The organism is Agrobacterium larrymoorei (genome assembly GCF_013322225.1).
GTDB classification, from domain to species: Bacteria; Pseudomonadota; Alphaproteobacteria; order Rhizobiales; family Rhizobiaceae; genus Agrobacterium; species Agrobacterium larrymoorei_A.
In genome coordinates this window covers 57,672-113,962 of record NZ_JAAMFB010000006.1, presented here as the reverse complement: position 1 = coordinate 113,962, position 56,291 = coordinate 57,672, and the positions used below count along the sequence as shown (strand labels likewise).

55 protein-coding genes and 2 tRNA genes (2 of these 57 cut by a window edge) are annotated in these 56,291 nt (G+C 57.9%); 27 read left to right on the top strand and 30 right to left on the bottom strand.

Features of this window, described 5'->3' with window-relative positions; genetic code table 11:
• A protein-coding gene (locus tag G6L28_RS03070; RefSeq protein ID WP_174062308.1) for an asparaginase crosses the window boundary here: on the bottom strand, positions 1-842 show its 5' portion. 163 nt of this gene lie to the left of the window's left edge; 842 of the gene's 1,005 nt are visible here — the first part of the coding sequence; the start codon lies at positions 840-842; its stop codon lies off the left edge, out of view.
• 75 nt (positions 843-917) lie between these two features.
• Between G6L28_RS03070 and G6L28_RS03065 the strand changes: the two genes are divergently transcribed.
• A complete protein-coding gene (locus G6L28_RS03065; protein WP_174062307.1) occupies positions 918-1,697 on the top strand; it encodes a DUF3750 domain-containing protein in 780 nt (259 codons plus the stop codon).
• Between the two features lie 9 nt (positions 1,698-1,706).
• Here the strand turns inward: G6L28_RS03065 and G6L28_RS03060 are convergent, their stop codons facing one another.
• Complete coding sequence (locus G6L28_RS03060; RefSeq protein WP_174062306.1) at positions 1,707-3,050, bottom strand: chloride channel protein; 1,344 nt, start codon at positions 3,048-3,050, stop codon at positions 1,707-1,709.
• Between the two features lie 159 nt (positions 3,051-3,209).
• On the opposite strand from G6L28_RS03060, the gene G6L28_RS03055 reads away from it, so the two are divergent.
• Together G6L28_RS03055 and G6L28_RS03050 are read left to right on the top strand one after the other, a co-directional pair.
• Positions 3,210-3,482, top strand: coding sequence for a YlcI/YnfO family protein (locus tag G6L28_RS03055; RefSeq protein WP_174062337.1), 273 nt, complete (start codon positions 3,210-3,212; stop codon positions 3,480-3,482).
• Complete coding sequence (locus tag G6L28_RS03050) at positions 3,479-3,778, top strand: type II toxin-antitoxin system RelE/ParE family toxin (protein WP_174062305.1); 300 nt, start codon at positions 3,479-3,481, stop codon at positions 3,776-3,778. The genes G6L28_RS03055 and G6L28_RS03050 overlap by 4 nt, the downstream gene beginning before the upstream one ends.
• Positions 3,779-3,781: 3 nt before the next feature.
• Here the strand turns inward: G6L28_RS03050 and betA are convergent, their stop codons facing one another.
• The gene (gene betA / locus G6L28_RS03045) at positions 3,782-5,431 is read right to left on the bottom strand and encodes a choline dehydrogenase (RefSeq protein ID WP_174062336.1); all 1,650 of its coding nucleotides are present in this window, start codon (positions 5,429-5,431) and stop codon (positions 3,782-3,784) included.
• A gap of 93 nt (positions 5,432-5,524) precedes the next feature.
• Here betA and G6L28_RS03040 point away from each other — a divergent pair, with 93 nt between their 5' ends.
• Positions 5,525-5,770, top strand: coding sequence for a type II toxin-antitoxin system RelE family toxin (locus G6L28_RS03040; RefSeq protein ID WP_174062304.1), 246 nt, complete (start codon positions 5,525-5,527; stop codon positions 5,768-5,770).
• Positions 5,771-5,776: 6 nt separating this feature from the next.
• Positions 5,777-6,127 (top strand): helix-turn-helix domain-containing protein, encoded by a 351-nt coding sequence (locus G6L28_RS03035; protein ID WP_174062303.1) that lies wholly within the window; start codon positions 5,777-5,779, stop codon positions 6,125-6,127.
• A gap of 10 nt (positions 6,128-6,137) precedes the next feature.
• Here the strand turns inward: G6L28_RS03035 and betB are convergent, their stop codons facing one another.
• On the bottom strand, positions 6,138-7,601 hold the full coding sequence (betB, locus tag G6L28_RS03030) for a betaine-aldehyde dehydrogenase (RefSeq protein WP_174062335.1): 1,464 nt from the start codon (positions 7,599-7,601) through the stop codon (positions 6,138-6,140).
• A gap of 17 nt (positions 7,602-7,618) precedes the next feature.
• On the bottom strand, positions 7,619-8,230 hold the full coding sequence (gene betI / locus G6L28_RS03025) for a transcriptional regulator BetI (RefSeq protein ID WP_174062302.1): 612 nt from the start codon (positions 8,228-8,230) through the stop codon (positions 7,619-7,621).
• 433 nt (positions 8,231-8,663) lie between these two features.
• Between betI and G6L28_RS03020 the strand changes: the two genes are divergently transcribed.
• Together G6L28_RS03020 and G6L28_RS03015 are read left to right on the top strand one after the other, a co-directional pair.
• Positions 8,664-8,897, top strand: a complete 234-nt coding sequence (locus G6L28_RS03020; protein ID WP_174062301.1) for a ribbon-helix-helix domain-containing protein — start codon at positions 8,664-8,666, stop codon at positions 8,895-8,897.
• Positions 8,898-9,054: 157 nt separating this feature from the next.
• Positions 9,055-10,857 (top strand): GGDEF domain-containing protein, encoded by a 1,803-nt coding sequence (locus G6L28_RS03015; RefSeq protein WP_174062300.1) that lies wholly within the window; start codon positions 9,055-9,057, stop codon positions 10,855-10,857.
• Positions 10,858-10,964: 107 nt separating this feature from the next.
• Here G6L28_RS03015 and G6L28_RS03010 read toward each other — a convergent pair whose 3' ends face one another.
• Entirely contained in the window at positions 10,965-11,414 is a 450-nt protein-coding gene (locus G6L28_RS03010; RefSeq protein ID WP_174062299.1) for a GNAT family N-acetyltransferase, read from the bottom strand.
• Positions 11,415-11,570: 156 nt separating this feature from the next.
• On the opposite strand from G6L28_RS03010, the gene G6L28_RS03005 reads away from it, so the two are divergent.
• The 3 genes from G6L28_RS03005 to G6L28_RS02995 all read left to right on the top strand — a co-directional run bounded on the left by G6L28_RS03005 (position 11,571) and on the right by G6L28_RS02995 (position 13,261).
• Positions 11,571-12,554 (top strand): NAD(P)H-quinone oxidoreductase, encoded by a 984-nt coding sequence (locus G6L28_RS03005; RefSeq protein WP_174062334.1) that lies wholly within the window; start codon positions 11,571-11,573, stop codon positions 12,552-12,554.
• Between the two features lie 63 nt (positions 12,555-12,617).
• Positions 12,618-12,899 (top strand): toxin-antitoxin system TumE family protein, encoded by a 282-nt coding sequence (locus G6L28_RS03000; RefSeq protein WP_174062298.1) that lies wholly within the window; start codon positions 12,618-12,620, stop codon positions 12,897-12,899.
• Positions 12,896-13,261 (top strand): transcriptional regulator, encoded by a 366-nt coding sequence (locus tag G6L28_RS02995; protein WP_174062297.1) that lies wholly within the window; start codon positions 12,896-12,898, stop codon positions 13,259-13,261. The genes G6L28_RS03000 and G6L28_RS02995 overlap by 4 nt, the downstream gene beginning before the upstream one ends.
• A 581-nt stretch (positions 13,262-13,842) precedes the next feature.
• On the opposite strand, the gene G6L28_RS02990 is transcribed toward G6L28_RS02995, so the two are convergent.
• The 4 genes from G6L28_RS02990 to G6L28_RS02975 form a co-directional block, all read right to left on the bottom strand.
• Positions 13,843-14,880, bottom strand: coding sequence for a sulfate/molybdate ABC transporter ATP-binding protein (locus G6L28_RS02990; RefSeq protein WP_174062296.1), 1,038 nt, complete (start codon positions 14,878-14,880; stop codon positions 13,843-13,845).
• Positions 14,881-14,891: 11 nt separating this feature from the next.
• The gene (cysW, locus tag G6L28_RS02985) at positions 14,892-15,764 is read right to left on the bottom strand and encodes a sulfate ABC transporter permease subunit CysW (protein WP_174062295.1); all 873 of its coding nucleotides are present in this window, start codon (positions 15,762-15,764) and stop codon (positions 14,892-14,894) included.
• Positions 15,757-16,614, bottom strand: coding sequence for a sulfate ABC transporter permease subunit CysT (cysT, locus tag G6L28_RS02980; protein ID WP_174062294.1), 858 nt, complete (start codon positions 16,612-16,614; stop codon positions 15,757-15,759). The genes cysW and cysT overlap by 8 nt, the downstream gene beginning before the upstream one ends.
• A 162-nt stretch (positions 16,615-16,776) precedes the next feature.
• The gene (locus G6L28_RS02975) at positions 16,777-17,802 is read right to left on the bottom strand and encodes a sulfate ABC transporter substrate-binding protein (protein ID WP_174062293.1); all 1,026 of its coding nucleotides are present in this window, start codon (positions 17,800-17,802) and stop codon (positions 16,777-16,779) included.
• A 513-nt stretch (positions 17,803-18,315) separates the two neighbouring features.
• Between G6L28_RS02975 and G6L28_RS02970 the strand changes: the two genes are divergently transcribed.
• The 3 genes from G6L28_RS02970 to cysN are packed head-to-tail and all read left to right on the top strand — an operon-like array spanning position 18,316 to position 21,547.
• A complete protein-coding gene (locus G6L28_RS02970; protein WP_174062292.1) occupies positions 18,316-19,086 on the top strand; it encodes a phosphoadenylyl-sulfate reductase in 771 nt (256 codons plus the stop codon).
• A 32-nt stretch (positions 19,087-19,118) separates the two neighbouring features.
• Positions 19,119-20,072, top strand: a complete 954-nt coding sequence (gene cysD / locus G6L28_RS02965; protein WP_027675661.1) for a sulfate adenylyltransferase subunit CysD — start codon at positions 19,119-19,121, stop codon at positions 20,070-20,072.
• Positions 20,072-21,547, top strand: coding sequence for a sulfate adenylyltransferase subunit CysN (gene cysN, locus G6L28_RS02960; protein WP_174062291.1), 1,476 nt, complete (start codon positions 20,072-20,074; stop codon positions 21,545-21,547). The genes cysD and cysN overlap by 1 nt, the downstream gene beginning before the upstream one ends.
• 412 nt (positions 21,548-21,959) lie before the next feature.
• Here cysN and G6L28_RS02955 read toward each other — a convergent pair.
• A tRNA-Pro gene (locus tag G6L28_RS02955) sits at positions 21,960-22,036 on the bottom strand.
• Positions 22,037-22,267: 231 nt separating this feature from the next.
• Here G6L28_RS02955 and G6L28_RS02950 point away from each other — a divergent pair.
• Together G6L28_RS02950 and G6L28_RS02945 are read left to right on the top strand one after the other, a co-directional pair.
• Entirely contained in the window at positions 22,268-22,672 is a 405-nt protein-coding gene (locus G6L28_RS02950) for a hypothetical protein (RefSeq protein WP_174062290.1), read from the top strand.
• Positions 22,673-23,080: 408 nt separating this feature from the next.
• Positions 23,081-23,692 carry a YcxB family protein gene (locus G6L28_RS02945; protein WP_174062289.1) on the top strand — a complete coding sequence of 204 codons (612 nt, stop codon included), beginning with the start codon at positions 23,081-23,083 and terminating at the stop codon, positions 23,690-23,692.
• A gap of 32 nt (positions 23,693-23,724) precedes the next feature.
• Here the strand turns inward: G6L28_RS02945 and G6L28_RS02940 are convergent.
• Positions 23,725-23,799: transfer RNA gene (locus G6L28_RS02940), tRNA-Gln, on the bottom strand.
• A 164-nt stretch (positions 23,800-23,963) separates the two neighbouring features.
• Between G6L28_RS02940 and G6L28_RS02935 the strand changes: the two genes are divergently transcribed.
• Together G6L28_RS02935 and G6L28_RS02930 are read left to right on the top strand one after the other, a co-directional pair.
• The gene (locus G6L28_RS02935) at positions 23,964-24,872 is read left to right on the top strand and encodes an MBL fold metallo-hydrolase (protein WP_174062288.1); all 909 of its coding nucleotides are present in this window, start codon (positions 23,964-23,966) and stop codon (positions 24,870-24,872) included.
• Between the two features lie 40 nt (positions 24,873-24,912).
• The gene (locus G6L28_RS02930; RefSeq protein WP_174062287.1) at positions 24,913-25,359 is read left to right on the top strand and encodes a thiol-disulfide oxidoreductase DCC family protein; all 447 of its coding nucleotides are present in this window, start codon (positions 24,913-24,915) and stop codon (positions 25,357-25,359) included.
• A 6-nt stretch (positions 25,360-25,365) separates the two neighbouring features.
• Here the strand turns inward: G6L28_RS02930 and G6L28_RS02925 are convergent, their stop codons facing one another.
• On the bottom strand, positions 25,366-26,286 hold the full coding sequence (locus G6L28_RS02925; protein WP_174062286.1) for a DUF1499 domain-containing protein: 921 nt from the start codon (positions 26,284-26,286) through the stop codon (positions 25,366-25,368).
• Between the two features lie 242 nt (positions 26,287-26,528).
• Here G6L28_RS02925 and G6L28_RS02920 point away from each other — a divergent pair, with 242 nt between their 5' ends.
• Positions 26,529-26,798 carry a hypothetical protein gene (locus G6L28_RS02920; RefSeq protein WP_174062333.1) on the top strand — a complete coding sequence of 90 codons (270 nt, stop codon included), beginning with the start codon at positions 26,529-26,531 and terminating at the stop codon, positions 26,796-26,798.
• On the opposite strand, the gene ppdK is transcribed toward G6L28_RS02920, so the two are convergent.
• The 5 genes from ppdK to G6L28_RS02895 form a co-directional block, all read right to left on the bottom strand.
• The gene (ppdK, locus tag G6L28_RS02915; RefSeq protein WP_174062285.1) at positions 26,779-29,499 is read right to left on the bottom strand and encodes a pyruvate, phosphate dikinase; all 2,721 of its coding nucleotides are present in this window, start codon (positions 29,497-29,499) and stop codon (positions 26,779-26,781) included. The genes G6L28_RS02920 and ppdK overlap by 20 nt on opposite strands.
• A 217-nt stretch (positions 29,500-29,716) precedes the next feature.
• Complete coding sequence (locus G6L28_RS02910; protein WP_174062284.1) at positions 29,717-31,621, bottom strand: HAMP domain-containing methyl-accepting chemotaxis protein; 1,905 nt, start codon at positions 31,619-31,621, stop codon at positions 29,717-29,719.
• A 317-nt stretch (positions 31,622-31,938) separates the two neighbouring features.
• Positions 31,939-35,403 (bottom strand): chromosome segregation SMC family protein, encoded by a 3,465-nt coding sequence (locus G6L28_RS02905; RefSeq protein ID WP_174062283.1) that lies wholly within the window; start codon positions 35,401-35,403, stop codon positions 31,939-31,941.
• A gap of 207 nt (positions 35,404-35,610) precedes the next feature.
• A complete protein-coding gene (locus G6L28_RS02900) occupies positions 35,611-36,285 on the bottom strand; it encodes a DsbA family protein (RefSeq protein WP_174062282.1) in 675 nt (224 codons plus the stop codon).
• 138 nt (positions 36,286-36,423) lie between these two features.
• Positions 36,424-36,939 carry a DUF721 domain-containing protein gene (locus G6L28_RS02895; RefSeq protein ID WP_174062281.1) on the bottom strand — a complete coding sequence of 172 codons (516 nt, stop codon included), beginning with the start codon at positions 36,937-36,939 and terminating at the stop codon, positions 36,424-36,426.
• A 73-nt stretch (positions 36,940-37,012) separates the two neighbouring features.
• On the opposite strand from G6L28_RS02895, the gene mutY reads away from it, so the two are divergent.
• On the top strand, positions 37,013-38,107 hold the full coding sequence (mutY, locus tag G6L28_RS02890) for an A/G-specific adenine glycosylase (protein WP_174062280.1): 1,095 nt from the start codon (positions 37,013-37,015) through the stop codon (positions 38,105-38,107).
• Positions 38,108-38,134: 27 nt separating this feature from the next.
• Complete coding sequence (locus G6L28_RS02885; protein ID WP_174062279.1) at positions 38,135-38,746, top strand: HAD family hydrolase; 612 nt, start codon at positions 38,135-38,137, stop codon at positions 38,744-38,746.
• Between the two features lie 378 nt (positions 38,747-39,124).
• Here the strand turns inward: G6L28_RS02885 and G6L28_RS02880 are convergent, their stop codons facing one another.
• Positions 39,125-40,270 (bottom strand): site-specific DNA-methyltransferase, encoded by a 1,146-nt coding sequence (locus G6L28_RS02880; protein ID WP_174062278.1) that lies wholly within the window; start codon positions 40,268-40,270, stop codon positions 39,125-39,127.
• A 196-nt stretch (positions 40,271-40,466) separates the two neighbouring features.
• Here G6L28_RS02880 and G6L28_RS02875 point away from each other — a divergent pair, with 196 nt between their 5' ends.
• Positions 40,467-41,549, top strand: a complete 1,083-nt coding sequence (locus G6L28_RS02875) for a hypothetical protein (RefSeq protein WP_234902451.1) — start codon at positions 40,467-40,469, stop codon at positions 41,547-41,549.
• On the opposite strand, the gene G6L28_RS02870 is transcribed toward G6L28_RS02875, so the two are convergent.
• From G6L28_RS02870 to G6L28_RS02860, 3 genes are all read right to left on the bottom strand, one after another.
• Positions 41,539-41,985 (bottom strand): DUF1284 domain-containing protein, encoded by a 447-nt coding sequence (locus G6L28_RS02870; RefSeq protein WP_174062277.1) that lies wholly within the window; start codon positions 41,983-41,985, stop codon positions 41,539-41,541. The genes G6L28_RS02875 and G6L28_RS02870 overlap by 11 nt on opposite strands.
• A complete protein-coding gene (locus G6L28_RS02865; RefSeq protein ID WP_174062276.1) occupies positions 41,982-42,560 on the bottom strand; it encodes a biotin transporter BioY in 579 nt (192 codons plus the stop codon). Before G6L28_RS02865 ends, G6L28_RS02870 begins: the two co-directional genes overlap by 4 nt.
• Positions 42,561-42,740: 180 nt before the next feature.
• Positions 42,741-43,421 carry a GntR family transcriptional regulator gene (locus tag G6L28_RS02860; RefSeq protein ID WP_174062275.1) on the bottom strand — a complete coding sequence of 227 codons (681 nt, stop codon included), beginning with the start codon at positions 43,419-43,421 and terminating at the stop codon, positions 42,741-42,743.
• Positions 43,422-43,567: 146 nt separating this feature from the next.
• Between G6L28_RS02860 and G6L28_RS02855 the strand changes: the two genes are divergently transcribed.
• Complete coding sequence (locus G6L28_RS02855; protein WP_174062274.1) at positions 43,568-44,257, top strand: HAD family hydrolase; 690 nt, start codon at positions 43,568-43,570, stop codon at positions 44,255-44,257.
• 34 nt (positions 44,258-44,291) lie between these two features.
• On the opposite strand, the gene G6L28_RS02850 is transcribed toward G6L28_RS02855, so the two are convergent.
• The 3 genes from G6L28_RS02850 to G6L28_RS02840 form a co-directional block, all read right to left on the bottom strand.
• The gene (locus tag G6L28_RS02850) at positions 44,292-44,570 is read right to left on the bottom strand and encodes a helix-turn-helix domain-containing protein (protein WP_174062273.1); all 279 of its coding nucleotides are present in this window, start codon (positions 44,568-44,570) and stop codon (positions 44,292-44,294) included.
• Positions 44,567-44,890: a type II toxin-antitoxin system RelE/ParE family toxin gene (locus G6L28_RS02845; protein ID WP_174062272.1), complete on the bottom strand. Its 324-nt coding sequence runs from the start codon at positions 44,888-44,890 to the stop codon at positions 44,567-44,569. Before G6L28_RS02845 ends, G6L28_RS02850 begins: the two co-directional genes overlap by 4 nt.
• A gap of 86 nt (positions 44,891-44,976) precedes the next feature.
• Positions 44,977-45,546 (bottom strand): PilZ domain-containing protein, encoded by a 570-nt coding sequence (locus G6L28_RS02840; protein ID WP_425292646.1) that lies wholly within the window; start codon positions 45,544-45,546, stop codon positions 44,977-44,979.
• Positions 45,547-45,755: 209 nt separating this feature from the next.
• Between G6L28_RS02840 and thrC the strand changes: the two genes are divergently transcribed.
• Genes thrC through G6L28_RS02820 form a run of 4 tightly spaced genes read left to right on the top strand, consistent with a single transcriptional unit; the run spans position 45,756 to position 52,034 of the window.
• Entirely contained in the window at positions 45,756-47,153 is a 1,398-nt protein-coding gene (gene thrC, locus G6L28_RS02835; RefSeq protein WP_174062271.1) for a threonine synthase, read from the top strand.
• Between the two features lie 21 nt (positions 47,154-47,174).
• Complete coding sequence (locus G6L28_RS02830; protein ID WP_174062270.1) at positions 47,175-48,473, top strand: M16 family metallopeptidase; 1,299 nt, start codon at positions 47,175-47,177, stop codon at positions 48,471-48,473.
• 40 nt (positions 48,474-48,513) lie between these two features.
• Entirely contained in the window at positions 48,514-49,101 is a 588-nt protein-coding gene (locus tag G6L28_RS02825; RefSeq protein WP_174062269.1) for a GNAT family N-acetyltransferase, read from the top strand.
• A 50-nt stretch (positions 49,102-49,151) separates the two neighbouring features.
• On the top strand, positions 49,152-52,034 hold the full coding sequence (locus G6L28_RS02820; protein ID WP_234902454.1) for an EAL domain-containing protein: 2,883 nt from the start codon (positions 49,152-49,154) through the stop codon (positions 52,032-52,034).
• Here G6L28_RS02820 and G6L28_RS02815 read toward each other — a convergent pair.
• The 3 genes from G6L28_RS02815 to G6L28_RS02805 form a co-directional block, all read right to left on the bottom strand.
• Positions 52,013-53,149: a zinc-binding metallopeptidase family protein gene (locus G6L28_RS02815; RefSeq protein ID WP_174062268.1), complete on the bottom strand. Its 1,137-nt coding sequence runs from the start codon at positions 53,147-53,149 to the stop codon at positions 52,013-52,015. The two genes, G6L28_RS02820 and G6L28_RS02815, sit on opposite strands and share 22 nt — an antisense overlap.
• 153 nt (positions 53,150-53,302) lie before the next feature.
• Positions 53,303-53,494 (bottom strand): CsbD family protein, encoded by a 192-nt coding sequence (locus G6L28_RS02810; protein ID WP_174062267.1) that lies wholly within the window; start codon positions 53,492-53,494, stop codon positions 53,303-53,305.
• A gap of 92 nt (positions 53,495-53,586) precedes the next feature.
• Positions 53,587-54,192, bottom strand: coding sequence for a YqgE/AlgH family protein (locus tag G6L28_RS02805; RefSeq protein ID WP_174062266.1), 606 nt, complete (start codon positions 54,190-54,192; stop codon positions 53,587-53,589).
• 100 nt (positions 54,193-54,292) lie between these two features.
• Here G6L28_RS02805 and G6L28_RS02800 point away from each other — a divergent pair, with 100 nt between their 5' ends.
• Positions 54,293-55,195, top strand: coding sequence for a protein-disulfide reductase DsbD domain-containing protein (locus G6L28_RS02800; RefSeq protein WP_234902449.1), 903 nt, complete (start codon positions 54,293-54,295; stop codon positions 55,193-55,195).
• 53 nt (positions 55,196-55,248) lie between these two features.
• Here the strand turns inward: G6L28_RS02800 and G6L28_RS02795 are convergent, their stop codons facing one another.
• Together G6L28_RS02795 and G6L28_RS02790 are read right to left on the bottom strand one after the other, a co-directional pair.
• Positions 55,249-55,569, bottom strand: a complete 321-nt coding sequence (locus G6L28_RS02795) for a hypothetical protein (protein ID WP_174062264.1) — start codon at positions 55,567-55,569, stop codon at positions 55,249-55,251.
• A 94-nt stretch (positions 55,570-55,663) separates the two neighbouring features.
• Positions 55,664-56,291, bottom strand: the 3' portion of a protein-coding gene (locus G6L28_RS02790; protein WP_174062263.1) for a crotonase/enoyl-CoA hydratase family protein. The gene runs 131 nt beyond the window's last position; the window shows 628 of its 759 coding nt (coding positions 132-759); the start codon falls outside the window, past its right edge; its stop codon occupies positions 55,664-55,666.

The following is a 56,291-nucleotide window of genomic DNA, read 5'->3' as shown; positions in this document are numbered from 1 at the left end:
CCGTCTTCGCATTTCACCGCGATCGAGATGCCCTGTTGCGGCAGCACGCCAACGAAAACACCTTCCGCGCCGGTCTTGGCGAATATCCTGCCCGGTGCGATTTCCATCAGCTTGGTACAGGTGCGGCCTGTACCCGCCACGTAGAAGGGTTCTGCCATGCAGGCCTCCATCAGGCGGCGTGACGCCTTGGCGCGCACCGGCTCCAGCCCCTGCCCCGTTGCCATTTTCGCAAAGCCATGCGCCAGTGACTTCAGCGGCACGGCATAGGTGGGAATGGAACAGCCATCGACACCGCAATTGTCCTCGCCAAGCGCCGTACCGGTGAGGCTCTCCATCGTGGCGCGGATTTCCCGCTGTAGGGGATGCTCGTAATTCACATAGCCCTTCGTCTCGATGCCCGAATGGGAGCAGGCGCAGATGAAGCCGGAATGCTTGCCGGAACAGTTGTTGTGAAGCGCGGTTGGCCTGTCCATGGCGCGGGCCTGCTGGATCAGCGCCTTCTGGTCCAGCGACCAGTGCGCACCGCACTCCAGCGCGTTTAGATCCTTGCCCGCCTCGGCCAGCATTGAGGCTGCAAGCTCGACATGCGCATCTTCGCCCGAGTGAGAGGCGCAAGACAGCGCAAGTTCCCGGTCGCCGAAGCCATAGGCATCTGCGGCACCGCTTTCGACAAGGAACAACGCCTGCATCGCCTTGCAGGCAGAGCGGGGAAACACACCGCTTTCCACATCACCTGCCGAAAACAGGGTTTTGCCATCTCCATCCACCACTACGGCCATGCCCCGATGGCGGCTTTCGACGAGATTTCCGCGTGTGACTTCGACGGTAACGGGGTTGTGCATGATGCTGGCCTCAAAAAATTCGAAATTGCGCCTGTTCTTACCTAAATCATTCGCATCATGCACGGGGCTATCTCTTTGAAATTCGCCAAACGATTTCTCGCTGTCGTTTTCATCGTCTATCTATTGCCCGCTCTGGCTTCCGCCGGATTATGGGCCATGAAGGAACATCCGACAGGCTACCGCAATGCGCGCTGGTCTTCGGCGGGCATCCTGCCGGAAGCCCCCGCGGACAAGCCCGCCGCCATCTATATTTACTCAGCGATGACCGGTGGCCTGAAAGGCTCCATTGCCAGCCACGCCTGGATCGTGATGAAGCCGGAGAATGCCTCAAGTTACGAACGTTACGATAAGGTGGGATGGGGAACGCCCATTCGCCGCAACGGCTACGCGCCGGATGCCTACTGGTACTCCAACATGCCGCGTCGGGTGCTTGAACTGCATGGTGAAGAGGCCGAGCGGCTCATTCCCAAAATCCAGAAGGCCATCGCGGATTATCCTTATGGCAAGGCGGGCGGATACCGGATTTATCCCGGCCCGAACTCCAATACCTTCGTCGCGCATGTGCTGCGCCAGGTGCCGGAACTTGGCGTCGTGCTACCGCCGGATGCGGTGGGGCGCGATTATCTGCCAAACGGTGAGTTCGTCCACATCGCTGACGACTGGAAGGATGCGAGCGTCTCGCTCGGCGGTTTCTTCGGGGTCTCGCTCGGCGCACGCAGCGGTTTCGAGGTGAATTTCCTTGGCCTCGTCGCCGGGATCGACGTAAAGAACCCCGGCATCAAGATCCCCGGCCTCGGCTATTTCGGCGTCAACTCCTTCGAGCCGGCACCGGAGCGGAAACCGGCAAGCGCCTGATCCGCCCCATCAATGCTCGGGTGTATGTCCGGCGCGTTTCGCCCGGATGACGTTGGCGACGAAGACCCGCGCCATGCCGTGGTAGAACTGCTCGGGCATGATAATGCGCGAGGTCAGATATCCCAGCATCGAGGCGGCCATGATGGGGATCATGCAGCGATGATTGCCCGTCATTTCCAGAATGATGACGAATGTGGTCATCGGAGCTTGCGTGACGCCTGAAAAATAGCCCGCCATGCCGAGAATGGCCCCGAGGCCGATGCTGGCCCCAACCAGATCCGCCACCGTACTACCGAACGCGGTGCCGACGGATAGCGACGGCGCAAAGAAGCCGCCCGGAATGCCGGAAAGCATGGCAAGGAAGGTGGCCAGCAGCTTTTCGATGAAGAAGATGGCGGGAGCAGCGTGGCCCTCAATCGCGGCGCGAGCCTGTTCATACCCCGTGCCATAAGTGGTTCCGCCGGAAATGATTCCGATGATGGCGGAAAGAATTCCGCAGATCGCTGCAACAGCCAGCAGGCGCCTCAGCGGCATCACATGGCTCCAGCGGCGAATGCGCGCCATGATCTTCACTGCCGTGGAGCTGAACAAAGCGCCCAGCACGCCGCCACCGAGACCGCAGATGAGCACCAGTGCCCAGTCCGCCGCTGTCGTCGCCATGACCGCGCTGGTGCCGAAATAATTGTAGCTTCCGACAAGACCGATAGAGGACAGGCCAGCGAGAATGACAGCAGTCAGTACGATGCCATTGGTGCGCGATTCGTACACCTTGCCCATTTCCTCGATGGCGAAGACGATACCGGCCAGCGGCGTATTGAAGGCGGCGGCAATGCCTGCGGCAGAGCCCGCTAGAATGAGCCCCTTGGCCTGCGCCATACCACCCCAGCGAGCCGCCTGCAACATGATGGACGCACCGACCTGAACCGTCGGCCCTTCACGGCCGATAGACGCCCCGGACATAAGCCCGGCAATCGTCAAGACGATTTTCCCGAAGGCCAGCTTCAGCGACAGCAGGCGCGAACGGTCCTCATCCTCATGGAAATGCCGCGCCGCAATCGCCTGCGGAATACCGCTGCCCTGCGCATTTGGGAAATAAGAAAAAGCAAGCCAAGCACACAGCATGAAACCGAGCGGGCTGATAACCAGCGGCAACAGATAGGTATATCGGCCCGACGAAACCGCCGTCGAGAAAAGATGTTGGGCGTGATCGGCCAGTATCGCGAAGACAACGCTGATCACGCCGACGGCGAGCGCTCCGAGCCAGAAGACGGCACGCGGTTTCCAGATGCGCCACGAACCCCAGACAACACGGGTACGGCGCAGCATTTTCAGCTTTTTGTAATTGGCAGGCATGGTAATCCAGACATCTTGGATGAGTGTTGCGGATGTGTCGGGAGACCCTCCTTATCGACCCCTCAAGCCCGGATTGCAACCGCGTCTTTGACAATTGCCAACGAAAGGCGCAGAGTTTGTGCATCGCAATTGCAATGCAGGAGTTGGACGATGAAATTACTGAAAACCGCGACATTGCCCTCGCTTAGGGTCGAGCCTGAATTTCGGGATAAGGCGGAAAGCGTGCTGCGAGAGGGTGAAACGCTATCAGGCTTCATCGAAGACGCTGTTCGCAAACAGGTTGAAATCCGCAAATCGCAAGAAGAGTTTATTGCCAGGGGCTTGGCTGCGCTGGAAGAATCCAGAAGCACCGGCGTCTTTTATTCTGCAGAAGAAGTACACGCAGAACTGCGAGCGATGCTTGCGGCCAAGAAGGCTGAGCGTAACCAGTGACGTTTCATCTACGCTATACCATCAAGGCCCGTGCAGACATAACGCGGCTCTATAATTTCCTCTTGGACAAAGATTTTGATACGGCGGAAAAGGCAATTGACCGCATTATTTCTACCATAGAAGGACTAAGCGAGTTTCCTTTCGCTACAAGAAAAGCGCGCGGCGATAGCGCGCTCCTACGGGAACTGCTTATCCCTTTCGGGTCGTCAGGCTATATTGCGCTCATCCAAATCGAAGACGGCGAGACGGTATCAATACTCGCCGTTCGCCACCAACGCGAAGACGACTATCATTAACCGTCACCGGTCGCTCACTGCCGCACGCGGATTGACCCAGAGCTCCTGATTGGAACGCGGCAGCGGCTGGCGTCCGAGAATGTGATCCGCCGCCTTTTCTCCGGTCATGATCGATGGGCCGTTGAGGTTGCCGTAGGTGACGTGCGGGAAGATGGAACTGTCTGCCACGCGCAGGCCATTGACGCCGATGACGCGGCATTCGGGATCGACCACAGCCATCGGATCGTCCTTCGCGCCCATGCGGCAGGTGCCGCAGGGGTGGTAGGCGCTTTCCAGATGTTCGCGCAGGAAAGCGTCAATCTCGGCATCCGACTGTACGTTTTCGCCCGGTTGAATTTCGGGGCCGCGAAACTCATCAAACGCCTTCTGGGCAAAAATATCCCGCGTCAGGCGCACGCAATGGCGGAATTTTTCCCAGTCTTCGGCGTGGCTCATATAGTTGAACTGGATGACCGGGTCGTCCTTCGGATCGGCTGATCGCAGCGTCACATTGCCGCGCGATTTCGACAGGTTATAGCCCACATGCACCTGAAAACCGTGGCTTTTCGCCGCTGCCTTGCCATCATAGGAAATGGCGACGGGGAGGAAATGGAACTGGATATCCGGCTGTTTGAGGCCGGGTGCGGAGCGCAGGAAGGCGCAGGCTTCGAACTGGTTGGAGGCACCGAGCCCACCCTTGGTCATAAGCCACTGCGCACCGGCCACACCCTGCCAGAACCATGGCAGCCATGAATAGAGCGACACCGGCTTGGTGGAGACCTGCTGGAAATAGAACTCCATATGGTCCTGAAGATTGGCGCCGACGCCGGGGCGGTCAGCTTTGACCTCAATACCCATATCGCGCAGATGCTGCGCCGGGCCGATGCCGGAAAGCATGAGCAGTTTCGGGGAGTTGAAAGACGATGCGGAGACGATGACTTCGCGGTTCGCCTTGATCGTTTCCACACTGCCCCGGCGCTCGATCTCGACGCCCGTTGCGCGACCGTTCTCGATCACGATCTTGCACGCAAACCCGCGAACAAGTGTGACGTTGCCGCGCTTCAGCGCCGGGCGCAGATAGGCGTTGGCGGCAGACCAGCGGCGACCATTGTGGATCGTCTGCTCCATCAGCCCGAAGCCTTCCTGCTTGGAGCCGTTGTAGTCTTCTGTCGTCTCGAAACCTGCCTGCTGGCCTGCCTGAATGAAGGCGTGGAACAACGGATTTTTCACCGGCCCGCGCTGCACGTGCAGCGGCCCGTCCGTCCCGCGCCAGCCTTCCTCGCCGCCATGGCTGTGTTCCATCCGCTTGAAGTAGGGCAGCACATCCGCATAGGACCAGCCCTGCGCGCCCAGCTCTTCCCACCGGTTGAAATCCTCCGCATGGCCGCGAACATAGACGAGGCCATTGATGGAAGACGATCCGCCGATGACTTTGCCGCGCGGCGCGGTGATGCGGCGGTTATTGAGGTTCGGCTCAGGCTCCGAGAGATAACCCCAATTGTAGCGCTTCATGCTCATCGGCCAGGCAAGTGCGGCTGGCATCTGGATGAACGGTCCAAAATCCGAACCGCCCGCCTCTATGACGATGACGGAATATCTCCCGTCTTCCGACAGGCGATAGGCCATGGCTGAGCCAGCTGAACCTGAGCCGACGATGACGAAATCTGCACTCACTGTCATGGATCAATGCCTCTTGCTCTGTTCATAGCCATAATCATCGGCTATAAATTTATTGAGATTTTTATATCTATTTGATATGAGTTGATTATGAAGAACGTCACTTTTTCGCGGGTTGCGGACAAGGCGTTGCAGCGAATGCAACCAAAACGCAGGTTGGCCATCCTCGAAAAGATTTCTGCTTATGCCCGCGGCGAGCCCGTTGACATCAAAAGGATGAAAGGATGCGACTTTTTCCGCATCCGCGTCGGTCAAGACCGGGTCATAATTGACGAAAATGGGGTTGTGATCCTCGTTCTCGACGTTGGCCCGCGTGGCGGCATTTACAAGGAGTGAAGACCTATGAGCGAAATTCAGAAACTGACCATCGAAGGCAAGACATATGTCCTGCTCAGCGAAGAGGACTATGAGGATCTGATCGACGGTCTGCATGCCAAATCCATCAAGGCCCGTATCGATGCCGGGGAAGAAACATGGCCTATGGAGGTCGTCATAGCGCGCGCAAATGGCGAAAATCCCGTTACAGTGTTTCGCAAGCACCGCAAGATAACCATGACCCAACTCGCCAAGGATGCTGGAATATCGCAGCCCTATCTCTCCGACATTGAGAGCGGTAAGAAAACCGGCTCCGTCGATGCACTGAAACGCATCGCCGTAGCGCTCAACGTCGATCTCGATGATTTGGTGGTGTAACAGGCCCATATCAATACGGCGCTTCAACCTTGCCCGTCGCGACGTAAACCGTCTTCAACTCGCTGTAATGGTTGAGCGCTGCCGCCGAGTTTTCCCGCCCGAAGCCTGACTGCTTCGAACCACCGAAGGGCATCTCAACCGGGCAGAGATTATATGTGTTGATCCAGAGCGTTCCCGCCTCCAGCTGATCCACCACGCGATGCGCACGGTTGATATCGGCCGTAAACACCCCGCCCGCCAACCCGAACTCGGTGGCGTTGGCGCGGGTGATGACCTCTTCTTCGCTGTCGAAATCCAGCACGCACATGACGGGGCCGAAGATTTCTTCGCGGGCGATGGTCATCTCGTCGGTCACATCGGCAAAGACGGTGGGCTGCACGTAGAAACCTTCACCGGAGACCTTGTTCGGAATGCCGCCGCCCGTGACGAGCGTTGCGCCTTCGGCCTTGCCCTTTTCCATATAGGCCAGCACTTTTTCCTGCTGCGCCTTGGAAACAAGCGGTCCGATCTGGGTGGTTTCGTCCATGGGATCGCCGATCTTCATGGCTTCCGTGCGGCTCTTGAGGTTCTCGAGGAAGCGCTGCTTTGCGCCGCGCTGCACGAAAACGCGGGTGCCGTTGGAGCAGACCTGACCGGAGGAATAGAAATTGCCGAGCATGGCTCCGCCGACGGCGCTTTCGATATCGGCATCGTCGAACACGATCAGCGGAGACTTGCCGCCGAGTTCCATCGTCACGTGCTTCAGGTGACCGGCAGCGGCAGCGGCTACCTTCCGGCCTGTCGGCACGGAGCCGGTTAGCGAGACCTTGGCGACATCCTTGTGGTTGACGAGCAGCGGGCCGGTATCTCGATCACCCTGAATGACGTTGAAGACACCCTTCGGCAAACCGGCCTCGATCAGGATTTCAGCGATCTTAAGCGCGCCGAGCGGCGTGTTTTCAGACGGCTTGAAGACCATGGCATTGCCCGCCACAAGTGCTGGAGCTGCCTTCCAGCAGGCGATCTGCTGCGGGTAATTCCACGCGCCGATGCCGACGCAAACGCCAAGCGGCACGCGCTTGGTATAGGCAAAATCGCCGCCGAGCGGAATGTAATCGCCGTTCAGCGCCGAAGGCGCGATGCCGCCGAAGAATTCGAACGAGTCTGCCCCCGATGTCGGGTCGGCGACGATGGTTTCCTGAATGGGCTTACCGGTATCCAGCGTTTCCAGTTCGGAAAGCTCGCGGTTGCGCTCGCGCATGATATCCGCCGCGCGCCGCAGAATGCGCCCGCGTGCCGTTGGGCTCATCGCCGCCCACTCTTTCTGTGCGCGCTTTGCAGAGGCGACAGCGCGTTCAACGATAGCAGGTGTTGCCGCATGGAGCCGGGCGATGACTTCGCCGGTGGCCGGATAGATGCTTTCGATCAGCGTGCCATTGGCGTCTTCGACGTACTCGCCATCGATGAAATGCGAGGCTTTTGGCTGGGCGTTCAACGTCATTTTATCTGTCCTCAAAGAATGCGGATGGACGGTTTGTTGTCCGAAAATTGTTTCAGCTGTGTGTCGAAGTAATCCTCGACAAGCGTCGGCGCTGCGGACAGGCCAAGCGGCGCGGCCTGCAGGCTGTGGCGAATGTAGAGACCGTCGATCATGGCCGCCGCCCCTTCCGCAATTCGCGCCGCATCATCCGGCGGGCAAAGGCGGTTAAGGCTATCCATGATGTTGGAGCGCAGCCGCTTGGTGTAGATGACCAAGAGCTTTCGCGTTTCTTCCGAGCGTTGAGCCTCCACATAGAAGGCCAGCCATGCGGCAACCGTCTCCTGCGTAAACTGATCGCTCTGGAAGGACACGCGCACGATGGCGCTCAGGCGTTCGCGCGGGCCGGATGCGCGGGTGAGCGCGGCAACGGCATCGCGCCTTAAATCGCGCAGGAGGCTGCGGATGGTTTCCAGCAAAAGCTGCTGCTTGCTGCCGAAGTAATGATGCGCGAGTGCTGCCGAAACACCGGCTTCGCGCGCGATATCCGACATTGTCACATTCAGCGAACCATGATGGCCTATGGTGCGAAGTGCGGCATCCACCAGCGCCTTGCGCCGTAGCGGTTCCATTCCGACTTTCGGCATCAACAATCTCCTTCGATTGCCTCTTTTATTATTGATTGACTGATCAATCAATAAAAATCTCGACACGCAATCGTGCTTTTGAGGCAGATCAAAGCCAGCGGAAAGCTTTGCGCTCATAAGGTATTGCTGATAAGTTCTCGACACAAAACCAAGTGGAGGTGCGGCATGACCGACGAAATTCGCTTGATGACGGAATGCAATGTTCCGGCGCTGAGGCAAAGATTTGCCTTCCAAATCCGAGCGTCACGAAACGAATTTTCCGCCGGAACCTATATTCCAGCCCCGCGTTTGTTCGGTCGCACAACGAGTTCGTGCTAATTTAATAATCACTTAGGTTCACCGAAACGGCCAGCGGTGAATATCCATAACGGCCAGAGCGACCGACCTTCGGCATGATGACCGAAATACGCCGCTTCAAATAGGGAGAAACACGATGCCAATGGTAACCGTTTCCATTTCCCCGGAGCAGGCGGCAAAAATGCGCGAAGCCGTCGCCTGCGGGGCATATGCTTCGGGCAGCGAAGTCGTTCGCGCCGCCTTGCGTCTGTGGGTCGCTTCCGCCGAACAGGAAACCATGTCCCGCGAAGCCAACCCTCCCCACTCCACCGAGGAACATCTGAATGTGGCGGATCTCTATGCTGCCCACTCGGTGCGACGTCACGGCTGAACGGCCTTAAGACGTTACAGATTTAACGAAGTTTCATGAAAGCTTCACATGATGGAAAGTTTTCGTTGAGAACTTTCCATCATCATCCCCGCCAAAAAGAGCCCTCATCCGCCAGGTTTTCAGCGCAGATCAGGCAATAGAACGGCGGAGAATTGAAATGCAGTCCACGGCGGTCGACCCCGAGGCGATCAGGCGGTTCGCAAACGGTCAGATGATTTCCATGGCGAAACTCGTTCTGGAGACTGCTTTTCAGCCCATTGTCGAGGCGACCACCGGAACAATATTCGGTTACGAATCCCTGATGCGCGGCTACGACCGCATCGGCTTCGATAACCCGCTGGAACTTCTCGACCACGTCGAAGCCGATGGCCAGTTGGTTTCGCTGGAGCAGATGCTGGCAGGGCGGGCTCTGGCCAAGTTCTCCACCTTAGCTGAATTTTCATCGGCCACGCTGTTCCTCAATCTCGATGTCCGGCTCATTCGCCATGGCGACGCCATTCTGGATACCTTGCTGGAGCATCTGGCAAAGGCCTCGATACCGCCCTCCTCCATATGCTTCGAGCTTTCGGAACGCTTCGATAATACAAGCGTGCCGGAGTTCAGCGCCCTGATCACACGTATGCGCCGCGAAGGCTTCAAGCTCGCCATTGACGACTTCGGCGTTGGTCATGGCGAAATGAAGCTGCTGTGCGATTTTCCGGTCGACTATCTGAAGATCGACCGCTACTTCATCGAAGGCGTGGATCGAAATCCGCGCAAGCGACACATGGTCAAGAACATCGTCAACATTGCGCATGTGCTTGGCGTGCGGGTGATTGCCGAGGGCATCGAGACGGAAGCGGAATTTCTGGCCTGCCGCGAGTATGGTGTCGATCTGGTACAGGGCTGGTTCATTTCACGCCCCACCACCTTCATCAGCGAATTGCAAGGCGCCTTTCCGCACCTTCAGCATCTGGGCGAAGCGCGCCGCAACAGCCAGACGCTGGACGAAATCCTTATCCGTCGCCAGATCGAGCGGCTACCGACCGTTTTCGAAAACGACAGCATCGACAGCGTGTTCGAGCTGTTCCGTCGCAATCCCTCTCAGGCGTTCTTCCCCGTTCTGAACGCCAATGGTGAGCCGCGTGGCGTCATCAACGAATATCATCTCAAGGAATATATCTATCAACCGTTCGGGCGCGATCTGCTGAAAAACAAGGTCTATGAGCGAACGATTTCGCACTTCGTGGATGGCGCGCCCATCGTCGGCCTCGATGCCGATGCGGATCAGTTGATGAACATCTTCGCCAATATGGGCGGCAGCGCCTGCGTGATCCTGACCGAGAACATGCGCTATGTCGGCGTGGTCTCCGCCGCTTCGCTCATCAAGGTCATCAACGAGAAGCAGCTGAAGCTGGCGCAGGAGCAAAACCCGCTCACCGCCCTTCCCGGCAACCGTGCGATAAGCGGTTTTATCGAGGACGCCTGTGGCGACGATGATGAAAGCCGTTTCTTCTGCTACTGCGATTTCGATAACTTCAAGCCGTTCAACGACAAATACGGCTTCCACATTGGCGACCATGCCATCAGCCTGTTTTCGGCACTCATGCGACGCTATTTCTTCGCAGGCGGCTGCTTCCTCGGCCACATCGGCGGCGATGATTTCTTCATAGGCGTGCGTGACTGGACGAAGGACGAGCTGACCGAAATTCTTGAGCGTCTGCTGAGCGATTTCCATGACGATGTAGTTGAACTCTACTCCGACGAGGATCGCGCTGCGGGCCAGATCAAAGGACATGACCGCTTCGGTAACGAGCGCGATTTTGCGTTGCTGCGCTGCTCCATCGGCGTGCTGAAGCTGCCGAAGGGCCTGATCATCGGAGCTCCGGAAAAGATCGGCTCGGAAATTGCCTGCATCAAGAAAGCTGCGAAGGAAAGCGATTCCGGGCTGATTATTCGTAGTTACGGCGAGAAGGAGTGATCGCCGTGAGGCGCATCTGAGGTTCCGCTTTTCGCCGATATGCTCTGACTTTCTGTTTCACGCATTCTCCGGGCGCAAAACCACTTCGCGCCTTTGCTGGAAATCCTTCATACCTTGATGTCGTAGGTGACCCAATTGGTTCGTGTCGCCAACTTGTCATAGACCGCGCGACCGCGATAATTATTCTCGGCGGTAATCCATCTTACGACCGACCATCCTTCGCTGAGGGCTACCGCCTTGACACCTTCGATCAACGCTTCGGCGCAGCCGGTGCCACGCGCTGATGGCGAGACGAAAAGATCATCGAGATAGCAGCCAGTCGTCGCGGACAACGGTCGGGCGAACGGCCGAAAATGTGTGATCCCGGTCAGCCGTCCGTCTGCATCCACCGCGACAAGGCCCCGTGACTCCTTGCTATCGTCATGCAGCCACGCCCATACCGTGTCTCGCATTTCGGCCGTCTGCACGACATTGTAGAAAGCCGCATAGCCTTGATACAAAACATCCCACCCTGCTCGATCCTCAACCCGAACGGCCCGAACAACGACCTTGTTCATCAAAAGTCCTTCCTAAAATTCAGTGGGATAAGCAGGTTTTAAAATGAAGATTATCGCAGCAGCGTCAAAAGGTCTTCTTTAATTAGAAGTCTGTCTGACCTAAGTTCCCATTATTGAGAACCTTTGAGGAGGCCATCCGTGACCCTGCCAACCACCATGCGATATGTCGATCTGCCGAGCTTTGGCGGCCCTGAGGTCATGACGTTTTCGAACGGCCCCTTGCCTTTGCCGAAGGCCGGAGAAATACTCGTAAAGGTGCAGGCAGCGGGCATAAACCGACCGGATGTGGCGCAGCGGCAAGGCAATTACCCTGCTCCGAAGGATGCAAGTCCCGTCCTGGGTCTGGAGATTGCCGGAGAGGTCGTGGCGCTTGGCGACGGCGTTGGCGAGTACAAGATCGGTGATCACGTCTGTGCCCTGGCAAATGGCGGCGGTTACGCGGAATATTGTGTGGTGCCCGCCGGTCAGGCCCTCCCCTTTCCTGAAGGATATGATGCGGTCAAGGCAGCGGCACTGCCGGAGACGTTCTTTACCGTGTGGGCCAACCTCTTCCAAATGGCTGGTCTGACCGAGGGCGAGAGCGTGCTGATCCATGGCGGCAGCAGCGGTATCGGCACGACGGCCATCCAGCTTGCCAAGGCGTTTGGCGCTGAGGTCTATACAACGGCGGGCTCGAAGGAAAAATGCGATGCCTGCGAAAAGCTTGGCGCAAAACGAGCGATCAATTACCGCGAAGAAGATTTCGCTGCCGTCATCAAGGAAGCGACCGGCGGCAAGGGCGTGGACGTCATTCTCGACATGATCGGCGCCTCCTATTTCGAAAAGAACGTCGCCTCGCTGGCCAAGGATGGCTGCCTTTCCATCATCGCCTTCCTCGGCGGCACGATAGCCGAAAAGGTCGATCTACGCCCCATCATGGTCAAGCGCCTCACAGTCACCGGCTCCACCATGCGCCCCCGTACCGCTGACGAAAAACGCGCCATCCGTGATGAGCTGGTAGAGCAGGTCTGGCCGTTGCTGAAAACAGGCATACTCGCGCCGGTCATCCATGATGTGATTGATTTCGCGCAGGTTGCGGAGGGTCACAAGTTGATGGAAAGCAGCGGGCATATCGGGAAGATTGTGATGCGGGTCTCGTAAACCCATGCAACGCGTCTGTTGTTTTCATTGACAACAGACGCCAATGTTGTCATCGTTGACAACATGAAGGCCGTTCTTATCGAAAAAACGCGCAAAGTCATCAGTGAAGCGGCCTTTTTCGAGGTTGTACTTTGGCATTTGCCGGAACCTGTCCCTGGTAGTGGACATCCATTCAAGTATCGGCTGGCGTTAGTGATCAACGGCGAGTGCGTGCTTCGATACGATAACGAACGTGGCAAGGGCGACCATCGCCATATTGATGGACAAGAGGAATCCATCGTGTTTCTGGGTTTGGAAGAGCTTTTTGAGGCGTTTGAAGCCGACATGGAAAGGATGCTGAAATGACGACATTGACAGTGCGGCTCAGTACAATGGACGACATGAAGGCTCGTTTTGCGAAGGCAGGACAACGCGCAATGTCTGGAAAGGCATTAGAAGCCAAGCCTTCGATCGAGTTTTCGAACTACGACGACCTCCACCGCATTCTTGCGCCGCTAAGACTGGCGATCGTCAAAGCACTGGTCGGGCAAGGGGCGCTTTCCATCCGCGAAGTGGCGCGTCGCGTTGAACGCGATGTTCAGGCGGTGCATCGGGACATTACAACGCTGATCAATTCCGGGATTATCGACCGGCATGAGAAGGGCGTGGAATTTCCTTACGATCAAATTCATTTCGAGTTCGATGTGACTGCTGAAAAGGCCGCTTGAATTCGTCACCCCTTGCAATCCCCGCGAATCGTATTACCTTCTTCTTATGTTCAACGTAGTGAAAGGAAGGTGATCCAATGTCTAGTGAGATTTCGGTCTTCGTAGCAGGCAATGGAAAGGATTTGATTTTGACGAGGCAGCCCTCGGCCTGATCCGCCTTCCCTTCGAAACGTTGCTAAACGTTTCGGGTCTGAAACAATGACCAAACTCATGGAAGGGTCGCGCAAGCGACCCTTTTCCTTTTTATCAATCATTTTGTCGTTGACATCGTGTCCAAAACACTCCGCCAAGCTTTTGCTTGGCTTATGACATGATGAGATTTGGACCGGCGGCTTTCGTCCACCGACAGCCCTCCAACTTTGGTCATCCTCGGGCTTGACCCGAGGATCCACGCCCTAGGGTGCCGCCATGGATCCTCGCCTCAAGGGCGAGGATGACGGAGTGGGTTTGTTGGCCGCCCCATCAATTCGTATTGCCCAGGGTTTTCCAACAACCGCATCCGGGCAGCAGTGGACTTGCGCTGGAATGGCAGCAGAGGGGAACTGCTTTCAGCAAGCTCACAGTCCTTTTCCCACACCTTCCTACTTCCGAAACACCTTCCACCGCGTCGGGCGAAAACGCACATCGTTGCCCACCGCCACTGTTGCATCCAGAGGGACTTCGATTTCGAGGTGATACGGCTCATGGCCATTATTGGCGATGTCGATTTCGGCGATGCGGGTGCCTGCGAGGCGGCGGCAGGTGGTGACTTTGCCGTAGAGGGCGTCGCGCTCGTCCGTCAGCACCACGTCTTCCGGGCGGAAGAACAGGTCGCCAGCGCCCGCCTCGCTCTCACTGATGCCAATGCTTTCGCCTTGGAACAGCACATGGCCGTCCTTGATCGTGACTGGCAGGTTGGAGGATTCGCCGATGAAGGAGAACACGAAAGGGGAGTTCGGCGTGTCATAGACGTCATCCGCCGTGCCGACCTGTTCGATCTTGCCCTGGCTCATGACGACAACGCGGTCGGCCAGTTCCAGCGCCTCTTCCTGATCATGCGTGACGAAAACGGTGGTGTGGCCGGTGCGGTCGTGGAATTCGCGCAGCCAGCGGCGCAGTTCCTTGCGCACCTTGGCATCGAGCGCACCGAAGGGCTCATCCAGAAGCAGGACGCGGGGTTCGATGGCGACCGCACGGGCAAGCGCCACGCGCTGGCGCTGACCGCCGGAGAGCTGGTTGGGGTAGCGCTTTTCGAGACCCGAGAGATGCACCATGTCCAGGAGTTCCGAAACGCGCTTGCGGATTTCCGCCTTTGGCGGGCGCTGAGAGGATGGGCGTACTTTCAGGCCAAAGGCGATGTTATCGGCCACGGTCATATGCCGGAACAGCGCGTAGTGCTGGAACACGAAGCCGACGTTACGCTCCTGCACCGTGCGGTGCGAGGCGTCCTCATCCCCGAAGAAGATCTGCCCCTGCGTGGGCTGTTCCAGACCCGCGATGAGACGCAGAAGCGTCGTCTTGCCGGAGCCGGATGGGCCGAGCAGCGCGATCAGTTCGCCGGAGCGGATATCGAGCGACACGTCGTTCAGCGCCGGAAAGCGATCGAACTGCTTGGTGATGCCGGAAACTTTCACTTCCATAAATATGCCCTTCAATGCTTGCCGGCAGCGTTGCCCGCGCCAAAGCGTAGTTCGAGAATGGTTTTGAGAACAAGGGTAACGAGCGCGAGGCCAGCCAGAAGCGTGGCAACGGCGAAAGCGGCACCGATATTGTACTCGTTGTAAAGAATTTCGACATGCAGCGGCATGGTGTTGGTTTCGCCGCGGATGTGGCCCGAGACCACCGAGACAGCACCGAATTCACCCATGGCGCGGGCGTTACACAGAAGTACGCCGTAGAGCAGTCCCCATTTGATGTTGGGCAGCGTGACGTACCAGAAGGTCTGCCAGCCGGATGCGCCGAGCGAAATCGCCGCTTCCTCGTCTCCCGTTCCCTGATCCTGCATGAGCGGTATCAACTCACGCGCGACGAAGGGGAACGTCACGAAGATGGTGGCGAGCACGATGCCCGGCACGGCGAAGAGGATTTCGATGCCATAGCTTTTGAGGAACGGCCCCAGCACGCTGTGCGAGGAAAACAGAATGACATAGACCAGACCGGAAATGACCGGCGAGATGGAAAATGGCAGGTCGATCAGCGTGATCAGAAACGCCTTGCCTTTGAACTCGAACTTGGCGATGGCCCAGGCGGCAGCGACGCCGAAGATGAGGTTGAGCGGCACCGAGATGGCCGCGACCAGCAGCGTCAGGCGGATGGCCGAGAGCGCATCCGGCTCGACGATGGCCTCCCAGAAGGCTTCCGCACCCTTGCGGAAGGCTTCGAAAAACACCGATACCAGCGGCAACACGAGGAAGAGCGCCAGAAACAGAAAGGCGAGCGTAAACAGAGCCAGCTTTGCGGGCAGCGCTTCGCTGGCGGGATCACGAAACGGGCGAGGTTTCAATGCGTGCGTGTTCTCAGGCATAACCGTACCTCTTGCGGCTCCACGCCTGAATGAGATTGATGACGAAAAGCATCGCGAAGGAAATGATCAACATGATCGTGGCGATGCCGGTCGCGCCTGCGTAATTGAACTCCTCCAGCCTGATCACGATCAGAAGGGGTGCGATTTCAGAGACATAAGGAATATTGCCGGCGATGAAGATGACCGAACCGTACTCCCCCACCCCGCGCGCGAAGGCGAGCGCGAAACCTGTGAGAATGGCAGGCGTGAGGCTCGGCAGCAAAACCCGGGTAATGGTCTGGAAGCGATTGGCACCAAGCGTTGCGGCCACTTCCTCCACCTGCCGGTCGATCTCTTCCATCACCGGCTGCACGGTGCGCACCACGAATGGCAGACCGATGAAGATGAGCGCGATGACGATGCCGGTTGGCGTGAATGCGATCTTGATACCGAGAGGTTCGAACAGCGCACCGACCCAGCCGCGATTGGAATAAAGCGCGGTGAGCGCGATACCGGCAACGGCTGTGGGAAGCGCAAAGGGCAAATCCACGATGGCATCCACGAAGCGGCGACCGGGGAAGCGGTAACGCACCAGCACCCATGCGATGATGACGCCGAAGACGGCATTGACGAGTGCCGCGATGAATGCCGTCCCGAAGCTGACACGCAATGCATTCAGCGTTCTGCTGTCGGTAGCAATCGCTATGAAGTCAGCAAGGCCAAGTTTTGCCGTGGACCAGATGAGGCCACCGAGTGGGATCAGAATAATTAGAAACAGGTAGGTAATCGTGTAACCGAGTGTCAGGCCAAATCCTGGCAGGACACTCGACTGACGCCACTTCCATCTGCTGTGCGATGGGGTATTGCTCATCAAGGCTCCGGGTAACGTGGTGGCTGCAAGCAGCCGACTTCCATTCGAGCATCAGTCCGATGCTCCGATGCACCAACGACCGGCCTTTTGAGCCGGTCGATCCTCATAGCGGCCCGGGAAGTTGCCCTAGGGCAGACAACCCGGATTTTTCGCATCATCCACTTACTTTGCGGGCTTGTAAATCTGGTCGAAGATGCCGCCGTCACCGAAATGTTCCGGCTGCGCCTTTGCCCAGCCACCGAAGATCGGATCGTCGATGGTGACGAGCTTGATGTCCGGCAGTTGTTTCAGGAGATCCTTGGAAACGACCGATGGGTTGGACGGGCGGTAGAAATGCTTCGCCGCAAGGTTTTGGCCTTCATCAGAATAGAGATATTGCAGATAGGCTTCAGCGGCCTTGCGTGTTCCCTTGGCGTCCACATTGGCATCGACGACTGCAACCGGCGGCTCAGCCAGGATCGAGATCGGCGGAACGACGATATCGAAAGCATCCGCTCCGAATTCCTGGCCGGCAAGATAGGCCTCATTTTCCCATGCCAGCAGCACGTCGCCGATCTGGCGCTGCGCAAACGTCACGGTCGAGCCGCGAGCGCCAGTGTCGAGAACGGGAGCACGCTTGTAAAGCTCACCCACATAAGCCTTGATCTTTTCCTGATCGCCCTTGAATTCTTCATTCGCCCAGGCCCATGCCGCCAGATAATTCCAACGCGCGCCGCCGGATGTCTTGGGGTTTGGCGTCACGATCTGAATATCGCCCTTGACGAGATCGCCCCAGTTCTTAATGCCCTTCGGGTTACCCTTTCGGACCAGAAACACGATGGTGGACGTGTAAGGCGATGAGTTGTGCGGCAGGCGCGTGCGCCAGTCGGCGTTGATCTTGCCGCCGTTTTTTACGATGGCATCGATATCGCTCTGCAATGCGAGCGTCACCACATCGGCCTCGAGACCGTCGATGACCGAGCGAGCCTGCTTGCCGGAGCCGCCATGCGACTGCTGAATGGTGACGTCTTCACCCGTGTCGGCCTTCCACTTCTTGGCGAAAGCCTCGTTGAAGTCCTTATAGAGTTCGCGGGTCGGATCATACGACACGTTCAACAGCTTCGTTTCTGCCGACGCCGTTCCCACAGCACCCAATGTAACCGACAGACTGAGCGCGACAGCGCTGAGGCTGGAAAGAAATTTCGACATCACTACCCTCCTGGATGCTTCGGCCTTCAACGTAACGGCTGTGAAAAACTAATCAATCTGTCCGACGGCAATCGCAAAAGTGTTTCCCCTCGGCAGAGTGTGACGATAACAAATGCGCCGCTCGCCCATAAGAAGACGCAATAAGTTGCACAGGATGATCGCAGGAAAAGCAAAAACAGTTCTCGTTTTCCTCACAATTTCGTCCTCTGCCCACATAAAATTCTGTTGAATAGAATAGCATTTCAAGATGAAAGAGCCAATCAGCCAATCAGAGAGCAACAGAAATCTACAAAAATTAGAGAAAATGTGATCTAACCCCTTGCAATTTCGGCTGACTTGCCCTTATGTCGCGGCGATAAGGTGTATCAATTTGCTATTTCTGGGACTCTTTTGCGCGTAAGTTCGCCGGAAGAGAGATATTTGCTCAACACCCCAGCATAGAAGAATAGCCATTCCTGTCATCTGTTGCGTGTTTCTGGGATTATCGAAACAGTAAAGTTTCGGAATCGAGAAATGACGATCAATACGCCTTCGCAAGACATTTCCAGCAACGACATAGCATCGCTTGACGCCGAGCTGGCGGGCCTTGGCCTTGCCGAAAGGCTGGCACTTGTTGCGGGACTTGGAGCGCGAACGGTATTTACCACCAGCCTCGGCATCGAAGATCAGGTGATTACCGCCGCTATCGGCACGCACCGACTGCCCATCGATGTTGCAACGCTCGAAACCGGCAGGCTGTTTCCCGAAACCGTAAAGCTGATCGCTGAAACGGAAGAACGATATGGCATCGATATCAAGCGGTTTTATCCCGAACAGGACGATATAGACGCTTACGCCGCAAAATATGGCCTCAACGGCTTTTACGACAGCGTAGAGGCTCGCCACGCCTGCTGCCATGTGCGCAAGCTGGTGCCGCTGGCGAAAGCGCTGGAAGGTGCAGGTTTCTGGATCACGGGTCTGCGTCGCGGCCAGTCAGGCAATCGCGCGATGACGCCTTTTGCGGAATATGATGCGGATCGCAACCTCATCAAGATCAACCCGCTGGCCGACTGGGATATCGATACGATCAAGGCCCATGTCACGGTGGAAAACATTCCCGTCAATCCCCTTCACGCACGCGGGTATCCCTCCATCGGCTGCGAGCCGTGTACCCGCGCCATCAAGCCCGGCGAGCCAGAGCGCGCCGGCCGATGGTGGTGGGAAAATGACGAGAAGCGTGAATGCGGTCTCCACGTAGCCGATCAGGCGCAAGCTTCGACCATACCCACCGCCCACCAGAGCTAATTTCCAGATTTAGTACATTGCCGGAGTTTAAAATGTCCAATGCAGTTCCGGAAACGGAAGGCAACAGCGTAAGCAGCCCCAAGCAGCCGCTCGATCCTCATCTCAAAGCCCTCGAAAACGAAGCCATTCACATCTTTCGCGAAGTTGCAGCCGAGTTCGACCGACCGGTGATGCTCTATTCCATCGGCAAGGATTCGTCCGTGCTGCTGCATCTTGCGCGCAAGGCGTTCTTCCCGGGGCGCATCCCCTTCCCGCTTCTGCACGTCAATACCGGCTGGAAGTTCAAGGAGATGATTGAATTCCGCGACAATATCGTCAAGGAATACGATCTCGATCTGATTTCCTATACCAACCCGCGTGGCGCCTCTGAGAATGTGACGCCATTCACGCATGGTTCTGCGCTCTATACCGATATCATGAAGACGGAAGCGCTGCGTCAGGCGCTGGACGCCGGCAAGTTCGACGCCGCTTTTGGCGGCGCGCGCCGTGACGAAGAAGCAAGCCGCGCCAAGGAGCGCATCTATTCCTTCCGCACGCCGGACCATAAATGGGACCCGCGCAACCAGCGCCCGGAACTGTGGAACATCTATAACGGCATGGTTCGTCAGGGCGAAAGCGTTCGCGCATTCCCGCTCTCCAACTGGACCGAGGTCGATATCTGGCGTTACATTCAGGCGGAAAATATTCCGCTGGTGCCGCTCTATTATGCTGCGGAACGCCCCTATATCGAGCGTGACGGCATGATGATCCTCGCTGAAGACGAGCGTCTCGAGCTCCAGCCGGGCGAAGAGATCAAGTATGATTCGATCCGTTTCCGCACGCTGGGCTGCTTCCCGCTGACGGGCGCGATCCGCTCCGAGGCGACAACGCTGGACGAAGTGATTTCCGAGCTTGAAATCGCCACCGTTTCTGAGCGTCAGGGTCGCGCCATCGACCGCGACCAGTCCGGCTCCATGGAAAAGAAAAAGCGCGAGGGTTACTTCTGATGACACAGAACGCAAACGCGCAATCCGCGACCATCCTGCCATTTGTCGAGCCAGCGAAATCCGTCAAGGACACGCGCCCGCTTCGCCTCATCACCTGCGGCAGCGTGGATGATGGCAAGTCCACCCTGATCGGCCGTCTGCTTTGGGACACCAAGGCGGTGAAGGAAGATCAGGCGGCGACGCTGAAGCGTGACAGCGGTAAGCAGAACGATCTCGGCCTGCCCGATTTTGCGCTGTTGCTCGATGGTCTTCAGGCCGAGCGCGAACAGGGCATCACCATCGATGTCGCCTATCGTTATTTCGCCACCGACAAGCGCGCCTTCATCGTAGCCGACACGCCCGGCCATGAGCAGTACACCCGCAACATGGCAACCGGCGCTTCGACCGCCGATCTCGCCGTGCTGCTGGTCGATGCCCGCACCGGCATTCTGGAGCAGACCCGCCGCCACGCCACCATTGCGGCCCTGATGGGCATTCGCCAGTTCGTGCTGGCCGTCAACAAGATCGATCTGACCAATTACGACAAGGCCGGTTTCGAGCTGATTGCGCATGAATTCAGGGAATTCGCGCTGTCGCTCGGCATCAAGCAGATCACAGCAATCCCCATGTCGGCGCTGAAGGGTGAGAACGTGGTTCTTTCGGCCAAGGCATCCATGCCGTGGTATGAAGGTCCAACGCTGGCCGAAACGCTGGAACTTGCCACTGTCCGCTCCACCCAGACCGGTGGCTTCCGCCTGCCCGTCCAGCGGGTTTCCCGCCCCGGCGAAAGCTTTCGTGGGTACCAGGGCACAGTTGCCGGTGGTGCGGTGAAGCCGGGCGACTCCGTCGTCATCCTGCCATCCGGCATGGTCGCCAACGTCAAGCAGATCGTGACCTTCAATCTCGTACGCAATGCTGCCGTTGCAGGCGATGCCATTACCCTCGTTCTGGACCGTCAGGTCGACGTCTCGCGCGGCGACATGATCGTTTCCATCGACGCACAGCCGCAGACGGGCCTCGCCTTCGACGCGCAGATCGTGGCGTTGCAGCCGGGTGGCATCGAGCCGAACAAGCGCTACTGGCTGAAAAGCGGCAGCCGCCGCCAGCGTGTGAGCGCGCAGCCGGTGACGCAGCTGGACCTCAAGAACGGTCAGTGGCTTCCCCACGCCGATACGCTTCAGATGAACGCCATCGGCAAGGTTCGTCTGGCCTTCGATGAAACTGCGATCTTCGATCCCTATGAGCAGAACCGCGCCACAGGTTCCTTCATCCTCATCGATCCCGATACCAACAATACGGTGGCGGGCGGCATGATTCTAGCCAAGAGGAACGCCACGGACCGCGCATCCAGCGGCGAACGTGTCATCCTCTCGATTCCAGCCGATCTGGCGGAGGCGCTTCTGGCGAGCGAACTTCTCTCCAGCCGCCGGGATGAGATCGACATAAGGCGAACATCGGGCAGCAATGCCGCGAGGGTTTTGGGTGAACTGGATTAAAGAAAAGGCGTCGGGCAAAACCCGGCACCTTTTGAACTTTGTGGATTGGGGTGATCAATGCTTCAGAAAACGAACATCCACAGCAGTACCACCACGAAAAACGGAACGCCCAGCGCCCATAAAAGCATAGCTCTCAGCATATTTTTCTCTCCTCTATGTGAATAGAGAATGCCTGCCTGACAGGAATGTTCCCCGCAAATGGGAAAGGCCACGCGCAACGCGAGCGAACGGGGCACCTCACAAGAAAGATGGGCTGTATTCTTTCCCGCAAGTTTTAAGGCGCGATCCTGGTGCTTCAAAAGGAAGATTGAGAGTCGTGATCACAAGCGTGAAGGAGCGGCGCGTGACGAACGGAAACAATTTCCGAACAGGAAATATAATGGAAAAAATCATTTATTATTAGCTGTTTATCTGGTCGGAGTGAGAGGATTCGAACCTCCGACCCCGTCGTCCCGAACGACGTGCGCTACCAGACTGCGCTACACTCCGTGACCAGCGGCGTTTCTATAAACCAGGCTCCTGCACTCGACAAGCGGCGTTTGAGAATTTTTTGTGACAGATTTTTGCCGCCCCAAAATCATGCGGCGCGCAGCAAAATCGTTACAAAAAAGCAATTGTGGCAGGAAATCTTTCAACAGGCATCATCTGCCCCCTGCCCCTTCTTTTCAAATCTGCTAGGGGAAAAGCATTTCCAGTCTTCCCTTATAAAGGACACCCCTCATGCGATTTCGCAGCGTAGCGCTTGCAGGACTTGCCATAGCCCTCTCGGCCTGCACCACGACCCCTTCCATCGCTCCCAAGAACGCAGTCGAGACGCGCTGGGTTGGTCAATCGGCTGGCGTATTTTTCGCCAAGTTCGGCCCGCCTCTGAGCGACGTCGAGTCCGGCAGCACGACGACCTATAACTGGCGCGGCGGATACAAGACCACGACTATACCTGCGAAATACGACGAAAAGAACGGCAAGCGCGGTCGCCAGATTTCGCCTGCCCGTAAGGCCTATCTCTCCTGCACGGTGCAGATGACCGTTGGAGAAGACTATAAGATCCGCTCGGTCCGCACAGTTTCCGACCGCCCCGGCGTGAACGGCCCGAGCTATTGCGCGGAGTTTCTTGCAGCGGATTGATCGCTTCGAGGACATATATTTCCGAATTTCAATGCCCGGTTTCTCCGGGCATTTTTATCCTCTCATAGAGTATGCCAAGCGGATCACGTTACGACGCAAAGCCGAACAGCGACCCGTAAGGGGTACGGTCAAAATGCAGCTTCACTAGCCGGTGACAGGCTGAAGCGACCCTTGATAAGGTACCTGCTGAGCCTACCTTGCGTAAACTACGCTCCCGGTCACATTTCATTCTCAATCCTCAAAACGAGAACGCAGGATTGCATGCGTTGTCTCTACTCGTCATCGTTTATATATTGATGCAGATGCATGAGGACAGATTTTATCCGATTAATGTGTTTGGAGTGACTTTCAATTCTCCTGGACGGACACTGACAGGTTTCTATAATTTTTCCAACGGAGACAACTCATATGGCTAAGTCGACCGTTCCTAGTATTTGGCAAACCCCTACTACGAATGTTTTCACAAAGCAGTTTGAAATAGGCCTTGGGGATCATATGGCGGTGCGTTATGCACGTAGCGAGCCGCTCCCTTTCGGTCGCTTCGCCGGTTTCATCACCCTTTGCACCCTTTCTATCGGGCTCTTCTTCGCTTTCGACACTTGGCAAAGGGAAGAGCACGTGCTCGCTGCGGCTATCGTCGTGGGAGCAATTGCTGCTGGTCCCGCTCTCGCGTGGCTTGTTTACGGGTTCTTTCGCGCGCAGTTTATCGGATTCTGGAAAGGGTTTCTCGAAACTCGCGAAGCGATTGATGTTCCGATGGAAATGACTGTGGACGCCAAGGGAGTTTTCATCCTTATACGCCAACAAACATGGCTCTGCCCATGGAACAGTCTTGTCTCGGTCGAAGAGGACGCAGAACGGTATTACTTCTGGACCTCTAAGTTTCAGGCGCACATACTTCCGAAACGAGTATTTGAAAATGACGAGGCTGAAGCTTTCGCGAAAGCCTTACGCAAATGGTGGGGTGAAGATCCTGTTTCTCCACCTCGCCGATTAGGCGTTCGCACAGAGAACGTCTGACGCGTACAGAACGAATTTTTTTGCAGGAGTAATGGCTGGGGCGCCAGGATTCGAACCTGGGAATGCCGGTACCAAAAACCGGTGCCTTACCGCTTGGCGACGCCCCAACAGGCAGGTTGGCGAAAAAGCCGATTGCCCGAACGGCGCCTGATTAGCAAAGCAAAGCGGCAGCGGCAATCATTATGTTCACGGAAACGCAACATTTCTTGTGGGTGGTGCGCATGCTTCATGTTAGGTCGTGGTTCAGTCTCTCAACAGCTTTGCGGCATCCATGGCAGAACCAGTATTCGACCTTGAATTTCAACCTGCCTACGGAACGGCAATACCGGTGGCACGCAGTGTTCAGCGAATAACCGTCAACAACCCTTCCGCATTCACCTTTCATGGCACGAACAGCTATATCGTCGGGAATAAGTCGGTTGCCGTGATCGATCCCGGGCCGGAGGATGAGGCGCATTTTCAGGCTTTGATGGAGGCGCTGAAAGGCCGGGAGGTGACGCATATATTCGTCAGTCATACACATCGCGACCACTCACCGCTGGCTGGAAGGCTGAAGCAAGTGACAGGCGCCTTGACCGTGGCGGAGGGACCGCACCGCGCGGCGCGTCCGCTACATGAGGGAGAGCGCAACCCATTCGCGGAAAGCTCCGATACCGAGTTCATGCCGGATATCGCGCTTGGCGACGAAGAGAGCATTTCGGGCGACGGCTGGTTTCTGAAGGCGTTGCACACGCCGGGGCACACTGCAAATCACGCGGCTTTTGCGCTCGATGACGATGGCATCGTATTTTCGGCGGATCACGTCATGGCATGGGCAACCACCATCGTCGCGCCGCCGGATGGGGCGATGAGCGATTACATGGCCTCGCTGGAAAAGCTTCTAAAGCGCAAGGACCGGCTGTTTCTGCCCGGCCACGGCGGACCTGTTAGCGACCCCACCGCCTTCATGCGGGGGCTACGCGCGCACCGGCGCATGCGGGAGAAAGCGGTGCTGACACGGATCAAGGCCGGAGACCGCACGATCCCCGACATGGTAAAGATCATCTACCGCCGCACCGACCCTCGCCTCCATGGCGCTGCCGCGCTTTCCGTGCTTGCGCATATCGAAGATCTTATCGAGAAAGGCATGGTGCAGACCGATGGAGCGCCTTCGATCAACGGCATTTATGTTCCGATCTGAAGCATCAGCGATACATGCCACACGCTTTAGGGATGAAGCAATGACGGTTGCATACAGCTATCGCCAGGACCCTTCCGTTCCGGACTTTCCGGACGACAGGCCGCTGATCGTCTTCGACGGCGAATGCGGTTTCTGTTCCCGCGATATCGATTTCGTACTTCGCCATGACAGCCAAGGACTGTTCCGCTTTACGCCCGCGCAATCTCCTCTCGGCACGGCATTGATGCGGCACTATGGCTGTAGGACCGACAATTACGAAACCAGTCTGCTGATCGACAATGGGATCGCCTATGCTTATTCGGACGGCGTGCTGCGGGTACTCGAGCTCATGGGCGGGAAGATCGGAATGGCAGCACTTCTCCGAATTGTGCCGCGCTTCATTCGCGATGGCGTCTACAATCTCGTTGCTCGCAACCGCATGAAAATCGCCGGGCGGCGTCAGGCCTGCCGAATGCCGGCGCCTGAAGAGCGCGACCGCTTCGTCTGACACCAATCAGTTATCGTTTAGCCCCTGCATTTCGGCATCCAGCGCGTCGAGATAGGCCTTTGCGATCTTCGCTCCCATACCGAGATCGTGCGGGCCGAAGCGGGAGGCGACGCGGATGTCGACCAGCGTGGTTTCGGTGTCTTCCTTGAGGCGGATGAGGACGTCGAAGCGCGCGCCCCAGACCAGCGTGCGCATGTCTCCCTGTATCAGAACGACACCGCTGCCGTTGAAAAAGGTCGGGGCGGGAGCGTCTGCGGGCCTTGCCAGTGGCACGGGGACGATAGCTGGCAGTTCTTCGATGGGCGCATCGGTTGCGCCTTCCTGCTGGTCCTGTTTCGGCACGCCGGGCAGCACATCCGGTATCGCACCAATCAGGCCATCCGTGTGGAGGATGCGGATGTTCTGGGCGCGTGCAACCTTGCGGGCAGCGGTGTAGACGCGATCTATCGCGCCCTCATAGCGGTGGCCTGCGAGGCTTGGATAGGCCGAAAGCTGCAAATCCCGATCGGCTTTCGAAACCATGGCCGCACGCGGCATCCACTGTTGATTGGCTGAGGGAATTGAGAGCCAGTTCGGTGCATCCGCGACATCCGTCGAGACATCGTAAATCTTCGGCTGCTGCCAATAGAGAAAGGCCGCGAAGCCGACGACGCCGAGTGGAATGGAAGAGAGCAGCATCGCATAGAGCGACCACATGCCACCCTTCGCCCCTGCCGACCAGAGGCGTTGCAGGCCGATGAGGGCAAGCAGAAGGGAAACGGCGGCAATCCCGGCGGAAATCAGCGTCAGGGCCACGAAATCAGGGGTTGTTAGCGGTCCGAATCGATGGAGGGGTGCTGCTATGGCGAAAAGCAACAGGGCGGACAGCCCGAGATAACGGGAAAGATAGGCCGCATGGGAAACGGGGCGAACGAAACGCACAGTCATGAAACGAGCACCCGCAGGCATATTCAGTGGCGACGAAGCGCTCCAGAAAGAACCATTCCCTCTGGAATCACCGTTATGAATTCCTCATAAAGCGTTTCGAACGCAAATGGAATCGCTTCACCTTTATTTGCAGAAGAAGAGGGTAGCCTTAGGCCTCATACGGACTTTTCTAAAGGAATGAAGAAGCGTATCAGTACGTCAGAGATTCCAGCCAAAATTGGCTGTCAGTGGGAGTGGACATGATGCGCGTTTCCATCGTTTTCGGAGCACTTGCAGCGACGCTGGCGCTGACCGCCTGCCAGACCCTGACGCCCGAAGAGCGGCGCGCGCGCGATGAAGCGACCTGCCGAGGCTATGGATTCCGCATCGGCACCGACCAGATGGCACGGTGCCTGCTGGATCTGGACCTTGACCGGCGCGCCGATGCGCGCGCCTGGCAGGCGCAGGTCAACCGCGATATGTTCTACCGCCCGGTGGTGGTGGAGCGCCGGATCATCGTGCAAAACCGCTGACGGACACGACCTTCCTGTCCGGCTCAGCCTGCTGCTTTTCCGCCATAGAGAGCGTCGCCTGTGCTGCAGCGAGCCGGGCAATCGGCACACGGAATGGTGAGCAGGAGACATAATCCAGCCCGGCGTCCTCGCAGAAATGGATCGAAGCCGGATCGCCGCCGTGTTCACCGCAAATACCGAGTTTCAGCTCCGGTCGGGTCTGGCGTCCGCGATCTGCCGCAATGCGTATCAATTCTCCGACGCCATCGAAATCCAGTGACACAAACGGATCGCGCTCGATGATGCCCTTGCGCTGATAGGTGTTGATGAAGCGAGCCGCATCGTCACGCGAGATGCCGAAAGTCGTCTGCGTCAGGTCGTTGGTGCCGAAGGAGAAAAACTCCGCAGCTTCGGCGATCACATGCGCACGAAGGGCAGCACGCGGAAGCTCGATCATGGTGCCGGTCAGATATTCCAGCGTCATGCCCGTTTCCGTTGCAACCTCGGCGGCGATGCGGTCGATGACGCCGCGAACGTAATCCAGCTCCGAGCGCAGACCGACGAGCGGCACCATGATTTCCGGCACCACCGGCGCACCGGTTCTGCGGGCGGCTTCCACCGCAGCCTCGAAAATGGCGCGGGCCTGCATTTCGGCAATTTCCGGATAGGAAATGGCCAGACGGCAGCCGCGATGGCCGAGCATGGGGTTGAACTCGTGCAGCGCATCCAGCCTTTGGCGAAACAGCGTCTGCGGCATGCCCATGGCAGCGGCCACCTCGACGATCTCGCCATCGGTCTTCGGCAGGAATTCGTGCAATGGCGGGTCCAGCAGGCGGATCGTCACCGGCAGGCCGTGCATGATGGAGAAGAGATCGGTAAAATCCTCGCGCTGCATCGGCAGCAGCTGGTCCAGCGCTGCGCGCCTGCCCTTTTCGTCCTCGGCAAGGATCATTTCGCGCATCACCTGAATGCGCTCCCCCTCGAAGAACATGTGTTCGGTTCGGCACAGTCCAATGCCTTCCGCGCCGAAAGCGCGGGCAGAGCGGGCATCGGCAGGTGTATCGGCGTTGGTGCGGATGGTCATGCGGCGCGCGCCATCGGCCCACTGCATCAGCTTACCGAAATCGCCAGAAAGCTCCGGCTGCGTCATCGGCACTTCGCCTTTCATCACTCGGCCGGAGGAGCCGTCGATGGTGATGACATCGCCCTTTTTCAAAATGCAGCCCATGCCGATCAGCACGCCGTTGCGTAAATCCACCCGCATGGAGCCTGCCCCGGAAACGCAAGGAATGCCCATGCCGCGTGCGACGACCGCCGCATGGCTGGTCATACCGCCGCGTGTGGTCAGAATGCCTTCGGCGGCGTGCATGCCGTGAATGTCTTCCGGGCTGGTTTCCATGCGAACCAGAATGACGCGTCGGCCCTCGGCTTCCGCCGCCACCGCCTGATCCGCGGTGAAGACGATCTCGCCCGATGCCGCGCCGGGGGAAGCAGGCAGGCCGGAGCCGATGACGGGACGTTCGACCGACGGATCGATGGTGGGGTGCAGCAATTGATCGAGAGAGGAAGGCTCGATCCGGCAAACGGCTTCGTCGGCGCTGATCAATCCCTCACCCACCATATCGACGGCGATCTTCATCGCCGCGCGCGTTGTCCGCTTGCCGCAGCGGGTCTGAAGCATCCACAGCGTGCCGCGCTCGATGGTGAACTCCATGTCCTGCATGTCGCGGTAATGGGTTTCCAGCCGCTCGCAAATGGCCATGAATTCCCGGAATGCCTCCGGCATCAGCTTTTCCATCGAAGGCTTGTCGGAGCCGGACACGATACGAGCGGCTTCGGTGATGGATTGCGGCGTGCGGATGCCCGCGACCACATCTTCCCCTTGAGCATTGACGAGAAATTCGCCGTAGAGTTCACGCTCGCCCGTGGACGGATTGCGGGTGAAGGCAACACCGGTGGCCGAGGTCGAACCGAGATTGCCGAAAACCATGGCTTGCACGTTGACCGCCGTTCCCCAGTCACCCGGAATATTGTGCAAATGGCGGTAGGTGACGGCGCGGGTGTTCATCCAGCTTGCAAAGACGGCACCGATCGCGCCCCAAAGCTGGACCTCGGTGTCCTGCGGAAAAGGCTCACCCAGCTCGTCTTCGATCAGGCCCTTGTAGAGCGAGACGATGTGCCGCCACTCATCGCCAGACAGATCCGTGTCGTATTCGTAGCCGAGGCGACCTTTCTCATCTTCCAGGATTTCCTCGAAGATTTCGTGATCCAGCCCCATGACGACATCGGCATACATCTGGATGAAGCGGCGGTAGCTATCCCATGCGAAACGAGCGTCGCCGGAATCCTGCGCCAGCGCCTGCACGGTTTCGTCGTTAAGGCCGAGGTTCAGCACCGTGTCCATCATGCCCGGCATGGAGGCGCGGGCACCGGAACGGACGGAGAGCAGCAGCGGATGGGAACCGGCACCGAACTTGCGACCGGTAATGGCTTCCATACCGGCAATGCCACTTGTCACCTGAAGCTTCAGGTCTTCAGGAAGAGAGCGCCCGCCCTGATGGTATCGTGCACACGCTTCGGCGATGATGGTAAAGCCCGGCGGCACCGGCAGACCGAGCGAGGCCATTTCGGCAAGATTTGCACCCTTGCCGCCCAGTATGGCCGTATCAGTCGCCCGCCCCTCGGCCTCACCATCGCCGAAGGTATAAACCCATTTCTTCATCTGTACGCTCTCCACCCAGAAGCGTTCTTGTTTTTCAACCCTTTACAGCATTGTTACATTATTGGGAACGCTCGTATTTTCCAAGATTACACCGCAGTGCAGCATAATTGGGGCGAATGGAGCGCTCTCAACGAAAACAAACTGCCCGCACTGGAAATGCGGGCAGTTTGTTCGCTCGATTTCTGTAAAACGAGTATCGATCAAACGCAGGCCAATCTCAAAACTCTTCCCAGTCAGCCTTCACCGCCGCATTGCCGTTGAAGGCGGATGCGACCTTGCGACCAAGCGCGCGGGCCGGTGATGGTGCGGGGCGTTCGGTCGGGGTTGCCGCACGAACAGGAGCCTCGTAGCCGCCTGCAAGCTTGAACTGGCTGAGCAACTGGTTGAGAGAGGCAACCTCGCGAGCGAGACCGTGGCTGGCTGCGGTAGACTCTTCCACCATCGCTGCGTTCTTCTGCGTGTCCTGGTCCATCTGGTTCACAGCCGTGTTGATCTGCTGCAAGCCGGAAGACTGCTCCTGCGCCGACTCCACGATCGCCATCACATGCCGGTTGATCTCCTGCACTTCCGCAACGATGGTTTCCAGCGCGCGTCCGGTTTCGCCAACCAGCGTCACACCTTCCTGAACCTGGCTATTCGAGGTGTTGATCAGCGCCTTGATATCCTTGGCAGCAGAGGCGGAGCGCTGCGCCAATTCACGCACTTCCTGCGCCACCACCGCAAAGCCCTTGCCTGCCTCACCCGCACGCGCTGCTTCCACACCAGCATTCAGCGCCAGAAGGTTTGTCTGGAAGGCGATCTCGTCGATCACGCTGATGATGTTGGAGATCTCAGACGAGGACTTCTCGATCTGCTCCATCGCAACGACGGCCTTGCGCACCACATTGCCGGACTGTTCCGCACCGGTGCGGGCACGAGACACAAGCTCGCCTGCTTCCTGCGCGCGCCGGGTAGAATCCTTCACCGTGGTGGTGATTTCCTCAAGTGCTGCGGCTGTCTCTTCGACCGAGGCTGCCTGCTGTTCGGTGCGCTTGGCCAGATCGTCGGCAGCAGAGCGGATTTCATTGGCGCCCGCATCGATACCGCGGGCATTGTCGGCCACACGCGATAGCGCCGACTGAAGCTTTTCGGCAGAGGCGTTGAAGTTGTTGCGCACCAGATCGAGATGCTGCGCAAACGGCTGGCTGATGCGGTAGGACACATCGCCTTCCGACAGGCGCGACAGCGCATCGGCTAGATTATCGACCGCAAACTGCGTGTCTGCCGCTTCCCTTGCCTTCTGCTCTTCGCGGGCGATCCGCTCCTTCTCCGAAAGGCTGCGATTGGCATCGGCTTCCTGTTCCAAGCGAATACGCTCAAGTGCGTTCTCGCGGAATACGGAAACGGCAGCCGCCATCTGGCCGACTTCGTCTTTGCGCTCGGTGCCGGGAACTGCCTGTTCGATGTTGCCAGCAGCCAGCGAGGACATGGTCTCCGTCATCAACTTGATCGGCTTGATGACGGTCCGGACGATTATGAAGACCGATGCGAGAGCCAGTGCAAGGGCAATTGCACCAAGAACTGCAAGAGTGGACAGCAGGAAAATCTGGAGCCGCTCACCGGCTGCCATACCCTCCTGGGCGACCGTCAGCTGAAGCTGGATGAGCTTCGAAATCGAGTCACTTAGCGGATCAACGATACCGTAGAGTTGCTCATCCGCGAATTTATCAACTTCTGCGAGGTCGTTCTTGGCAAGAAGGGTCGCGATACCGTTGAGTTTCGTGTCGGCCACGCTACGAAGACGCTCGAAGTCCGCAACCATGCGCTTTTCATCGTCTGTCAGATATGTGGCGGCGTAAGCCTTCCATGCCTTGTCGATATGCTGCATGGCTTCCGTTACGCTTTTGGCCCCTTCTGAGCCCGGCATCTTGCCACTTGCGACCTTATGCACCGTATCGACGATTTTGACTGCGTAATCGTCGGAAATGGACTTCAACTGCCCCATCGGAATGACGCGATCCAGAACCACGCTACGCAGCAGAGCAGAGGTTTGGTTCAACGAATACAATGAGAAGAAAGCAGTTATTGCCAGGATTGCAGTTAGAGAAAATATGCACGCAAAAAGCTTCACCCGTATGGACATGTAAGTTCCCTCTCGACCCTGATTGGCCGCAGCGACATCTCGCATGTCAAATCTGACATCAATAATTTAAGCGGATATTAATACTAAGGAATTTGCCTAATTTTGAAGCAAAATGCTCGTATTTTAGATTTTTCCTGTGTTGAAGTCCCAGGAAGGCTTACTTCGACGCGATAACTATTTGTCGTGATAATGAAAATAAAAACCAAAAGGTTATCAATACTTACGATAATGCAATTTTAAAATGTATTTATCTTGGCGTCCGCCAAACGGTTTAGGATTAATTTTAGTGCATTCAGGAAGCCTTTGAGGGCATCGCCTTAAACCGCTTCGGCTAATCTCTCTGCCATTTGCAAATCCACAGAAACGAGCTGGGAAACGCCCTGCTCTGCCATTGTCACGCCAAACAGTCTGTTCATCCGCGCCATGGTGATGGGGTTGTGGGTGATGATGACGAAACGGGTGTCGGTCGTCGCCGCCATTTCATCCATCAGGTTGCAGTAGCGCTCGACATTGTGGTCGTCCAGCGGCGCGTCCACTTCGTCCAGCACGCAGATCGGGGCCGGGTTGGTGAGGAAGACGGCAAAGATGAGCGCCATTGCGGTCAGCGCCTGTTCACCGCCGGAAAGCAACGTCATGGTTTGCGGCTTCTTGCCCGGTGGGCGAGCGAGGATTTCGAGACCGGCTTCCAAAGGATCGTCGGATTCGATCAGTTGCAGTTCCGCCGTGCCACCGCCGAAGAGGTGCGTAAATAGCCGCTGGAACTGGCTATTGACCACATCGAAAGCGGCGACCAGACGTTCGCGGCCTTCGCGGTTGAGGTTCTGGATACCGGCGCGCAGTTTGCGCACGGCATCGATGATGTCGTCGCGTTCCTTGATGAGCGCGGCGAGCTTTGCCGATAGCTCCGCCTGCTCTTCTTCGGCGCGCAGGTTGACGGCACCGAGACGCTCGCGCTCGATCTTGAGGCGATCCAGATCGCGCTCGACATCGCGGATTTCCGGCAACGACGCTTCGACCGCGAGACCGGTGAGGCGCAACGCCATATGCGGCTCCACATTGAGCGCCTCGCGAATGCGATGCTCACCTTCCTGCCGCTTTTCGCGGGCGGAAACCAGCCGCTCTTCGGCGCGTCCGCGTTTTTCCCGCGCTTCCGCCAGCTCGGACAGCGCAGTCGTCGCCGTTCGATCCGCTTCGCGCTGGAGGTTTTCGGCTTCGACCAGGCGGTCGGCTGCAGCACGGCGCGCCTCTTCCGTCTTCTGTAGTTCGGTCAGAAGATTGCGGCGCTTCTCGTCGGATTCTTCCGGCGCGATGTCCAGTTCCGCAAGCTCGTCACGCGCTTCTTCCTCGCGCTCCCGCAGGGTCGAAATGTGCTCGGCGGCACTTGCGGCTCTTGCAGCCCAAGTGGAGCGCTCCTGCGTGATGGCATTGATACGACGCTGGCGTGATTCCGCTTCCCGGCTCAGCCCCTCGTGCCTAGCGCGGGCTTCTGCCAGAACACTGCGATCGGTTGCGACTTCCAGCTGGCTCTCGCGCAGGCGGAAATCGAGATCGGTAAGATCGGCGGCATCCTCCAGTTCGATGCGGGCATTTTCCTCCTGAATAGCGATCTCTTCGATCTGCCCGCTGATCTGGTTTATGGCTTCCGACACCACATCGCGGCGGCGCAACAGGTCGCCGGAAGCACGCTCCGCCATCGAAAGCGCATCCCGCGCCTCGGTCAATTGGCGGGCGGCAAGGCGGCTGCGTTCGCGGGCTTCGTTCAAGCGCGCATCCGCAACGCGGATTTCATCGGCACTTTCGGCCAATTGCCCTTCTGCTTCTTCAAGAGCAATGCGAGCTTCCTCGACTTCGCCTTCCAGCTCGGCAAGGCGGTTTTTCTGGGCCAGCCGCAACGCGGCACTGCCGGGAGCATCGGTGCTGGCGATATGACCGTCCCAGCGAAACAGCGCGCCATCTCTTGTGACCAACCGTTGACCGGCTTTCAGCGAAGGCATCAGCCGGCGCGCTTCGTCTGAACCGGAAACGACACCAATCTGCTGGAGATTACGCTTCAGGGCGTCAGGGCCGGAAACATGTTTCAGCAAAGACGAAACACCCTGCGGCAAGGCGGGGTCGCCCGCACCATCTCCGTTAGCGGTCCAGAAGGCGGGAGCGGATGGATCGAGCGGGCTTTCCAGATCATCGCCCAATGCGGCACCCAGAGCCGCCTCGAAACCGCGATCCACCTGCAACTCTTCCGCAACCGGCGTGAAAGAACCAGAGGCGGCACCGGCGGCCAACATCTTGGAGATCGTCCTTGCTTCGGTCTCCAACGCATTGACGCGATTACGGGCCATGTCGACCGGGCCGCGCGCAAGGCTTTCGGCAGAGCGGGCTTCGGCAACGGCACTTTCCGCCTCCTCCACCAGGATCAGCGCATCCTCGACCGCGATTTCCGCCGCTTCCACGCTTTCGCGTTTTTCGGCGGGATCGGGCAGACCGGACAGTTTCTCGTTCACGGTCTCGATTTCCGCCGAGGCCTCGGAAGCCTGACGCTCCAGCCGCATCTTGCGGTCCGCGAGATCGCGGATGGCACGTTCCAGCTGGGCGCGGGAGGCAGCAGCTTCTGCCCGCTCCGCCGTCAGCGCGGTGAAGACACGTTCGCTTTCGGCAAGTTTGGCGGTCGCCCCTTCGAATGCCTCTCTCGTCTCTTCCGAATAACGTCCGGCGTCGGAGAGGATTTCCAGCAGCTCGGCCTCTTCAGCATCGAGACGCGCGAGGATTTCCGAGTTATCGGCAACCAGTCGCTCTTCGCGTTGAACGTCCTCGCCCAGTTGCGCAAGGCGGCGGGCAAGCTCGTCCCGGCGGCGCAGAAGGCGGCTGGCCTCGTCATCCAGTTGGGTGCGGGCGATCTGCAAACGTTGAAGGGCGGCAGCGACCTTTGCCTCGTTTTCACGCAGTTCCGGCAGCTTGAGGCTGGCGATGCCCTGCTCTTTCGCGGCCTCCATCTGCCGTTGCGCTTTTTCCGCGACGAGGTTCGTGGCCTGATTGAGCGCGCTATCCGCTTCACCCTCGGCCTGCTTGGCCTCCACCCAGCGGATGTGCAGCAGCGTGGCTTCGCGGGCACGGATATCGGCCGACAGCATCTTGAAGCGGTTGGCCTGACGGGCCTGACGCTTCAGGCTTTCGATCTGACTTTCCAGTTGCGCGGTAACGTCTTCCAGCCGTTCCAGATTGGTTTCGGCGGCGCGCAGGCGCAGTTCCGCCTCATGGCGACGCGAATGCAGGCCGGAAATACCTGCGGCTTCTTCCAGAAGCTGGCGGCGTGCCTGCGGCTTGGCGTTGATGAGTTCACCGATGCGCCCCTGCCCCACCATGGATGGCGAGCGAGCGCCGGTGGAGGCGTCTGCAAACAGAAGCTGCACATCCTTGGCCCGGGCTTCCTTGCCATTGATGCGGTAGACCGAGCCGTTCTCTCGCTCGATACGACGCGTCACCTGTATCTCGTCGCTGTCATTGAAGGCAGCGGGTGCGGTGCGATCCGAGTTATCGAGATAAAGGCCGACTTCTGCCGTATTGCGTGCAGGGCGGTTGCCGGAGCCGGAGAAGATGACGTCATCCATACCGGATGCGCGCATGTTCTTGTAGGAGTTTTCCCCCATCACCCAGCGCAGCGCTTCGACCAGATTGGACTTGCCGCAACCATTGGGACCGACGACGCCGGTAAGGCCCGGTTCGATGATGAATTCGGAAGGTTCAACGAAGGATTTGAAGCCAAGCAGGCGCAGCTTGTTGAACTTCATGCCGCTGCCTCGGTAAATTTTTCCACCACCCTCATTTCTGTGCCTGTCACAGAAATCAAGCCACGGCGCGTCTGCGCCGTGAAGGAAGCATAGAGGTAAGAAAAAGAATCTTTCGCGCCCAAGGACTTGGGCGCACTGGATTCCTGTGACAAGCACAGGAATGGGGGCAGCCGATTGCGACCGCCCTTCATATCGAAATGGTTAGGCTTACAGTTGGCTGTCGATAAGAGCCGACATGGATTCAACCGACATGTCTCCAGCGTATTTCTTGCCACCGATGATAAAGGTCGGCGTGGAATTCACACCGAATTCCGTCGCACCGCGCTGCATCGTTGCATTCACATCATCCAGAAGCTTCTGGTTCGTCAAGCAGGCCTCGAATGTCTCCTGTGAAAAACCGGCCATTTTCGACATTTGCAGCAGGGCCGCGCGTGCATCCTGCGCCGTTGCCCAGCTCTGCTGCTGCTTGAACAGCATGGACACGAACGGGAAATACTGCTGTTCAGGCGCGCAACGGGCCAGCATGAAGGCGGCGGCGGCGCGTGGATCGAACGGGAATTCGCGGATGATGAAGTAGACCTTGCCGGTGTCGATGTACTTCTTCTTGATCTCATCGAAGGTCTTGTTGTGGAAATTCGCGCAGTGCGGGCAGGTCATCGACATGTATTCGACGATCTTCACCGGTGCATTCGCATCACCCAGACCACGCTCTGGCAGAACGCCGGGCTTCAGAACTTCCGCCATATCCACGTCACCCGCGGACTCCGGCAGATCCTGTGCGAAGGCCATGCTTGCAGCGACCGGCAAAGTTGCTGCAACGGAAGCCATTGCAACAGTGCCGAAAAGGCTGCGGCGGGTCATATTCAGTTTTGAAAAATGCATGAAAGCACCTGTTTGTGAAAGACTCATATGTCTGCGATTCGGATATAGCGCGGCATTGTTACGAACAAGGCACCATTGCAATTGTTCTTGTCAAAGAATTGTGACCAGTCAAGGGACGGCCTTGCAAATGTCCATGCTTCAGATTGTCCCGGTCTTCTTCCGCTTCTGCAGAACCGCAGTTCCCAGCCGCTCCACCGCCTTGCGCAATGCGTCGCTTTCAATGCCGTCCATCATGTCTTCCAACCGCCGTGCCGCATCGCCCCGCAGAGGCTGCGGCTTGCGGGGACGGTTGGAGGTCTGCGACACAGGCTTCTGCACGATCCTGATCTGCCGCACGGCCGGAAATCCGAAGAAGCCGTTGATGCGGGCAATCAGTTCGCCCTGCGCATGGGTTAGAAACAAGGCACGTGCGCCTTCGCAGGCAATTGTCAGCACGCCGGGTTGGTACCCGCCACGATCCGGTCCCTCATCACGGCGTGGCCAGGTGATCTTTTCCGGTCGCGTACAATCGGCGAAATCCTCTCCTGCTATTTCGTCCCATGAGCCGAGCAAGGCAGTGCTGATCCCGGCACGCTTGGCCAGAACCGGATCGATGATGCCGTTTGCGACCTCGGCAATCTGGAGGACGCCTTTGCGGGGCTGGCTCTTTTTCAACTCTAAACTCGTGGCTTGATCGGGCGGAACGGATAGACCAAGTATAGGCCGAACCGGAGACAGACCGCAAACCATGCTTCACAAAATCGAACAGCCGCCCTACGCGCAGATGCTGCTGGCATGGTACGACCGCCATCACCGCGACCTGCCCTGGCGCACGTCACCGCCGATGGCGGCGAAGGGTTTGAGGGCAAATCCATACCATGTGTGGCTTTCGGAAGTGATGCTTCAACAGACCACCGTGCAGGCGGTGAAGCCCTATTTCGCAAAGTTTCTGGCGGCATGGCCGACCGTAAACGATCTGGCGGCGGCACCCAGCGAGGATGTGATGGCGGAATGGGCGGGGCTTGGATACTATGCTCGCGCGCGCAATCTCAAGAAATGCGCTGAAGCCGTTGCAAGCGAGCATGGCGGCGTTTTTCCCGATACGGAAGAGGGTCTGAAAAAGCTACCCGGCATTGGCGATTACACGGCAGCCGCAGTTGCGGCCATTGCCTTCAACCGGCAGGCGGCGGTGATGGACGGCAATGTGGAGCGCGTCATCTCGCGTCTTTTTTGCATCGATGCGCCCCTGCCCGGCTCCAAGCCTGCGATGAAGGCGAAGGTCGCAGACATTACCCCCGCGGACCGCCCCGGCGATTTTGCGCAGGCGATGATGGATCTCGGCGCGACGATCTGCACGCCTAAGCGCCCTGCCTGCGCACTCTGTCCGTTCAACAGCCAATGTCTGGCGCTGGCGAAGGATGAGCCGGAGCGTTTTCCTGTCAAGGCCGCAAAGAAGGACAAGCCGGTGCGCGTCGGTGCAGCCTTCGTTGCAGTCAACGATGCCGGTGAAATCCTACTGCGACGGCGGGTTGAGACCGGCCTGCTGGGTGGCATGACGGAGGTGCCGACAACGGCATGGACCGCGCGCATCGATGGCGGCACCGGAACCGAACATGCGCCATTTGCCGCCAATTGGGAGGCGGCTGGCAGCATCGTGCATGTCTTCACCCATTTTGAATTGCGGCTATCCATCTACCGCGCCAAGGTTTCAGACGCGATGAAACCGCATAGCAATGACGGATGGTGGGAGCCGGTCACAAATCTTGATGTGCAGGCGCTGCCGACCGTAATGAAAAAAGCAATTTCGCAGGCTATTCCTTTGGCGTTCGCGCCAAAAGCGTGAGAAGTTTTAGTCCATCAGGGAAGTTTCATGAGCAAGATCAATCATATCGTTTTCGACATCGGCAAGGTTCTGATCCATTACGATCCGCATATTCCCTTCAGCCGCCTGATACCGGATGCGACGGAACGCGCATGGTTTTTCGAAAACGTTTGCACCCACGACTGGAACATCGAGCAGGATCGCGGGCGCACCTGGGCCGATGCCGAAGCGCTGCTTCTCGCTGCCCACCCGGATCGCGAAGAGCATATCCGCGCTTTCCGTCTGCACTGGCATGAAATGGTGTCGCATAGCTATGATGATTCGGTTGGCATCCTGACAGGACTGATCGAAGGCGGGCACGATGTAACGATGCTGACCAACTTCGCTTCCGACACCTTCCGCGAAGCACAGAAGATGTATCCGTTTCTCACACTTTCCCGTGGCGTCACCGTTTCCGGCGATGTCGGCCTGATCAAACCGGACGTGGCGATTTACGAGTTGCACGCAGAAACATTCGGCCTCGATCCGGCCACCAGCATATTCATCGACGACACGGTTGCGAATGTGGAAGGCGCAAAGGCGGCCGGATGGCAGGCCGTTCATTTTACCGGTGCTGAGAAGCTGAGAGCGGATTTGGCCGGTTACGGGGTGGTCATCTGAAAAGAGAATTCTTGGCGCAGGAGGGAATGGCGGTCCCCAGCCTGCGCCAGTCCAGCTGAATGAACAGCCAGATCAGAATTTTCAGTGCCGGGAAACTTCCGTCTTTTTCCGCATCGAGCCTGTTCGAAAAACCTTGCGAACTTCCGGGTCAGTGCGGCGGCGGCTTTCGTCGTCCCCTTGGCAAAACTTGTTAAACAGCCTTACTTGCTCGAAACTTGTCATGCAATTGTTATATTTCAACAAATTCGATTATGAACAACAACAAATACTGAGGCCCGGCGTCCAGGGAACACCGGGCCTTCGCTGATCCCATCCGGGACTGAAGGTACTAAACCGGATGGGCGACTGACACAAAGCGCGAGGCGGTGGATCGCGTCGTCACTCTGCCTTTGCCAGTTCCGAGCGAATAACGCTTCTCAGATCGTCGATCGGCTTGAGATTGCCGCCCTCTTCATAATGCCAGAAAGTCCAGCCATTGCAGGCATCCAGCCCCTGCACTTTTGCGCCGAGACGATGGATGGAACCGGCTTCGCCACCGGAGGCAATCGTGCCATCGGCACGAATAATGGCACTGTAACGGCGTTTCGCATCCGTCAGAACCTGACCGGGGCGGACAAGGCCGCTTTCCAGCAGCACGTTAAAGGCGACGCGTGGTTCGGCCTTCTTGCCGGTCATCACCGTCAGCTCCGCCTTGCCGAGCGGCTCGACGGCTGCAATGCGGGCCGACGCCGCATCGATGTAGTCCTGCTCGCGTTCTATGCCGACGAAGTGGCGACCTAGGCGCTTGGCAACCGCGCCGGTGGTGCCGGAACCGAAGAACGGATCGAGCACGACATCGCCGGGCTTGGTCGATGCCAGAATGACACGGGCCAGCAGAGCTTCCGGTTTTTGCGTGGGGTGGACCTTCTTGCCGTCATCGCCTTTCAGCCGCTCACCGCCGCTGCAAATAGGGAACAGCCAGTCAGAGCGCATCTGCACGTCGTCGTTGGAGGCCTTCATCGCTTCGTAATTGAAGGTGTAGCTCTTTGCCTTGGCATCGCGGCTGGCCCAGATCATCGTTTCATGCGCGTTCTGGAACCGGCGCCCCTTGAAATTCGGCATGGGGTTCGTCTTGCGCCAGACGATATCGTTCAAAATCCAGAAGTTCATGTCCTGAAGGATCGAGCCGACGCGGTAGATGTTGTGATAGGAGCCGATGACCCAAATGGTGCCATTCGGCTTCAACACGCGGCGGCAGGCCAGGAGCCATGCGCGGGTGAAAGCATCGTAAGCCTCGAAGGATGCAAACTGATCCCAATCATTATCGACGGCATCCACAAGCGACTGATCCGGGCGATGAAGTGCGCCACCGAGCTGGAGATTGTAGGGCGGGTCGGCAAAAATCGCATCCACGGACTGGCTGGGCAGTGCTTCGAGAGCCGCCACGCAGTCACCCTTTATGATGCTGTCTTTCCAGGCATCGCTTTCACCTGCAAGATCAAAACCGGCACGCCGAAAATCGGCCAGCGGAAACACTGATGCCATCTGTACTCGCTCCATACGCTTACTCAACTCTACTGATGCTTATGGTTACCGAAGATGGTTATCAAAGACTGAACGGATGGCGAAAAAAGCGAAAAAACCTGTCGATGGAACCGGATGATATTTTTAACGTTTTGATTTCGGAAATTTGGCATCAGCGGTATCATGGTGCCTTCAAAGGGTGCAGGGGAATAAGAATATGCGAATCGCCTTGATGTTGGTTTCGACGCTGTTTGCCAGCGCCGCATTTGCGCAGCAGCCGAAGCCGGATCTGCCCAAGCCAGAGATAAATGTCAGAACCGATGCGGTACTGTTCAGCGGCGGGCCTTCACTCGGCAACAGCGACAAGGTTCGCTGGGATTTCTACAAGGCCGATAGCGCGGGCGGGCGGAGCGACGAAAATGTCGGCGGCGCTTACGATGCGACCTTCGAGGAGAAAATTCCGGCGGGCAAATATATTGCCGTCGCCGCGCTCGGCAATATTTCCAAGGAAATCCCCTTCGACGTGAAGGATGGATCGGTTGCGGAGCTGAAGGCGGATTTCGAAGCGGCGCAGCTGACGATCATTCCCAAGCGCAGCGCCGACAGCAAGGATGCCGAACCACAATCGCGGGTGACGGTGACGCAGAATGGATACAGCGACAGCATCTACGGCCAAAAGGAAATCTATGTTCCGGCTGGAGAGTTGAAGCTGGAAGGACGCATCGGCCCTGCCACAGCTGAGGAAACGATCAACGTTCGCGCAGGCGAGACCGTGAGCCACGATCTGGTCATTCCAAGCGGTGTCGTCGTGGCGAAGGCGGTTTACAAGGAAGGCGGACGTGCGGTCGAGACGGACAGCATTCGTTTCGAAACGCTTTCCACGGCTGAGACACTAGACGGAACGCGCGATACGATTACCGGAACATATGGCGTCGGCAAGACCATGGAAATGCCAGCCGGTGATTTCGTCATGCGGGCGCGCCTGGGCAAGGTGACGGTCGAGAAGCCTTTCAGCGTACAGCCGGGCAAACGCACGGAGGTGACGCTTGACCTGAATGCCGGTGTATTGGCCGTCAAGGCACCGCAGGCGGAGCGCATCGACATCATGGAAATCACCAAGGATCTGCAGGGTGAGCAGAAGGAGATTTCCGGGCGCTACGACACATCTCATCAGGAAACGCTGGCACCCGGAAACTATATGGTGAGGGTCACCTACGCGAAGCAGACGCAGCGCGAACCCAAGGAGGTGAACGCTACCGTGACCGCTTCGGAACGGACGGAACTGAACATCACGGACTGAAAGCCGTGATGCTCTGTGGCGCGATTTTGACATCACAAAAGCCGGAAGCGGCAACGCGGTCGCACAGACCGCCCCACTCACAATCGATACAGGCAGAGCGCAATGCCCCCTGAGCGAACCCTGCACGCAGTTTTGCGATGACGTCTTTTGTCGGGCGGATGCGCGTGCCGATGGCAACGGGCTCGCGGAGAAAGTCAGAGATGGCTGCAAGTGCAGCCTCATCACGCTTAGTCACACTCTGATTGAAGCAATGCGCACCGCCATCGCACAGCAGGGGTGAACAGATATCGTCCGGGCCGGAAACGATTTCGATTTCCTCCCCCGCATTCAGCAGCGCGGCGACACGGTCGTAATTGACCGTGAAGCCTTGGCTATAGCCCTTGCCGACATAGGTCAGCATGCAGAGCAGATGATGCCCACGAAGCCGGATCGTCACTTTAGGCGGACGCTCCGGACAGCGATTGCCTTGAGAATGGCAGCGGCGAGTGCGGATTTCAGAACCGCGCCCAGAATGAAGGGAGCAACGCCCGCGATCCATGCCTTGTCAGAACCGATGAGGTTGGCAAGCCACATCCAGCCAAGAACGAGGCCAAGGGCATTGGCTGCCAGATGCAGGGCAAAACCAGCGACCGGCCGATCGCCTCCAATTCCCTTTTCCGTAACATAACCGACCAGCGCCGCCATGATTGGGAAGGATATGAGATAACCAGCAGTCGGTCCGATGAACGGACCCGGGCCGGATGCCATTCCCGCCAGAACAGGAAGGCCCATCATCGCCTGACCGAGCCATAGCAAAACGGTGATAGCGCCCAGCCGCCAGCCGTAAAGCGCGCCGATCATCGTCACCGCAAAAGTCTGCATGGTAACCGGCACCGGCACCATGGGAACCGCAATCTGCGAAGCCAGCGCAAGAACGAGGCTTCCCGCAACGGCAAAGAGCGACTGCTGAACGTAAGATCTGGTCGAAATATCAAAGAAGCCAAGCGTGGCGTTCCGGGTCTGTGTCGTCATTATCACCCAATCTCCAAATTATAGATAATTTATCAGGACGCGCATGATTGATAACGAAATCGACCGTGGAGTCTAGCTTGAATGCAGCATTTTACGATCCACGCATACAAGACGTGTGGATGCATAACTAGAAATCTGTATTTTTTCAGACGATTAGACGATAATAAAATTATCTATAATTTACCCGACGATCGCGAAGGCTTCGCGTGTCGACCCCGTCGGCGTACGGATCGCCGTGCGTCCGATCCATTGCACGTGGCCGTCGAGAATGCGGACCGCCTCCTCGGCGCGGTCGCCACGCAGTGCGTCGATGATGGCGCGGTGATCGGTATCGGTGCGCCTTTCCCACCCTGCCCGCCAGGCGGAAAACAGGAAGCGGGCGCTCGCTGCGTGCAGCCCATCGATGACCTCTATCAGGCGCGGCATCTTGCAAGGTGCCGTGATCAGCCGGTGGAACCGTCGATTGGCCTCTTCCCAACTGCGAACATCAAGGGCGCTGTCACCTTCCCGCGTCGCCGCCTCCGCCTCATCCAGAATTGCCGCCGTCATGTTGGGAATGGCATGGCGAAGGGCGAGAACTTCAAGAGCGGCCCGCATTTCCGCCACCTCCCTCACATCGGCAAGACCGAAATCCGCCACGCGAACGCCACGCCGGGGAATGCTGACCGCCAGCCCCTGCGCCTCCAGTCGCCGAAAAGCCTCGCGAACAGGCACATGCGAAGCGCCGAATTCCTCGGCAACATGATCCTGTCGCAACCTCTCACCGGGAGAAAGTTCTCCGCGCACGATGCGATCGGCCAGCGTGCGGCTGATTTTTGCGGCGATGGTGTCTTCAGATTTGGTTTTCGGTGCTTTGGCCATGATTTGACATAAGGCGCGGCACACGGATTGTCGAGCAAACCCGCTGCCTGCAATGCTGTCTTGCACTGGCACCGGTTGAGCTTGCGCCTCACATGGTCTAAAAGCCCCCCCGACTTTCCGATTTCCCGCACTTCAGAGGAGCGCCCATGAGCAGCTTCGATCTCATCATCTTCGACTGCGACGGCGTTCTGGTCGATTCCGAAATCATCGCCGCGCAGGTCGAGTCACGCCTGCTGACCGACGCAGGCTACCCGATCTCCGTTGAAGAGATGGGCGAGCGCTTTTCCGGCATGACGTGGAAGAACATTCTTCTCGAAATCGAGCGCGAAGCCAGCATTCCGCTTTCCGCCTCGCTTCTGGAAAAATCCGAGAAGCTGCTGGATGCGCGCCTTGAGCGCGATGTGAAGGTCATCGAAGGCGTGAAATTCGCGCTTTCGCGGCTAACCGCACAGCGCTGCATCTGCTCGAACTCCTCCAGCCATCGTCTTGATATGATGCTGACGAAGGTTGGTCTGAAGCCCTATTTCGACGGCCATATCTATTCCGCAAAAGATCTCGGCCCGGATCGCGTCAAGCCGAAGCCGGACATCTTCCTGCACGGCGCAAAACAGTTCGGCGTCTCGCCGGAGCGCGCCATCGTAGTAGAGGATTCCGTCCACGGCATCACCGGGGCAAAAGCCGCAGGCATGCGCGTCATCGGCTTCACCGGCGCTTCCCACACATACCCCAGCCATGCGGACAGACTGACGGATGCCGGCGCTGAAACCGTGATTTCCCGCATGCAGGATTTGCCCGCGACGATCGAGGCGCTGTCTGAGTGGGCTGGCGCGTTCTGAGACCTCCCCACCAATCAGGTGGAATTTAGATGGCTCACGTGCTGATCAGGTTAATTTCCAGCTTGGCACCCGTTGCCTCCGCATATCGCCTCAAGGTGGAAATAGACGGGGAAACTCCGCCACCTTCCAGCCGTGCAATGGCCGACTGCGTGGTGCCGACGCGACGCGCGACTTCCGCCTGAGAAAGCTTTGCCCGCGTGCGGGCGCTCACAAGCGCCTCTATTAGCTGAAACTCGGCATCTGCCTTTTCATACTCTTCCCGAAAGCCGGGATCATCCATCAGTCTCTTTTTGAGATCGGCAATTTTCGTCATGAATTTATCTCGCTCATTCGCTGTCTGGCGATTGCCAATGCGCTTTTGGGAGTTTTCTGCGACTTCTTCACAAAAACATGCAGCACGATGACACGTCGTCCAGACATGGTAACGTAAATGCCCCGCGCAATGCCTTCGCTTGCCTTTGCGCGCAATTCCCAAAGCTTCCCTTCGAGATGCTTCACATGTGGCTCTCGTAACTGCTCAAGACCTACGTTCTCGACGGCTTCCATCAAGCGAATAAGTCGAGCTTGCAGGCCCACGGGAAGCGCCTCAATTTCAAGGTCTGCCGCATTGTGCGTTTCGACAGACCATCTCATATGCGAGATATAGCCGATACGAGATAACTGCGCAACAAGATACTCCAACCAAAGCTTAGAAAAACGCGAGTAGCTTAGATCGAGCTTTACCCGCGGCGACCCTTTTTGCCCGCACCGGCCTCTTCAAACGAAATGAACACATTCGTCTGGCGTGATGCGCCGCCCGGCGCGTTGGGGATGGCGACATTCGGATTGTTGAAGATGAATTGCGTGCCCGCGGTCCCCGCCGGAACGTCGACGCCGAAGTTTGTTACCTGCGAATAGATCTCGCCATCGCCATCCTTCACGGTGACGCGGATCGGCAAGGTGACGCGGCCGGGCTTGGAAAGCGGGCCGGGAACAAGTCGGCCTTGCGCGAGTACGTTTACCGTGAGAGTGGATTCGCTCATGCTGCAGGAGCGGGTCGTGTCAGAGAGAGATGCCTGATAAACGAGCTTGCTCGCGTCGCCCTTCGCGCCACCGGCATAGACGCGGTGAACGGCACTGGCATCCAGAATGGTGATCGTCGGGCAGTTTGCCTGCACGACCGGGGCGACAGCAGTTTGCGCAGCTGGAGGATTGACCGCCAGTGAATCCGATGGATTTGAGGAGTTGCAACCGGCCAGTACTGCAAGAACCGAAATGGCGGTGGATAGACGCAAAATATTCCGTGTCACTCGTTCAACCCTCTAAAACTATCCCGATACAGGACCGGAGAACCTGTTTATTGGCCTTTCATGGCTGTCGGCGATGGTCTATAGCAGCGGCGCTGGGAAAAATCGATTGGTTGCGTTCGGATTTGCCTTAAATTTGCAAAAGGCTTTTTACGACTTCATCCAAGGCCATTTTCCAGCGGACAGGCTGCTGACGTTATGAGGACTATCTCGTGAAGTATGTATCGACCAGGGGCAGCGCCCCATCGCTGGGTTTTTGCGACGCGCTTCTGGCGGGTCTGGCGCGTGACGGCGGGCTTTACGTGCCGCGCGAATGGCCGACCATGAAGAAAAAAGAAATCCGGGCGCTGCGCGGCAAGACCTATCAGGAAGTCGCATTCGAGGTTCTTTATCGTTTCACCGGCAACGAAATTCCGGCTGACACCTTCCGCTCGATGATCGATGATGCATACGCGACCTTCCGCCATCCAGCCGTCGTTCCGCTTGTTCAGACCGGGCCAAATTCTTACATTCTCGAGCTTTTCCACGGCACGACGCTTGCATTCAAGGACGTGGCGATGCAGCTTATCGCCCGCCTGATGGACTATACTTTGGCAGAGCGCGGCGAGCGGGCAACCATTGTCGGCGCGACCTCCGGCGATACCGGCGGCGCTGCCATCGACGCATTTGCGGGTCGCGAACGCACCGATATCTTCATCCTCTTCCCGCATGGCAAGGTTTCGCCGGTGCAGCAGCGCCAGATGACCAGCTCCACTGCGTCGAACGTGCATGCGATTGCCGTCAACGGTAATTTCGATGACTGCCAGAACCTCGTCAAAGAGATGTTCAACGATGCGAAGTTCCGCGATGGCGTCAAGCTTTCCGGCGTAAACTCCATCAACTGGGCGCGCATCATGGCGCAGGTGGTTTATTACTTCACCGCCGCGATCTCGCTCGGCGCACCGGATCGCAAGGTCTCCTTCACCGTGCCAACGGGCAATTTCGGTGACATCTTCGCGGGCTACGTCGCCAAGCAGATGGGTCTGCCCATCGACAAGCTGGTTGTTGCCACCAACGACAACGACATTTTGGCGCGCACGCTGAAGACCGGGCGATACGAGATGCGCGGTGTGAAGGCGACGACCTCGCCTTCCATGGACATTCAGATTTCCTCCAACTTCGAGCGTCTACTTTTCGAAGCATACGGGCGCGATTCCGATGCGGTGAAGCGTTCGATGGATGGGCTCAAGCAATCCGGTGCATTCGATATTTCGGAAGCGGCGATGAAGTTCATCAAGCGCGATTTTCGTGCAGGCCGCGCAACCGAAAAGCAGGTTGCCGAAACGATCCGCGAGACGCTTGCGCAAACGGGTTATCTGCTCGATCCGCACACCGCAACCGGTGTATTCGTTGCCAAAAAGCATGAAAAAACAAACAGTCCGATGGTCACGCTGTCCACCGCGCATCCCGCAAAATTTCCGGCGGCTGTAAAATCCGCTTGCGAAATCGATCCCGCGCTTCCAGTATGGCTCGCTGATCTAATGAACCGGGAGGAGCGTTTCGACGTTCTGGAAGCTGAGCTGGACGCCGTTGAAAATTTCATCGGTAATCACGCTCGCGCCAAGAACTAAGCGACGCGGAAAGACGTGAACATGAATGTGAACTTAACTCGGCTCCCCTCCGGGTTGACGGTCGTCACCGAAAGAATGCCACACCTCGAAAGCGTTGCTTTGGGGGTGTGGATCAAATCAGGTTCACGCAACGAGACGGATGATGAGCACGGCATCGCGCATCTTCTCGAGCACATGGCCTTCAAAGGTACGGCACGCCGCACGGCACGCCAGATCGCCGAGGAGATCGAGAACGTCGGCGGCGAAGTCAATGCCGCGACCTCGACGGAAACGACGTCCTATTATGCGCGCGTTCTGAAAGATCACGTTCCGCTGGCGGTCGATATCCTTGCCGATATCCTGACGGAATCCGCATTCGATGAAGGCGAACTGGAACGTGAGAAGAACGTCATTCTTCAGGAAATCGGTGCTGCCACCGATACGCCGGACGATGTGATCTTCGACAATTTCTCCGGCGTCGCTTATCGCGACCAGACCATCGGTCGCCCTATTCTCGGCACGCCTGAAACGGTCCAGTCCTTTACGACCAATCAAATCCGTCATTATCTTGGCCGCAACTACACGACGGACCGCATCTTTGTGGTTGCTGCGGGTGCCGTTGACCACGAAACCTTTGTGAAGCAGGTGGAGCAGCGCTTCTCCAGCCTGCCGCAGAAGCCGAATGCAACGCCGGTTCTCGAAAAGGCGATCTATACCGGCGGTGAAATTCGCGAAACGCGCGACCTGATGGATGCGCAGGTGCTTCTCGGTTTCGAAGGCAAGGCCTATCACGCCCGCGATTTCTATTGCTCGCAAATACTCGCCAATATTCTCGGCGGCGGCATGTCGTCCCGGCTGTTTCAGGAAGTGCGCGAATATCGCGGCCTCTGTTATTCCGTCTATGCCTTCCACTGGGGCTTTTCCGATACCGGCATTTTCGGCATTCATGCCGCAACCGGCGCAAACGATCTGCCGGAACTGGTTCCGGTCATCATCGACGAGCTTCGCAAGTCGTCTCAGACCATTCATCAGGAAGAAATCGACCGCGCCCGCGCGCAGATTCGCGCCCAGCTTTTGATGGGTCAGGAAAGCCCTGCTGCCCGTGCCGGGCAGATCGCCCGCCAGATGATGCTCTATGGTCGCCCGATCCCGAATGACGAGATGATGACGCGGCTTGGCGATATCACCACCGAGCGTCTGACCGATCTTGCGGGCCGTCTGTTTTTCGATAAAGTTCCCACATTGTCCGCCATCGGCCCGCTGGAAAACCTCGCGCCGCTTTCAGACATCACGGCGGAGCTTTCTGCATCGCCGTCAATCAAGATACAGGCAAACGGCTGACGGCAGGCAACGGGTCCGCAGCATGGTGTTGGACGACTAGATGCTGCGCTTTCTCTCCCGAAACAGCGACACGCCCGAACTGCGCAACGCGGATTATCTGTTAAGATTGCCGCGTTATTCCGATTACAAGCCATGGCAGAAGCTGCGCTCCGAGAGCCGTAGCTTCTTGCAGCCGTGGGAACCGACGTGGCGCAACGACGAGCTGACGGAAAGCGCGTTCAGAGTTCGCGTGACCCGCAATGGGCAGGAATTTTCCTCCGGCACCGCCGTCTCCTTGCTGATATTCAAGGGTGGGACCACGCTTCTGGGCGGCATCACCATCGGCTATATCCGGCGCGGCGCGGCCCAGAGCTGCATGGTGGGTTACTGGATGGGTGAGGCTTATGCGGGCCAAGGCCATATGTCTGCCGCATTAAAACTGGTAATACCCTACATCTTTAACGGACTTCAGTTGCACCGTATCGAGGCAGCCTGTATTCCAGAAAACTTCAAAAGCATTCGGCTGCTCGAAAATGCCGGATTTCAGCGGGAAGGTCTCTTGCGGGAATATCTGAAAATAAACGGCGAGTGGCGGGATCATGTGATGTTCTCCCTCATCGGCGACAAGCACACTTCCGGTACGCAGTAGGATAAATGATAAAAATCAGCCTTGCGTCGCGCCCTGTCATGCGTTTCTTGATGGCGACACGCTTCACCTTCTTGCTGCTGGTATGCGCGCTTCTGGCGCCCCCCCTTTTTTTGGGGAAAGCTTATGCTTTCGAGCCGGTTAAGATTTCCCGCGATGACAACGCACTCGACCTGACGGCGACGACCGACATCTACGCCAATCAGGGCGAAGCCTTTCAGGTTTCCACCGCCCCCGGACCGGATGGCATACGCCGCCGCATCGAGGTGCGGGCAAGCTCCCCTACCCATCAGGGCGACTGGGCCGTCTTTGCGCTGGCCAATGTCTCCGAAGAACAGCTGGAGCGCGTCATCGTCGCCCCGCACTTTCGCCTCGTCAATTCCAAGATGATCTGGCCGGATCTCGGCTCGCAGCGCATCATTGCCATTACACCAAGCGAAGGGTTTGCGCTCGACCGTCAGCCAAGCCCGGATGCCGATGTGTTTCGGATCACGCTGAACCCCGGCGCGGTCATTACCTTCGTAGCAGAGCTTTCAACGCCGCAATTGCCGCAGATATATCTGTGGGAACCGGAAGCCTACAAGGATACGATCAACGCTTTCACGCTGTATCGTGGCATCGTTCTTGGCATTGCCGGTCTGCTCGCGGTGTTGCTGACCATTCTATTCGTGGTGAAGGGCACGTCCGTCCTGCCCGCTTCGGCGGCGCTGGCTTGGGCGGTGCTTGCCTATATCTGCGTGGATTTCGGCTTTCTCGAAAAGCTGATTACCGTCACATCCAGCGACGAGCGAATGTGGAGGGCGGGTGCGGAAGTCGCGCTCGCCTCCAGCTTCGTGGTCTTCCTGTTCACCTATCTCAATCTGAACAGGTGGCATGCGCATCTGGGTTACGCGACGTTTGCGTGGATCATCGGGCTTGGCGCGCTGTTCGGCGTGGCCATCTATGATCCCGCAATAGCAGCCGGTATCGCTCGCATCTCCTTCGCGCTGACGGCGACCGCGGGTATTTTGCTGATCATCTATCTCGGCTTCAACCGATATGATCGCGCCATTCTGCTTGTGCCATCCTGGGCGCTGATCCTCGTCTGGCTGTTCGGAGGCTGGTTGACCGTAACCGGACAACTGGACAACGATATCGTGCAGCCTGCCCTCGGCGGTGGTCTGGTTCTGATCGTTCTTCTGATCGGCTTTACCGTCATTCAGCACGCCTTTGCCGGAAGCGCCTACCAGCAAGGCCTGTTCTCCGACCTCGAACGACAATCGCTGGCGCTGACGGGTAGCGGCGATACGGTCTGGGACTGGGACGTTACGCGTGACCGCATCGTCACGACGCCGGATGTTTCCATCAAGCTCGGTCTGCATCCCGGCACCATGCATGGTGCCGCCCGCAACTGGCTTCCACGTCTGCACCCGGATGATCGCGACCGCTTTAAAGCGACGCTCGACGTGCTTCTGGACCATCGCAAGGGCAGGCTGAACCACGAGTTCCGCATTCGCGCCGAGGACGGGCATTTTCACTGGCTGCAAATCCGGGCGCGTCCGGTGCTTGGCTCCAATGGTGAAATCATTCGTTGCGTCGGCACCATCACCGATATCACCGAGCAGAAGAATTCCGTCGAGCGGCTGTTGCAGGATGCGTTGAACGACAACCTGACCGGCCTGCCGAACCGTCAGGTATTTCTCGACCGCCTTCAGTCCGTCCTAAACCTCGCACCTGAAGGCGAGACGGTACGCCCGACCGTGATGGCCATCGATATCGACCGCTACAAGCTGGTCAACGATACGCTTGGCATTGCTGCTGGCGACAATATCCTGATTGCGCTGACCCGCCGTTTGCGCCGTTTGTTGAAGCCGCAGGATACGCTGGCACGTCTGGGCGGCGATGAGTTTGGCCTGATTCTCGTCTCGGAACGCGATCCGCAGCGCGTGGCGGATTTTGCAGAGGCCGTGAACAAGGCCATTATGGTGCCGATCAATTTCGCCAACCGCGAAATCATCCTTACGGCTTCTATCGGCCTCGTCTCGTGGATCGATCAGCAGGAGAGTGCCGCCGGGCTGTTGAGCGATGCGGAACTGGCCATGTACCGCGCCAAGCGCGCTGGCGGCAATCGCGTCGAGCCATTCCGCCCCGCCTTCCGCACCTCCGGCACCGACCGTTTGCAGATGGAAAGCGACCTGCGCCGCGCCATCGAGCGCAAGGAACTATCGCTCGCCTATCAGCCGATCATCAAGCTCGATAATGGCGATCTGGCCGGTTTCGAGGCGCTGATGCGGTGGGAACACCCCAAGCGCGGCAATATTCCGCCGAGCGAATTCATTCCGGTGGCAGAGGCATCCGGCCTCATTGAGCCCCTTGGCATGTTTGCGCTGGAACGCGCCGCGACCGATCTGATGGACTGGCAGCACGCCATCGACAAGCTGCCGATCTTCATTTCGGTGAACATCTCGAGCGCGCAGCTGCTGAACAACGAGCTTTACAACGATGTGCGCAGCATGTTGCAGCGGACACGCTGTAACCCTCAGCAATTGAAACTGGAATTGACGGAATCCATCGTGATGGAGAACCCGGAACAGGCGCGGCTTGTGCTGGCGAAGCTGAAGGAAACAGGGCTCAGCCTTGCGTTGGATGACTTCGGCACCGGCTATTCATCGCTCGCCTATCTCACCCGCTTCCCCTTCGACACCATCAAGCTGGACAAGGCGCTGGTCGCCAATACCAGCGACAAGCGCAACGTGCTGCTGCGCTCCATCATCGCCATGGCGCGTGCGCTGGAAATGCAGGTGGTGGCGGAAGGTATAGAAACGCCGGAGGATGCGACGGAGCTTGCCCGCATGAACTGTCATTACGGGCAAAGCTTCCTGTTTGGTACACCGGATACGGCGGATGCCGCTCTGCGTTTGCTTCGTGAGCGTTTTCAGGTGGTCAAAAGAGCCTGATCCTGTTCCGCCTGCTGCTGCGCAACGGGGGCAGGTGCGTCTTGCGTCTGCGCGGGGATATTGCCATGGACGAGATCGTGCACGAATTGCAGCTTCTCGACCACGGCAGGCGTCAGTACGAAGGGGTATAGGTCCGCCTCGCCCATGCTGCGCTGCATGGAATTCAGCGCGACGCTCATCGGTATCCAGGCGTTGACGATGCGTTGCGCGCTTCTTGCCCGGTAAGGGTTGAATGCAACTTCCGTCGCCATCTCTTCATGACCTTCCGGCTCGATGGCGATACCGAACGCGTGGGCGGTTTCCAGCGTATCAACGATGTGGAGATAGTGCGCGAAGCATTCGGCAAAATCCTCCCACGGATGCACCGAGGCGTATGAGCTGATGTAGGTCTGCTGCCAGCCGGGCTTCGGGCCTTCAGCGTAATTGCGTTTCAGGGCCTCGCCATAGTCTTCCCGCTCATCGCCGAACACCGCGCGAAAAGCCTCCAGACGGTCGGCATCACGCACCAGCTTGTTCCAGATGAAGTGACCGACCTCATGCCGGAAGTGGCCGAGCATGGTGCGATAGGGCTCGTTCATGTTGGCGCGAACCTGCTCGCGGGTCACGTCGTCGGCTTCCGCAGCGCGGATGGCTATCAGACCTTCATCGTGGCCGGTCATGGCGGGAATGATCGAGCCGTCCGGCGCAACCTCGTCGACAAGAAAATCGAACACGAGACCGCCCTGTGGATCGACATCACGGTTGGGATGCGGCAGGTCCAGTTTCAGCAGGGAGTAGAACAGGTGCCGTTGGGCTTGGCTTAGCCTGCGCCACTGGGCGATGCCCTCTTCGGTGGCGGCGTCCGGAACCAGCCTGTTGTGGCTGCAAGCCGGGCAGAAAGAGCTTTCGCTTTTCTGAGACACCAGCCAGTTACAGACGTCGTTGACTTCATTGGCGCAGAAGCGAACCTTGCGGTCGGGCTTTGCGACCAGCGTCCAGTCCGTATCGCCCGCAGGTTCCAGAGCTTCCATGGACAGGGTGTCGGGCGCGAAGGCCAGTCTGTGGCCACAATTTACACAGGAACGATTATCGAAATGAACCGGCTGCCCGCAGGCCGCGCACGAAAAAAGCTGCATGTCCTGCTCCTGAATAGCGCGAGACGACTGTGTTGCTGAAAGGGCTTCTATAAATGGAAAGAGCGCATGTGAAGGCTGGCAACACATACGCTCGTTTCTGTTCCTCCGGGTGGGGCGGAGGTGTCCTCCGGAAGCCGGAGGACGGTGTGCAAATTACATGCGGTCGACCGCGCCCTTTACGGCGTCCTTGGCCTTACCAGTGGCGGACTGTACCTTGCCCTTGGTTTCCTGGGCTGCGCCTTCTGCGCGCATACGGTCGTTTCCGGTTGCGGAGCCAACGCTCTGCTTTACCTTGCCAGCGACTTCGTTTGCCTTGCCGGAAATCTTATCAGATGTGCTACCCATGATATTTCTCCCTAGTTTGGCCAGGCTTCGGTGCTGGCTACCGGGGTAAAAACGTGGGCTCTCGATTTTGGTTCCGCTAAATTTTATGAGGCTTATGCGTGACCGGTCTCAGCCGAAAGCATACGAGGATCGACACCCATAAGCGCAAGCGCGCGTTCGTACTTGTTATCCAACGTGCGGTCGAAAATCAGATCTTCAGAGGCCGGGCAATTCAGCCAGCCATTATTGGCAATTTCGTTTTCAAGCTGGCCAGCGGACCAACCGGCATAGCCGAGAAGCATGGTCGCGCGGTGCGGCATCCGTCCGTTCGAGATGGCACGGACGATATCGAGCGTCGCGGTCATCGAGATGTCGTCGCTGACGGGTATGCTGGATTCGCTGGAGTAATCGTCCGAATGCAGCACGAACCCCCTCCCCGCTTCTACCGGCCCACCGAACTGAATGGGAAAATCACGCGTGCGGTTCGGAAGCATTATGGCGTCGTTGCTGTCCATGATTTTCAGATGCAGCAAGACTTCCGTAAAGGTGATCTGCTGTGGGCGGTTGATGATAAAGCCCATCGCACCCGCCTGCGAGTGCGCACAGATATAGATGACCGAGCGTTCGAAGGCGCTACTGTCCAGCCCCGGCATGGCGATCAGAAACTGGCCATCCAGAAAGCCACGTTCTTTCTTGTCCATAAGGGTCGAAAAAGTCACCAGCGCCTCCGGTCTGCCGCGCCTCTTGAGGCACCGCATCTGGTTTCGTCATTTGTTGAGGATGAGGCATTGAGACCAATCAATCAACCGAAAATGATGAATGAAACGAAATCGTAACTGGCTCACCATGGCTTCTTGCGGTAGATCGGATTTCATGAAGCTTCGAAATCTCTTCCCCGCACGCACCGTTCTTCTGGCATCTGCTCTTGTCAGCGTGGTCGCATTCTCCGGCCATAACGCCAGCGCAGAGACCACGGACTGGATGGAGAGCGAAGGCGGGCGCATGCGTATCGTCAGCCTGCCAATGGACCAGAACGGGCGCATTGAGGGCGTGTTGCAGATCGACCTCAAGCCGGGCTGGATCACCTACTGGCGAGAGCCGGGCGAAGCGGGCATTCCACCGCAGTTGAGTCCGGACCCGAAAAGCGGCGTCCGTTTCACATCGATGTCTTTCCCCGTCCCTAAGCTCATTAAAAACGACGATATCACCGACATCGGCTATGATGCGTCGGTCGATTTGCCCTTTGCGCTGCAAAGTGCTCCGGGCCGTGAACACGATGATGTCACACTGACGAGCTTCATCGGCGTGTGCCTCAACATCTGCATTCCCTTCGAAGCGAATTTCAGCTTCCGCAAGGATGCAGGCAAGGTCGCCACACCGGAAGAAACGGAGATCGTCAACGCCGCCAAGGCAAGGCTGCCGGAACAGTCTTCAGACGATTTCAAGGTCCAGAATTTCCACATAACGCCAGACAAGACGCTGCTTGCCGTGGAGTTGCATCTGCCGGACGGCGCGCCAAAAGAGGCTGACATATTCGTGGCCGGTCCCTCCGGCTATGCCTATTTCGAGCCGCAGAATCTGGTCCGCGACAAGCGCAAATTATCATTCTACATGAATATCAAGGGCTTGCCGAAAACCTACAGCCCAAAGGGTCAGAGGTGGACCATTCTTGTGAAATCCGGCGAGCGGGCCATGGAAACCACACTCGATTTTCCGCAGTAGGTAAGACGAGATCCCAATATCGAAAATCCGATACGGAAGGGGCGAGTGTCCCATCACCACGCCGTGTCGATATTACCACTTCCAACAACGCCCGAGCACCGGCAACGTCCACCGACACGACCGCGCTCTACCGGGCAGACGTAGGGTCGCGAGCGGTTGGCGCTATCGGGCGGGGTGATGACGCAGACGAAATCCGTGCGGCGGCGGTCGCGGCGGTCGTTGCGGTTGGACTGGCCGGAGCTGCTGTTGAAGTTCTGCACCTGAATGATATCGCTTTGCGCTGGCTGCGACATTACAGGTAGCTGGAAGCTTGCGGCCTCCACCGCGGTCGAGGCGAAGATGAGAGCGAGCGTTGCAAAGACGGTTTTGCGCATGGTGGCGGCTTTCTCGCGAGAGGAACGGTTTGGCGGCAAAGTAGACGCTATCCCTTCCGGTTCCGTAAAGGCCCTCACATTTCCTCACGCAGCCTTAACGGCGCATGAATGCTTCGAACGCCGCCCTGGCCTCGGCGCTCTGCAACTGTGCGGCGAAGTGCTTGATTTCCTCATCTATGCGCTTTGTGACCTGCGCAACATCGCCGCGAATGAGGTCGCGCGCTATCTTAAGCGCCTGTGGTGGCTTGGCGGCAAGGCTGGCGGCGATCTTCAGCGTTTCCGCTTCGACTTCGCTTTCGCCGACCACCTTCCAGATGAGGCCAGCCTGACAGGCCTGCTCCGCTGAAAATCCCTCACCCGCCGCCAGAAGCGCAAAGGCGCGCTGATGGCCCATGATGCGCGGGACGAGCAGGCTGGAGGCCGCTTCCGGCACCAGCGCAAGATCCACGAATGGCGTTTTGAACAGGCTGCGGCTGGAGGCGACAGTCAGGTCGCAGTGCAGGTTCAGCGTTGTGCCGATGCCGATGGCAAGGCCATCCACGCCCGATACGATGGGTTTCTGGACGCCGACCAGCGCATGCAGAAAATCCCCCGCTGCCAGACGCCCCTTGCCGCCGGACATGGCGAAGGCCATGAAATCGGCCATGTCATTGCCCGCGGAGAAGCAGCCATCGGAGCCCAAGAAGACAATGGCGCGGATGTCCGCGTCCGCATCCGCCGCC

Bases quoted from the DNA above. Each gene is read 5' to 3' on its own strand.
- G6L28_RS03060 (WP_174062306.1), bottom strand. From the start codon at position 3,050: ATGCCTGCCAATTACAAAAAGCTGAAAATGCTGCGCCGTACCCGTGTT.
- G6L28_RS03040 (WP_174062304.1), top strand. From the start codon at position 5,525: ATGAAGAACGTCACTTTTTCGCGGGTTGCGGACAAGGCGTTGCAGCGA.
- G6L28_RS03035 (WP_174062303.1), top strand. From the start codon at position 5,777: ATGAGCGAAATTCAGAAACTGACCATCGAAGGCAAGACATATGTCCTG.
- betI (WP_174062302.1), bottom strand. From the start codon at position 8,230: ATGCCGAAAGTCGGAATGGAACCGCTACGGCGCAAGGCGCTGGTGGAT.
- G6L28_RS03020 (WP_174062301.1), top strand. From the start codon at position 8,664: ATGCCAATGGTAACCGTTTCCATTTCCCCGGAGCAGGCGGCAAAAATG.
- G6L28_RS03015 (WP_174062300.1), top strand. From the start codon at position 9,055: ATGCAGTCCACGGCGGTCGACCCCGAGGCGATCAGGCGGTTCGCAAAC.
- G6L28_RS03010 (WP_174062299.1), bottom strand. From the start codon at position 11,414: ATGAACAAGGTCGTTGTTCGGGCCGTTCGGGTTGAGGATCGAGCAGGG.
- G6L28_RS03005 (WP_174062334.1), top strand. From the start codon at position 11,571: ATGCGATATGTCGATCTGCCGAGCTTTGGCGGCCCTGAGGTCATGACG.
- G6L28_RS03000 (WP_174062298.1), top strand. From the start codon at position 12,618: ATGAAGGCCGTTCTTATCGAAAAAACGCGCAAAGTCATCAGTGAAGCG.
- G6L28_RS02995 (WP_174062297.1), top strand. From the start codon at position 12,896: ATGACGACATTGACAGTGCGGCTCAGTACAATGGACGACATGAAGGCT.
- G6L28_RS02990 (WP_174062296.1), bottom strand. From the start codon at position 14,880: ATGGAAGTGAAAGTTTCCGGCATCACCAAGCAGTTCGATCGCTTTCCG.
- cysW (WP_174062295.1), bottom strand. From the start codon at position 15,764: ATGCCTGAGAACACGCACGCATTGAAACCTCGCCCGTTTCGTGATCCC.
- cysT (WP_174062294.1), bottom strand. From the start codon at position 16,614: ATGAGCAATACCCCATCGCACAGCAGATGGAAGTGGCGTCAGTCGAGT.
- G6L28_RS02975 (WP_174062293.1), bottom strand. From the start codon at position 17,802: ATGTCGAAATTTCTTTCCAGCCTCAGCGCTGTCGCGCTCAGTCTGTCG.
- G6L28_RS02970 (WP_174062292.1), top strand. From the start codon at position 18,316: ATGACGATCAATACGCCTTCGCAAGACATTTCCAGCAACGACATAGCA.
- cysD (WP_027675661.1), top strand. From the start codon at position 19,119: ATGTCCAATGCAGTTCCGGAAACGGAAGGCAACAGCGTAAGCAGCCCC.
- cysN (WP_174062291.1), top strand. From the start codon at position 20,072: ATGACACAGAACGCAAACGCGCAATCCGCGACCATCCTGCCATTTGTC.
- G6L28_RS02950 (WP_174062290.1), top strand. From the start codon at position 22,268: ATGCGATTTCGCAGCGTAGCGCTTGCAGGACTTGCCATAGCCCTCTCG.
- G6L28_RS02945 (WP_174062289.1), top strand. From the start codon at position 23,081: ATGGCTAAGTCGACCGTTCCTAGTATTTGGCAAACCCCTACTACGAAT.
- G6L28_RS02935 (WP_174062288.1), top strand. From the start codon at position 23,964: ATGGCAGAACCAGTATTCGACCTTGAATTTCAACCTGCCTACGGAACG.
- G6L28_RS02930 (WP_174062287.1), top strand. From the start codon at position 24,913: ATGACGGTTGCATACAGCTATCGCCAGGACCCTTCCGTTCCGGACTTT.
- G6L28_RS02925 (WP_174062286.1), bottom strand. From the start codon at position 26,286: ATGACTGTGCGTTTCGTTCGCCCCGTTTCCCATGCGGCCTATCTTTCC.
- G6L28_RS02920 (WP_174062333.1), top strand. From the start codon at position 26,529: ATGCGCGTTTCCATCGTTTTCGGAGCACTTGCAGCGACGCTGGCGCTG.
- ppdK (WP_174062285.1), bottom strand. From the start codon at position 29,499: ATGAAGAAATGGGTTTATACCTTCGGCGATGGTGAGGCCGAGGGGCGG.
- G6L28_RS02910 (WP_174062284.1), bottom strand. From the start codon at position 31,621: ATGTCCATACGGGTGAAGCTTTTTGCGTGCATATTTTCTCTAACTGCA.
- G6L28_RS02905 (WP_174062283.1), bottom strand. From the start codon at position 35,403: ATGAAGTTCAACAAGCTGCGCCTGCTTGGCTTCAAATCCTTCGTTGAA.
- G6L28_RS02900 (WP_174062282.1), bottom strand. From the start codon at position 36,285: ATGCATTTTTCAAAACTGAATATGACCCGCCGCAGCCTTTTCGGCACT.
- mutY (WP_174062280.1), top strand. From the start codon at position 37,013: ATGCTTCACAAAATCGAACAGCCGCCCTACGCGCAGATGCTGCTGGCA.
- G6L28_RS02885 (WP_174062279.1), top strand. From the start codon at position 38,135: ATGAGCAAGATCAATCATATCGTTTTCGACATCGGCAAGGTTCTGATC.
- G6L28_RS02880 (WP_174062278.1), bottom strand. From the start codon at position 40,270: ATGGCATCAGTGTTTCCGCTGGCCGATTTTCGGCGTGCCGGTTTTGAT.
- G6L28_RS02875 (WP_234902451.1), top strand. From the start codon at position 40,467: ATGCGAATCGCCTTGATGTTGGTTTCGACGCTGTTTGCCAGCGCCGCA.
- G6L28_RS02865 (WP_174062276.1), bottom strand. From the start codon at position 42,560: ATGACGACACAGACCCGGAACGCCACGCTTGGCTTCTTTGATATTTCG.
- G6L28_RS02860 (WP_174062275.1), bottom strand. From the start codon at position 43,421: ATGGCCAAAGCACCGAAAACCAAATCTGAAGACACCATCGCCGCAAAA.
- G6L28_RS02855 (WP_174062274.1), top strand. From the start codon at position 43,568: ATGAGCAGCTTCGATCTCATCATCTTCGACTGCGACGGCGTTCTGGTC.
- G6L28_RS02850 (WP_174062273.1), bottom strand. From the start codon at position 44,570: ATGACGAAAATTGCCGATCTCAAAAAGAGACTGATGGATGATCCCGGC.
- G6L28_RS02845 (WP_174062272.1), bottom strand. From the start codon at position 44,890: ATGAGATGGTCTGTCGAAACGCACAATGCGGCAGACCTTGAAATTGAG.
- G6L28_RS02830 (WP_174062270.1), top strand. From the start codon at position 47,175: ATGAATGTGAACTTAACTCGGCTCCCCTCCGGGTTGACGGTCGTCACC.
- G6L28_RS02825 (WP_174062269.1), top strand. From the start codon at position 48,514: ATGCTGCGCTTTCTCTCCCGAAACAGCGACACGCCCGAACTGCGCAAC.
- G6L28_RS02820 (WP_234902454.1), top strand. From the start codon at position 49,152: ATGGCGACACGCTTCACCTTCTTGCTGCTGGTATGCGCGCTTCTGGCG.
- G6L28_RS02815 (WP_174062268.1), bottom strand. From the start codon at position 53,149: ATGCAGCTTTTTTCGTGCGCGGCCTGCGGGCAGCCGGTTCATTTCGAT.
- G6L28_RS02810 (WP_174062267.1), bottom strand. From the start codon at position 53,494: ATGGGTAGCACATCTGATAAGATTTCCGGCAAGGCAAACGAAGTCGCT.
- G6L28_RS02800 (WP_234902449.1), top strand. From the start codon at position 54,293: ATGAAACGAAATCGTAACTGGCTCACCATGGCTTCTTGCGGTAGATCG.
- G6L28_RS02795 (WP_174062264.1), bottom strand. From the start codon at position 55,569: ATGCGCAAAACCGTCTTTGCAACGCTCGCTCTCATCTTCGCCTCGACC.